We start from the raw sequence: 57,671 nt of genomic DNA on the forward strand, positions 1-57,671 counted from the left end.
TAAAAGTGTTTGAAAGCTCATTTGCTTTGCTAGCGTTATCTTTCGATAACGACATTCTACGAATAGAATGTCTTCGTTTGCTTACGCACTAATTAAAGTTTGTAAGACTTTATATTGATTAACTTCATTGCTTGTTTAGTTTTCAAAGTTCATGGAGCGGGTGAAGGGAATCGAACCCTCATCATCAGCTTGGAAGGCTGAGGTTTTACCACTAAACTACACCCGCATTATTATGTTTAAAAAGATTTTATGGTGCGCCCAGAAGAAGTCGAATCTCCAACCTTCTGATTCGTAGTCAGATGCTCTATCCAATTGAGCTATGGGCGCATATTATAATTGAAAAATATTTTGGTGCGGTCGAGAGGACTTGAACCTCCACCGATTTTACTCGACTAGGCCCTCAACCTAGCGCGTCTGCCATTCCGCCACGGCCGCACTTTACTTAACGAATACTTTATTAGTATAGCATCCTTAAAATTGTTTGTCAACAACTTTTTTAAATAAAATGGTGAGTCATGTAGGATTCGAACCTACGACCCTCTGATTAAAAGTCAGATGCTCTACCAACTGAGCTAATGACTCGTGGGAAATAAAAATGGCTGGGGAACCTGGATTCGAACCAGGGCATGACGGAATCAAAATCCGTTGCCTTACCGCTTGGCTATACCCCAATATTAAATTAAAACTGGCGGTCTGGACGGGACTCGAACCCGCGACCTCCTGCGTGACAGGCAGGCATTCTAACCAGCTGAACTACCAGACCAGTATGAAGCATATAAAAATGGTGACCCCTACGGGATTCGAACCCGTGTTACCGCCGTGAAAGGGCGGTGTCTTAACCGCTTGACCAAGGGGCCAGAAACTCCGTTGACAGGACTCGAACCTGTGACCCTCTGATTAACAGTCAGATGCTGCTACCAACTGAGCTACAACGGAATAATTATGATGTCTAAGATGTTTGATCACCTTGTCGACTTTTACTATTATAGAGAGGTTTTATTAAAACGTCAATAGTTTTTCTACAAAAACTTTAATCTTTTTTCAATATACGTCCTGAACACTTGCCACAACTGTATTTCTCCGTATTTACCTTTCTCTTTCTTTGATAAATCAAATGGCATTTTTCGCATTCATAGCGATAATAAGTTACTGTTTGTAAAGATGAACAGTGACGAGGTGAACCGCTCCTTTTTAGCAGCTCTTTGAAATCTTTATCGCTATGTCTATAACCTTTTCCTTCTATATGTAAATGATAATGACAAAGTTCATGTTTGATGATGCCAATCAGTTCCTCCATACCAAAATGATTATAATGGGCCCGATTAATATCAATGTTATGTGTGCGCAATAAATAGCGACCACCTGTTGTTTTCAATCGACTATTAAAATAGGCCAAATGATTAAACGGTTTATAAAAGTATTCTATTGATATAGCTTTTGTTATATCAGTAAGTTCTTCATCTGTCATTTAGATCCCCTCTTTCTGCTATTTTATTCACTTCTTTCTATCTTACTATAAAATAAAAAGAGCCTGGGACAGAACAAAATTAGTATGTCTCCCATACGAATCATCAAATCAATTGAACGCACAGAAAACCCCACACGAGGCGTTTGAAGCTATGTCCGCGGAAAGCGTTTTTCGAAGCGAAAATGGATTGAAATGAATAATCCCGTATGATTTCGAAAAATCATACGGGATTTTCTCTGTTGAAAACACGTTTGTCTCAGGCTTACAAGACCATTTATTTTGTTGATTCCGTTGTCTTTTCTAACATCGTTAATGCAATTCTTCCTTTTTGGGCATCAATTTGATCTACCCACACTGTAACAATATCACCTAACGCTACTACATCTAATGGATGTTTAACAAATCCTTTTTTTAATTTTGAAATATGAACAAGACCGTCTTGCTTTACGCCAATATCAACAAATGCACCAAAATCAACAACATTTCGCACAGTACCCTGTAGTTCCATTCCTATTTGAAGATCTTCCATTTTCAAAACATCTTTTTTAAGCAATGGTTGTGGAAATGCGTCACGTGGATCACGCATCGGTTTCATCAGCATGTCCAAAACATCTTTGATGGTAATTTCACCGACTGCATTATCAGCCGCTAGCTCTGCAATTGTCAGAGATGCCAACGCCTCTTCTGCTTTTTTCGTGCCAATATCTGCTGTTTTTAAAGATACCTGTTGTAAAATATTTTTTGCTAACGTATAGCTTTCCGGATGAATACCTGTTCCATCTAATGGATTCTTCGCATTGGTGATACGTAAAAAACCAATTGCTTGTTCATATGTTTTTGCACCCAATCTCGGAATTTTTTTCAACTGTGTTCTTGCGGTAAAACGCCCATTTTCACTACGCAAATTGACGATATTCTCCGCCACTGTTTTTGATAAGCCCGATACATGTTGTAATAAAGACGATGATGCTGTATTTACATCAACACCTACTTGGTTAACTGCCGTTTCTACGACAAAATCTAATGAAGCGATTAATTTTTTCTGTGTGACATCATGCTGATATTGTCCTACACCGACAGCTTTTGGTTCGATTTTCACTAATTCTGCTAATGGATCTTGAAGGCGGCGTGCAATTGAAACAGCACTACGTTGTTCCACTTGAAGGTCGGGAAATTCATCACGTGCCACTTCAGATGCTGAGTACACACTTGCCCCCGCCTCATTTACGATGACATAAGCTGCTTTGCTAGCACTGTCTTTTAATGTTTCTGCCACGAAGGTTTCCGATTCACGCGATGCCGTACCATTGCCTATCGCAATAATATCGATTGGATAGTCTTGTAAAATTTTCAAAAATACTTCCTTCGCTGCTTCTAGTTTTGCTTTTGGTGGATGTGGATAAATCACTGAGATTTCAAGTAATTTCCCCGTATCATCCACGACAGCTAGTTTACAACCTGTTCTATATGCTGGATCGAGACCAAGTACATACTTACCTTTTAAAGGTGGCTGAAGAAGAAGATTTTTTAAATTTTCAGAGAAAATATGAATAGCCTGATTTTCGGCTTTTTCTGTTAATTCACCACGAATTTCACGTTCAATCGATGGTTCTATAAGTCGTTTATAACTATCAATAATGGTTGATTCTAAATAACTTGCACTCGGTGATTGACTAGTAACAATCCATTTTTGGCGCATCACTTGATGAATACGATCAACTGGCGTTGTAATCGTTACTTTTAAAATATCTTCTTTTTCACCACGATTTATCGCCAAGATACGGTGCGGAACAATCTTCAATACCGGTTCCTCATAATCATAGTACATTTCAAAAACAGATTTCTCATCATCTTGCTGTTTTTTGACAACCGTCGTTATCTTTGCTTGTTGCCAAGTGATTTTACGGATTTGATCACGCATTGTCGGTTCATCTGCATAACGCTCTGCAATAATATCACTTGCTCCTTGCAATGCTTCTTCAGCACCTGTTACTTCTCCACTTACATATTTTTGCGCTTCTGCTAGCGGATCATCTTTATGTAGAGCTGTTAACCAATCTGCTAAAGGTTCTAACCCCTTTGCTTTTGCAACAGTTGCTTTTGTTTTACGTTTTTGTTTGTATGGGCGATATAAATCTTCAACTTTTTTTAATACAGTTGCTGCCATAATAGCCTTTTGTAAATCTTCCGTGAGTTTTTCTTGTTCATCAATTAGTCGGATCACTTCTGTTTTCCGTTGCTCGAGTTGTTGAATATAATGATGACGATCTTCAATATCTTTTATTTGTACTTCATCTAGCGAACCAGTTACTTCCTTACGATAACGTGCAATGAAAGGCACTGTGTTCCCTTCATCTAATAATTCAATTACTTGCTTCACTTGATTAGGTCTGATTGCCAATTCTGTTGCAATCATTTTTAATACCTGCTGTTGTTCCAATGTAAATGCCCCCTTTTACTACTATTCCCAGTTTACCATTCACCAATAAAAAAAGCCCATTCTGCTTAGAATAGGCGCCCAGCAATAAAACTTGCATCGTCATTTTGAAGTTTTAAATTTGTGGATTGTCCATATTGAAACTTAATGAATTCTTCCTCTGAGAAAAGAGTACCCGCTTCTATTATTTCTATACCATCTGTATGTAGTATAAATGAATCGCCTGAATAATATTCAACCGCCTGAATAAAAAAGCCTTGCTCTACGCCTGATAAATAACCTACAGTACGCCTTGGATAAATAATCTTTTTAGGCAACTGTCTAAAAATCTTACAAGTAATGTTTCCGATGCTAGAAAACTCAATTATTTGCTGTTGAAAACGAATACGTATTACCGCTGCTACAGCACCTCTTTTCCCTAGCATCCGAGCATTACTTCTTTGTAGAATATCATCCAAACCACATGTCGGGTCCCGTTCCAATTCTTCAGTAACAATTTTGGCGGAAACATTGGCTTCAATGCCACTACCCAAACCATCTACTAATACCGCAACAAAACTATCGTCAGTTAGAACTATACTAAATGCATCGCCGCTCACAGCGGCATTGTTTTTGGCATGTAATAGTGTTGTATATTGTATGAAATCATTTCTGCCATCTTTTTTCATATTCTATACACCTCCAGATGAAATAATCGCTTGTTGGAGTTTTTTGATGGCCTTTCTCTGAAGTCTTGATACATGCATTTGAGAAATACCTAATTTCTCCCCTGCTTCTTTTTGACTGAGTTGTTCTAAATACGTGAGTTGAATAATTTGTTTCTCTCGTTCAGATAACACACTCATAGCATCCGCAACAATCATACGACGATTTGTTTTCTCATACTCCTCATCATCGCGGCCGACAACATCAAATAATGTTACCGTGCTACCATCTGAGTCAGATTCGATGGAATGGTCCATTGATAAGGCTTGGTAGCTACGACCCATTTCCATCGCTTCTAAAATTTCTTCTTCACTTACTTCTAAATGTGCTGCTATTTCTGCTACAAGCGGCGAGCGCTGAAGCTCTGTCGTTAATAGTTCAACCGTCGCTTTTATACGCGGTCCCAACTCTTTGATACGTCGTGGAACATGCACATCCCACGTTTTATCACGTAAAAAGCGTTTAATTTCACCAATAATTGTCGGTACAGCAAACGCTTCAAAACTACGACCAAAAGAAGGGTCAAAACGTCGAATAGCCCCGAGTAAGCCAAGCATACCCACTTGCACAATATCATCGTGGTATGAACGCCCATTTGAATATTTACGTGCAATTGACTCTACTAAATATTGATAATGTAATACTAGGTTTGTTTGAGCCTCATCATCGGCAGTATCTTGATATTGTTGAATCCATTCAAATACCTGTTCCTTTGAAGCAGACCTAGAAGGTGTCCGTTTCCACATACTCCTTCACCTGCTCTCGTGCAACGTATTTTGTCATGAAAACTGTTACACCATTATCATTTAAAACTTTAACTTCATCCATTAAGCTTTCGATTAAAAATAAGCCGAGCCCTCCCTCACGAATAAATTCAGCATTTGTATTTTCATCGTAAGGTCCAACCTGTTCTTTCACTTCTTCAAAATCAAAACTTTTACCGTAATCAGCTACCATAATTTCTAGTTTATCTGAATACACCGCACAGCCAACTACCACTTCCCCAAGATCTCCCTCAGAATAAGCATGTTGAATGGCATTTGTAATCGCTTCACTTGAAGCAATTTTTAAATCTTCAATATCATCATATGAAAATCCTAAACGGTTTGCTAATCCTGAAATAGCAAGTCGAGCTATTCCAACATATTGTGTTTTTGAAGGTACTCGCATTTCAAAGTAGTCAAATTCTTTCATGATCGCCCACAGCTCCTTCTTTCTCTATATGGATTACACCACTCAGACCTGTGATATCAAAAAGTCGTTGTAACCGTTGAGATAAACCAGATAATACTAATTTCGCTTCATTTGCAGTGATATTTTTATAAAACGCTACAATCACACCTAAACCCGTACTGTCCATATAACTTACTTCAGACAGATTCAACTCTACTAATAAACCTTTGTTGATATCTACCGCTAATAATTGTTCTTTAAGGCTCGGTGCAGTAAAAGCATCGACTTCCCCACTAACTGTTCCTACTACTTTATTTGCATCTGAATTTACATCTATCTTAAAGTTCATATTTAGCACCCCAATTTTTTTACAATCTTTATTACTATTTACCTTTTTCCAGCGACTTTCAAACATCAATCTTCCTTTTTCAATACGACAAACGTTAAATCATCTGATAGCTTATTGAAATGAGATAATTTTTCAATTTCATGAAAAATAGCTTCTGCTAATTGCTGCGGTTTTTTTTCTTTATGCTTATAAATTAGATCCGTCAATTCGGATTTTTCCATGAAGCGGTCATCTACTCTACATTCTGTCACACCATCTGTCACAATAATAATCATATCGTCTTTTTCTAATACAATGTTTTTTCTAAGTTATGGACATCTGGTAAAACACCTAATAACAAGCCTTCTGATTCTAACTCGATGAAGATTTCTTCCTTTGCTTTGTAGAGTAAAGCAGGCTCATGCCCAGCCGAAGCATAGGTAAAAATCGATTGCGCCACATCATAGCGTCCATAAAACATCGAAATAAACATATTGTCATCCACTGTTTTTTCGACGATGCGATTGAGCACATCCAATGCATACGAAGGGCTGATACTTGGCTGCCCTAAAGTATCTAAACCATTTTTGACCATCGACATACAAAGAGCTGCCGGTATCCCTTTACCGACTACATCTGCAACGCCAACACCAACAAAGCGTTTGCCATCCCCTTGAAAATAAACATAATCACCATTCATTTTTCGTGCAGGGATCGATATGCTACCAATAGCTAAGCCGTCAATTGTTGGGATGGTTGTTTTCAACATCGTTTTTTGGACATTGGCAGCTAGTTCCAATTCATGATCCATTTCCTCTTGATTTTTCAAAAGAATTTTATGTTCACGTAGTGCTAAACCATATTGAATCATAAATTCTGTTAAAAAATCCAGCGCATTGCGCATATCATCAGTAAATTCATTTCCAAAAGAATAAATTTCTTCTAAAGAATCTTTATGGATACTGATTACTTCCTCAGGTGTAATATTTTTTTGTACGAGTCTGCGACTAAAATTTTGCCCTAAATATAAATTTCGTTCTGTTTGATATTTTAAATATTGACCGAGGAGCATCGAATATTGTTTTTTAATTTCATTAGTCACGCCCTAATCACTTCCCAACCGGAGCCATTTTATTATGCTAACGACCGTACCTTCATTGACGATCGTATTGATATCAAATTCATCCATTAATCTTCTAACTCCTGGCAAGCCTGCTCCAAGACCTTGTGAAGTTGAATAACCATCTTGCATAACAAGTCGTATATCTTGAATACCGGGTCCCTTATCTTCTGCTGTAATTTTTATACCGACTAGATCATTGAGTTTTAACTCTTCGATCACAATCGTACCTCCATCAGCATATAGATAGATATTACGTGCCAGTTCGCTGATTGCTGTTGTAATTCTCGCTTGATCGACCGCACCAAAACCAATGTCTTTTGCTTTATTGCGTCCGAGTTGGCGTGCTTCAACAATATCCCACTCGGTGAGTATGTTCACTGAAGAATCTACCATTTCGCTACGCCCCCAATTCTCGTTGGAGTTTTTCCAACCCGCTCTCTAAATCTAAGGCTGAAATAACATTGTCTAAATAAATCCCTAACTCAACTAATGTAATCGCTATGCTCGGCTGAATACCTGTCACTGCTACTTTTGCACCCATTAAAGATGTCATTCGAACAATATCACCCAATATCCTTGCGATATAAGAATCGATACATTCAATTGACGTTAAATCTATGACTACACCTCTCGCTGATGTTTCATGTATCCTTCTCAATAAATCCTGTTGAAATTGTAAAGCTGTTGGATCATCTAAATCACGTTGAATAGACACGATCAGAAAATCATTTAACTTTAAAATTGGTATCGCCGTATCCATTATCATAGCACCTCACTAATTCTACGATTCGTTTGTTCTAAAGATTTTTCCACGCCTTCTTGCAGTGTTCCAAGCGTCCTAATATTTTTCAAATCTACACCAAGTGTTACAAAGGTTTGGGCAATTTCAGGGCTAAACCCTACGAGTATACATTGCCCACCTACGATATGTATCGCTCGGATCATATGCACGATATGCTGTGCAACATTTGAATCAACAAACGGCACACCTGTGATATCCAATAGAATAATTTCTGCCTTGTATACGATCACGCCATTTAAAACGTTCTCCATCATCTGTTTCGAGCGTTCACTATCAATTGTTCCGATAATTGGTACGATAATAATACGATCAAAGACCGGCATAATCGGTGTGGATAGTTCTTGCAAAGCTTTTCTTTGATTATGGATGGTCGCTAAATGCTTATCTTCCATCATTTGAATATAACTAAACAATACATCTGTTTTTGCTTGTTTGATTTGTTGTTGGAGATACTCTTTGTCTTTTGGCGTTAATAGTGTATCTTGTTGTAGAATATCATATGTACTTGCTTCATAAATTTCAACCAAAGACATCATTAACGTTGTTTTTTTATTAATCGATACTAACTCTGTAGCTAATTGCACTCTATTTTGATGCTTGTGTAAAAATCCTTGCATGACGACATGTAATCTTACTAACATCGATTTTGTAATCTCATGTTGGATTTTACTACTAAAAAGTTCTGTAATAGTTTGTCGTAATAAATACGTCCATCTGTCATGTATCTTACTGTTGTTGTCGTTTAAGAACTTTATTAATGTAGTTTCCAATATAAAAGCCCTCCTAATGCATTTCTACTAATAATTGTATATTAAAGTGGCAGAAAATTCACTTTTAAGCTCACTAAAAACAGGGACTATTTCATTTCCCCACTAAAAAGGATTAATCATACTATAAAGTCATTATATTACACTATCTGTACTATTACCTTTTTTAGCAAAATAAAAACACCAGATATAAAAATTCTGATGTTTAAAAGTATGTATGCTTTTTAAAATTTAAGAAGACCTAAGCTAATTTCCAAAGCTTCTTCCACTTTTTCCATTAAAGGTGCATCCAGTTGTGTAATTTTATCTGTGAGCCTCGACTTATCAATTGTCCGTAATTGCTCGAGTAAAATAACAGAATCTCTTTCAAAACCATATTTCTTTGCATTTATTTCGACATGAGTTGGTAACTTTGCTTTTTGAATTTGCGCTGTTATTGCCGCAATAATCACCGTCGGGCTAAAGCGGTTGCCGATATCATTTTGGATTACCAAAACTGGTCGAGTACCGCCCTGTTCAGACCCTACAACTGGTGATAAGTCAGCAAAAAAACGTCTCCACGTTTTACGTTCAAATTGTCATCCTCCGCAAACGAGTCGCTCCACCATATAATCAGCTTCATATTCCAAATGTAAACATTCGCTGCATATACTTAAGTTGATCTGAGACATCTCCTCATATCCCTTAACCATCGCTTCTCGCATATCATTTTTTGGTCGATTTTCTTAAATCTCTTTGTTGAAACGTATAAGTTCTCTTCATTTCTAGACACGATTTGTTGATAAGCTTGTTCAATTTTGTCGTTGAACAAACTTGCTGGCATTTGTAGAATGGCTTCTTTTACGTTTTTTTGCACCACAGCTCACACCTCCAAAAAAAGTTCTATATTTCTCTAACGTATACACTAATTAACCCCATATTACCATTCAGAACTTAGAAAGGGAAGATTTTTTAGAAGTATTGCGCTATTTAAATATAAATTTTTCAGAAAGTTAGTACAAATAACGTATTATAACATGTCGAAAAAACGATTATTACGGACGATAAACCCTTGCTATTCTTGCTGTAAGCATACATGGTATTTCATAGACAATCGTCTGAAGCTTATCTGCCCATTCCTGCATAAGTATTTCATCATTTTGCTGTTTACCTATGAGAATGACCTCTTCACCAACTGTCATCTTTTTAGGAAGTTTGATCATCGTTTGGTCCATACAAACCTTACCGATAATCTTCACTCTTTGACCACCTATCAATACATCTTGCCCACTTAAAGCTCTTCTTAAACCATCAGCATATCCAATCGGCAATGTCCCAATCCATTCTTCCTCTTCAACAGCATGGTACGCTGCCCCATAACCAACGGATTCTCCACGCTTTATTCGTTTCACATGCACGAGCTGTGTAGCTAGCGTCATGGCTGGTGTAAGTGCGAAAGGTAAATGTTGTTCTACATAAGGAGACGGCGCTAATCCATACATTGAGATGCCAAAACGCACAGCATCAAATTGGACATTTTCTTTGACCAATGACGCGGCTGTATTTGCAGCATGAACAATTCGCGGTTTCGTAGGTAAACTAGCTACGAGTTGCATAAAAATCTCTTTTTGCTGGATATAATATGCTGTATCTTCATCATCTGCAGTAGCAAAATGGGTGAAGATGCCATCAATATCAAAAAGAGTTGATTGTTCTACTATACTGGCTAGTTTTTGAAGCTCCAACTCTGTCCGAACACCAATGCGTCCCATGCCACTATCCACTTTAAGATGAACGAGCACTCGCTCAGTTAATTCTTCATAGCTACGCTGTGCTTCTTCTATCCATTCCGCCGAAAATACAGTCAATGTAATATGATATTTCGCTGCGTACGGTACAAATCCAACTGGAACTGCCCCTAAGATCAAAATTGGTACATCTTGTATAGCCTCTCGAATATGTAACGCTTCTTCTGGTGTAGCAACCGCAAGAGTCGTAGCCCCAGCTTGCAACGCTGCTTTAGATACTTCAACATCGCCATGCCCGTATGCATTCGCTTTCACGACCGCTATTATATCGACATTTGTATGCAAATGTTGACGTAATTTTGCTATGTTTTTTCGAATGGCATCCAAATCGATGCGTGCTTGTGTTGGTCTGAAATAACTGATTCCTGTCATGTTTAGTCCCTCTTTTTTCTAAGTCTTTACCTACTATTATAAACTTCATTAGTGGGCGAGCAAACATGATCTCAAGTTATTCCGCATAAAAATCTACGTATATAATCTTTACCCCATCTTTGCTAAATTAATCCTGTTTCTAATAAAACAACTTGTGCTGCTGCATATTCTTTTGAATGTGTAATACTTACAAAACCGTTTACTCTTACTTTTTTAAAATATAAAATGGGTTGTCCGTTTTCATTTGGCAATACTTCTATGTCCTGGAGTTTACAATGACGCCCCAAACCTGTACCATTTGCTTTTGAATAGGCTTCCTTTGCTGAGAAACGACCAGCTAAAAACTCTAATTGTCGACGTGTTTTTAACTCCTTAAATAAAGCTAACTCACGTGGTGTTAGTATACGTTCTTTAAATTTATCGCTCATATCATTTGCTTTTCGTATCCTTGAAATTTCTATGATATCTAAACCAATACCCTTAATCATCTTGTTTTCTCCTTTCCTTCTGTTCTGCGTTGCATGTATAATATTCATATTACACGATGAGGTGAATTTATGTTTAATCGACAAGAAAATCTTTCGCAATATATTCGCTATTACCCCGTTATTTCTATTTTAATAGGCATTAACTTAATCGTCTATCTACTTGGGCTTATACCTAGTATAGAAGCGCGTATTTTTTATTATGGTATTGCTTCAAATTTAATGATTGACCAAGGGGAATACTGGCGATTAATTACCGCTGTTTTTATTCACGCGGGCTTTATGCATCTACTGTTTAATATGTTTGCCCTCTACGTCTTCGGGCCAGAGTTGGAAAAAATAGCAGGTAAAATGCGCTTTTTCACTATTTATATCGTTTCTGGTATTTTAGGCAATGTCATCACCTATGCTACGCAACCTCTCGACTATAATTCAGTTGGAGCCAGCGGTGCAATTTTCGGTATTTTTGGAGCATATGTCGCACTTGTTTATTATACGAGAAAAATCATGCCACAATTACGACAATATATTTTACCAATCGTTGTGATTTCAGTCGTCATGACATTTCTCCAACCAAATGTAAATGTCACTGCACATATTACAGGCTTACTAGTTGGTATGATTTTAGGATTTTTAAACTTTCATCCTAAAAATATAGCGAGATGGCAGAAAAAACAACGTGATAAATCATCTTCATAATTTAAAAAACGGCACGAATCAATTACTGATTCGGCCGTTTTTTAATGGTTTGGTTTATACCATGCCATTATTTCTTCGATCTCATGTAAATCAAAATGTTTGGCGTATGCCTGTTCACCAGAATTACCTGACATGACATGCACAACTGCGGATGCAATATCTTTACGCTCTGCAAAAAAACTTTGTTTTTGCGTGATTGATTGTATTCTTTTTTTCTCCGTTATAAATGTATGCTTACTAAACAAACGATAAATCATTGTCAGTTGATAACCATTTATTGAAAAAGCAGCTGTTTTATACTGCCAATAAGTTAGCAACAATACGGGTGGAATGACTACGCAACTGAATAGACCTATTGGATAAAAATAAATACTACAGAGGACTATCGGTATAGCAAAATAATACTGTGGTTTTAATAAGTAACGTAACAAAGACTTGCGCGGTGCTTTGATATAATTTTGTTGTAAATTATATTGCGGGAATAGCTGCGCTAATACTTTTATTGCAGTGCTTTTTTTTACGAATGGTAGCAGTACTGTTTTGTCTTCATTGCTTTCACCTGAACCACCCGCACTTATTAATACGACACGACAATAACCAAAGATTTGACGAATTGGATTTTCAATAATCGTAATTCCTTGAATCCGGTTCATCGGAACAGTAAGGCGTTTTTTCTCTAATAACCCCTTTGAAATAAAGAGTTTATTGTCTTCTTCAATTACTTGAAAACCATAATTAGCGAAGTATGAAATAGCAATTGCCACGAACCAGGATACCAAAACAACCGCTAATACAATGAGAACAATAAATAAAACACCAAACTTAATCAAATTTTGCATTTCACCATAAATCTCTTCATATGGAATGATTTCATTAAATTGTGTAGCTATCGCTGCAATTGCAGAAAACAATATCCCCATGCTACTTGATGTAGATGCTAATAAAATTAGCTCCTTATTGCTCACTTTATAAATAACTGTCTTTTCTATTTGATTTTCAGTAAGCGGCTCTTTATTATTTTCAATTGTTTGCTGTTTCGCAATTTCCATTTGGTATTCGATTTCTTCCGCTTGCTGACGACTCACGGCCGTTAACTCTGCTTCAGCATCCTTTTGATCACTCGCCGTTTCAACGGTTACGCTGACTAATTTTAATGGCCGGTGAAAGATACTTTCTTTATAATTTAGACTTTGAATTCTTTCAAAGGGAATATAGCGTTTCTTTGTGATGACTAAACCATACTCAACCCGCAATTCTCCGTCTTCAAACCAATAAACAAATTTCCGCCAACGTATGATCGCCAATGAAATAACACTGATTATGATGAGCAGTCCGACACCTATAAAAATTAATGTTGAGTAATAGTTTTCATTAGTCGGATTTAAGCTATATTCAAACCCACGCCCTACTAATATAATCACCAATGGGATAATCATCGATTTAATCGTTTTTATCAGATTCACAACGATTGATACCGGGTGTAATCTTTGTATATTTCGCTGTTCAGACATCATCTTCAGCCACCCTCGCTAGCCTTGATATACGAGCGCGTAACTCATCCGCTTCTTCTATGCGCAAAGCTGGGATCATATGGATGGTAGCTGCTGTCGAAACGGACATGATGGCTAAATTATAGCGTTTTAAAATAGGACCTTGAACTGTTTCAACATGTTGCACTCTTACCATGGGGACAAGTGTTCTTTCAACAACGAACAAGCCCGATTGAATTTCTATTTCCTCTTCTCTTACTTCATAACGCCAGCGATTCCAACGAATTTTTGGGAATAAATAAATAGTAAGAAATGAATTAACAATCCAAATACCCAATAAAGTATATTGAATCCAACTATAAAAATCAAAAAAATAAGTTAAGACAAAAACAGCGATTACGACTATTAAAAATATGAATGCATTAATCATAGCTTGAATGCGCCAAACTTTTAAACCAGCTGGATCAATTTGATTTTTTAATTCTGTATACATATATTCTCCCTCCTCACACTATAGATGTATTATTTTCCCTCTTAATACTATACGAAAACTACCTCAAAGAGTTTCATCTGTCCAAAAAATTCTCAAAATAGATTTTGAGTGACTTAGATTACAACAAAAAAACGCCCGAATGATAAACATTCGGGCGTTTTGAAATTACTATTTGGTTGCAGATTAGTCTTCGCTTGAACGACGACGACGTTCTCCGCCGCCACCTTCACGACGACGACGATCTCCACCGCCACCTTCGCGACGTTGGCTAGATGAACGGTCTGATGATGAAGCTGGACGACGATCTGATGATGAAGGACGACGATCTGATGAACCTTCACGACGTTCTCCACCACGGCTTGCGCCTGAAGTAGAAGGACGACGATCACGACTTCCGCCACCTGAACGGCTTGCACCGCCTGAACGATTGCCGCCACGGTATCCGCCGCCACCTGAACGATTGCCACCACGGCCACCGCCGCCGCCATGTCCACCACGTGATGGAAGAGGACGTTCTTCAGAAATTTTCACTGGAGAATCATCTGGCTCTTTAGTTAATGTTTTAAGTGCTGCTGCTACTAAATCAACAGCATCAAGTTTAGATAATAGCTCTTCAGCCATTACACGGTACTCGCTTGGAGTCGTTTTAGCAACTAAAGCTTCTAATTGTTCAACAGCAACTTGTTGTTGTCCAACTAAAGCTTCACTAGCTGTAGGCGGCTCTAAAGGAGTCATGCGTTTTTTAGTAGTTTCTTCAACAATACGTAAGTAACCCATTTCGCGTGGTGTTACAAATGTGATTGCTTTACCTTTTCTTCCGGCACGACCAGTACGGCCGATACGGTGAACATAGCTTTCAGGATCTTGAGGAATATCAAAGTTGTAAACATGTGTTACGCCTGAGATATCAAGACCACGAGCAGCTACATCAGTAGCGATCAGGATGTCAATTTTGTTTTCTTTGAACTGACGTAAAACTGATAGACGTTTAGCTTGGCTAAGGTCACCATGAATACCTTCAGCGTTATATCCACGAACAGTTAGTGCTTGAGAAAGCTCATCTACACGGCGTTTAGTACGACCGAATACGATAGCTAATTCTGGAGCGTGAACGTTTAATAAACGATCTAAGATATCAAATTTTTCGCGTTCTTGTGCTTTTACGAAGAATTGTTCGATGTTGTCAACAGTTAAAGCTTTTGCTTTAATTGAAACACTCTCAGGGTTGTGCATGAATTTATCCGCAATTTTACGGATAGCAGGAGGCATAGTTGCTGAGAATAATAGAGTTTGACGTTCGTCTGGAACATTCTCTAAAATCGTGTTGATATCTTCGATGAAGCCCATGTTAAGCATTTCATCCGCTTCGTCTAATACTAACGTTTGAACGTTTTCTAGTTTAAGCGTACGACGTTTAATATGGTCTAAAATACGTCCTGGAGTACCTACGATTACTTGTGGTCCATTTTTAAGAGCACGGATTTGGCGGCTAATATCTTGACCACCGTAAACTGTAAGAACGCGAGCGCGTTTGTTGTAACCGATTTTTTGAATTTCTTCAGAACATTGGATAGCAAGTTCGCGAGTTGGTGCGATTACTAACGCTTGTACTGATTGATTCTTTGTATCGATTTTTTCTACTAATGGAACACCAAAAGCTACTGTTTTACCAGTACCAGTTTGTGCTTGTCCAATAATATCTTTACCTTCTAATGCAAGAGGAATAGTACCTGCTTGGATTGGTGTTGCTGTTTCGAAACCCATTTTTTCAAGGGATTTCATTGTTGTTTCGCTAATATTTAGTTCTGAAAAATTTGTCAAAAAATTCATTCTCCTTTTTCGTGTTTGAATTTGACAAATGGTTACATATTCAAATGAAAATAGGGCAAATCGAGCCTCATGTTAGGAATAATCCTTAACTATTATATCTCTGAAGAAACAGAGTAACTTTAGATAAAATAAAGCCCGGTCTTTGCCGAGCGGTTCAATTCTACTGCTTGCTTATTATAACGGGTCATAGAATCGACCGTAATGTTCAAAAAAAAGTACTCCCCATCTTCTAGGAGAGCCTTCAAATAAAATGTATCCATTGCTTTCAATATTCTAACACGCTATAGTCCCGTATGCAATAAATAACATTCAGGCATAATATTCTGTTTTTTTATACTCATTACAAATAAATCGGTGAACCTCTTGAAACCACGCACTTCTGTCGTCGCTATAGCATATATGATGGTATCCATTTTTAGAGAAATATATTTCTTTTTTCTTCGTTCCAAGCTCATTATATAAAAAATCCGCCGTCTTTTTTGGTACAATCCCATCTTTTTCACCTTGTACAATAAACACCGGTATATCAATTTTTTGTAAATAAGGTGTCACTACATGTACAATATCTAAAAATTGTAATAAAGATGGCAATGTAACACTGCGCCACTTATATGCATAGCTTTTAACTAATTTGACATTTTCATCGTCACGATTCTTTTTTCGTACAAGCTCAGCTGCCGCTAATAATAACTGCCGTGGTGCAATATATTTTGCCGAGGCACTTAATAGAACCAATTTCTCTACTGGATAGCGTAAGGCTAAATACATGGCCAACATACCACCCATAGAAAAACCGACGACGATTACTTTATCAACCTTCGATTGCAGCTGCCGATATGCGTTCTCAACATCGCGTAGCCAATGCTGTGATGTGACACCACGCAATCTCAACTCGGTACCGTGGCCAGTTAATGTTGGTACTGATACAATCCATTGCGGCTCTTTTTCTTGAAGATACTCTACGATGGGCATCACTTCTAAAGTGTTTCCCGTGAAGCCATGAATATACAGTACACCTATTTGCACTTGATTCACCTCCATTAAAAAACCAGCTCATTGGTATATACCCAATTTGCTGGTTTTTTAATTAGATAAATCGCTGTGCTATTTTTTCTAATGCCATACCACGTGAACCCTTCAATAAAATAATAGATTGATCGCTAGCAAATGTCTCTATTTTATCGATAATCGGTGTATAATCATCTGCACTCCAGATACTATCTATATGAGGATAGCGTCGCTGTAATTCTTCATAAAGTACTTTCATACGTGGACCAAACAGACAAATATACGTAGCATCTTCAGCCGTAATCGCTGTCGCTAAATCACGATGATAGGCCATTTCATCTTCTCCGAGCTCTAACATATCACCTAGTATTAGCCATTTTTCGGGACGTAGTGTAGTTGTCTTCATAAATTCCAGTGCTGCTCTTACCGAAGTAGGGGCAGCATTATATGCATCATTGATGAATAGTATATTGCGTTGTCCATTTACTAATTGCATACGCATATTCGTTAATGAAACATTTTTTAGAGCTGTTTTAATCTCTAGTATTGACATCCCTACCGCATGTGCAATACCGATTGCTGCCAATGTGTTTTTTACTTGATGATTGCCGAGTACTTGAATGCTAAACGTCTCATCCACTAGACCATGTACATCAAAGCGACTACCAGTCGTTTCTCCGATAATCGTATCCGCAAATAAATCATTCCTTGCACCAAAGCCAAATGACACAGTTTTCAAACTAGGCGTTTGTGCCACTAAATCTTGTAGCAATGGCTCGTCACCATCATAAAATAACACACCATCTTTTTGAAGACCTTTGATAATTTCGAATTTAGCGGTTGCGATCCCTGCTCTTGTTCCGAGCGCTTCCATATGTGCTTCGCCTATATTTGTAATAATGGCATAATGAGGTTTCGCTAAAGTCGTTAATAATTCGATTTGCCCGAAACCATCCATCCCCATCTCTACTATTGCAAAATCAACATCTTCATCAAATGATAAAATAGTTAAAGGTAGACCCAATTGATTATTGAAATTACCTTCTGTTTTTTGCACTTTGTACTTAGCAGATAAAGTACCCGCTACTAAATCCTTCGTTGATGTTTTACCATTTGAACCCGTTATGCCGATAAATGTCGCGCGTAATTCATCGCGGTAAGCCGCTGCCATTTGTTGTAACGCTTGCTCTGCATCTTCTACATAAATGACTGGAAAATCTGCTGGAGCGCCCTCCTCACCTCGTTGCCAAAGTGTGGCACTTGCACCCGCCTCAATTGCTTGGGCAATATAGTGATGTCCATTGGTTTGTTCACCTTTAAAAGGAATGAATAAGTCGCCCTTTTGCAGCGTTCTCGTGTTGATTGAAATACCTGTAATAAGCGGGTTTGTTACAAGTTGTTGTTCCACTTGCAACCATGTCATGATTTCTTGTACTGTCTTTTTCATTAAAAGTTGGCCACCTTATTTAAAATGAAGTTGTTGTTTTTCTTCAAAGCGTTCTATCGCTAAATTGATTAGTTCTTCTATTAAATCTGAATAAGCTAAACCCGTATTTCCCCATAAAATCGGGTACATGCTCATCGGTGTAAAACCTGGTAGCGTGTTCACTTCGTTGATTAATACTTCTTCATCTGCTGTCACAAAGAAATCTGCACGTACTAAACCGCTACCATCCAATACTTTAAACGCACGAATAGCCATATCACTCATCGTCGAAATGACCTCTGCAGACACAGGTGCTGGGATCAATAACTCGGTGTTACCATCTTGATATTTAGATTCATAATCATAGAAATCTGTCGTCGCTTTAATTTGGCCAGGGACAGATACTTTTGGTTCATCATTGCCTAATACCGCCATTTCAACTTCATCGCCTACTACGCCTGTTTCTACAATTACTTTACGATCATATTTGAAAGCGACCGTTACTGCTTCGATTAATTCTTCCTTTGTAGATGCTTTACTAACGCCAACGCTTGAGCCTAGATTAGCTGGTTTTACATACATTGGAAACGTTAGTTTTGATGTCATTTCGTCCAGCAATTCCTGCTGATTTGCTTGCCATTCTTTGCGAATAAAATAGACAAATGGTACTTGGTTTAATCCAGCAATTTCAAATAATTGCTTCATGACAACCTTATCCATACCTGCAGATGAAGCAAGTACGCCACAACCTACATACGGAATATTAAGTACTTCCAATAATCCTTGTACCGTTCCATCTTCACCATATGTACCATGTAAGAGAGGGAATACTGCATCAAATGGCTGTTCTTTTTGAGCCATTAAAAAACTGGAAATATCGTGATGTTGACCATCTTTTCCGATATTAAATTGCAACGCTTCAATCGATTTAGCTGGCTCTGTTAATACAGCCCCTTTAATCCATTCACCTTGACGTGTAATGAAGACTGGTACGATGTCATATTTGTCGTAATTTAATGCTTCCGTTACCGCCTTAGCGCTTGATAATGAAACTTCATGCTCTGCCGATTGGCCACCATATAATAAACCTAATTTTTTCTTCATTTTCATTCCTCCATATTCAATTTCATCATCTTCGAGCTTCATAAAAAATCTTTGAATTTATTTGGACTATTCATATTAGAAAAAGGTTGCAAAAAACCACTTAACTTCCTATACCCAGTTTACAAACTTTCAAAATAACATATATATAATAGCACTGTACATAACGTTTGGCGTAAAAAACAAAGAACTTCTATTACTTTTTCTTGAAAATAGATTATTTCCAACATGACAACGCAAAAAGATGTCGGCTCGAAGATAGACGAACGGACATCTTTTTATACTATTTGATTTATTTTTTCACCGTTGCTTCAACGAGTACATTCGGTTGACGTTTTAAAATCGTATTCAAGTCATCCCAAATTTCTTCCGGGAAATTAATTTCAGGCACATCACGCAATTCAAGCATATAGGATACTTTTGGTTTTTCTACTCGGTAGACGGATAATAAAACACCATCATTAAAAATTTCACGTACTTCATCATAGTTTTTAAAATTAAATGCCAGTGTTGAACTCGTTGGTTTACGACGCCAAAATGAGGCAGCGCGCTCCTTAGCTTGTACAATATTATTAAAATACGTCATCACCAATTCATTGACATCATTTAACTCTCTAAAATACACCTTCGTTACCCTGTCATCTTTTTTCTCTAAATAGACAAAACGATTTTGTAGTTGATGATAAAACGGCGTACGTATCGGTTCATTTTTATGCCCGATATATAACAGCTCAGCTTGCTCTTGCGGCGTTAATAAGTTCAATTTTTTTTCTTCTGAAAAATCAATCCAACATAAATCGCCTTTTTTATCGCTCATTACTTTTGAAAATTTAGTCAGATCTGATTCCTCTACAAACGCAAGTCGCGTATGCATATTAAAAGAGCCGTCTTCATTTTCATTATCATTTTTTAATAGCAATAAATTCTCAAGCTGATCGACTGAAGAAACAAATTCTTGGAATGTTAATCCACTAAAAATAACAAATTGGTTCAGTTCATTCATATGAACATATAGATGCTTAATAAAATCGTCGGCATTGCGCATTTTTTTCGACAAGTCGATCACCTCTTTTCATAACCTTATTATATGTTTAATTACCGAAATTTGAAACATTTGTGTTTCGTTTTCGTCACATCTTTGTTAAGAAGCGTGATACAATGAATATCGCAATACTAATAATGAATTCCCTTTGAAAATAAAGTATTTTATTGTTTAAAAAACCCATTTAGTGGAACTTCATAAGGGTTACATATATTTCATCACGTAGTATTTAGTTTACAATGTTAGGGGTTTTGTTATGAAAATAAAAGTAGATGGTAAAATCATTGCCATCCTAGTCATACTTTGCATTATTAGTTGTACGTTTATTTATACAGCAGTTGACGGTTCTACTCAATACGACAATCCAAAAAGTTATATCGTGAAGCAAGCTGCATTTTTCTTACTTGGTTTATTTATGATGATTGTGTTGTCACAAATTGATATTAGTAAATTTAAAAATATTGCTTGGGGCGTCTATATTTTCATTTTCGCAGCACTGCTATTTTTAATCGTTGCACCTGAAAGTATCGCACGACCTATTAATAAAGCAAAATCTTGGTTCCAACTACCAGGCATCGGTACATTCCAGCCTTCTGAGTTTATGAAGTTTGCCTTCGTCATTTTGACAGCTCATATTATCGTCAAGCATACGGAACGCTACCCAATAAAATCAATTAAAATGGATTTTTTATTAATCGGTAAAATTTTATTACTCGTTTTACCTCCGACATTAATCGTTTATAGACAACCTGATACCGGCATGATCATGCTTTATTTCGCTATGATTTTCCCCATGTTGTTCTTTTCAAAAATATCAAAAAAAATATTACTTCCTGTCTTGGCTTTACCCGTTTCAATTGTGGCAGTCATCGCATATATCTACATCTTTATGAATGACTTTTTCCAAAAAAATATTCTAACTCTATTATCAGGTCACCAACAGTCACGTATTCGTGGTTGGTTAGATCCATTTAACTACGGTGACTCCGCCTACCAAACGATGAAAGGAATATTGGCTATCGGCTCTGGCCAAGAAACAGGTAAAGGTCTCGGCAATAACAATGTTTATATTCCGGAAAAGCATACCGATTTCATCTTTTCAAATATTGCAGAAGAAATTGGCTTTGTAGGCGCATCATTTGTCTTAGTTATTCTATTCCTCTTGATTTTCCGTTTCGTCCAAATATCTTTAGCCAACAAATCTCAGTACACTACATTGATTACGGCTGGGATTATTAGCTTGCTAACATTCCAAGTTTTCCAAAATGTTGGTATGACTATGGGGCTATTACCTGTTACAGGTGTTACATTACCATTTCTCAGCTATGGTGGTAGTTCACTGCTATCCAATCTGCTACTCGTCGGCATTATGGGCGCTATCCAAAACGAAAATGGCGATTATATGTTTACCACAAAAGACGATTAACACCTCTACCTATAAACCAAAGGCTATGAAATCACGCAGTGATTTCATAGCCTTTTTTGGTGAGGCTTGACGTTACAGCTCTACCTATAACCTATGAAAAACAAAAAAACAGCATTCGAATAATTTCAAATGCTGTAGGCCATATCATCTATTTATGTAGGTTCTAGCTTAAAACACTTCGGTAATCCGAAGTATTCATCGGCTAGTTATGTGTTTGCGGACTGCTTTTTGGTGGTGCGAGTGCTTTAAGTAATTCTAAGCGAGACTTTGTCGCTGTTGCCTTCACACCAATTTTAGCTAAATTAGAAATGATTTTTGTTACATCTACTTCTCTCTTCATACTTTCACACCTTTACTTTTTATTGGACGTTTATTGGCAAAAATATGTTGCTTCTACAAAACAGCATTGCTAGTTTTTTTCATACCTATCATACCATTTTTCATTGGCGAATTGTTTATCAATTTTATAACATTTTATGAATTTTACATTACTGTTACATTTCTTTGTCGACAACAAGCTATTCGCATGCCTTCATACAAGGCGGTTATATGTATACGTTTTCTTTTGGATCATCGCTGTCACTTGCATACCCCATAGCAGTATGCTAAATTAGGCGTATCAAGAAATTCTTTTATCTCTAAACCTGATTTTTGCATACCCCCTATAGGTATGATACACTTAATCTATTAGTAAACAATAGGGAGTGAGATGCTATGACAACAACACATGAATGTGGTACTGAAAGAAAAAGTCACCATCCAGACCATGTGAAAAAAAACCTCGTTACGCGATTAAATAAAATCGAGGGACAAATACGAGGCATTAAAGGCATGATTGAAAAAGATGTCTATTGTGATGATATTATTACACAGTTAGCAGCCTCTCAATCCGCTTTAAATTCTGTTGCAAAAGTATTATTTGAAGGGCATTTAAAAGGTTGTGTAAAAAATCAATTATTAGAGGGCAATGAAGAGATCCTTGATGAACTCGTTGTAACAATGCAAAAACTAATGAAAAAATAAGGAGTGTTTGAAGATGACACAATCAATTCAATTACAGGTTTCTGGTATGTCTTGTGGTCACTGTGTAAATGCAGTCGAAAGTTCAGTTGGTGAATTAAATGGTGTTGAATCTGTAAAAGTAACATTAGACGCTGGTTTGGTAGACGTTGCTTTTGACGATTCACAAGTTTCAGTTGAGTCAATTAAAAATGCAATTGTTGAAGAAGGTTACACCGTTGCTTAAAAAGAAATAGCTACCACTTCTCAGGTAGCTATTCATTTTTAAAAAACGCATACCCCTATAGGGTATGGAAGGAGTGTTTTATGATGGCAAAAGAAGAACATAAAGTTGTCAATTTAGATATCCAAGGTATGACCTGCGCTGCTTGTTCTGCGCGCATCGAACGCGGTTTAAATAAAATGGATGGCGTAGATGCCAATATAAACCTCGTTCTTGAAAGAGGCCGCGTAACCATTAGCAATGACCTAACGGAAGAAGATATTATAAAAAAAATACAATCGATTGGTTATGATGCAGTCGTGCATCAAGAAGAACAGCCAGATGGACCTAACTTAAAAGAACTAGAAATTAAAAAGAAAACAAGACAATTTATCATTTCAGCTATTTTTTCACTGCCACTATTATGGACAATGGTCGCACACTTTTCATTTACATCTTTTTTATATGTTCCCGAACTTTTCATGAATCCTTATATGCAATGGGCATTGGCATCAGTCGTTCAGTTTGGAATCGGTTGGCAATTTTATCGCGGCGCATTTCTATCTTTACGCAATAAAAGCGCCAATATGGATGTACTTGTAGCGCTTGGTACTTCAGCTGCTTATTTTTATAGTGTTTATGTCGTACTCTCAAACCTATCACATATTTCAATGGGGGGTACACATTTAGATCTTTACTTCGAAACAAGTGCCGTTCTCATTACATTGATCATTCTTGGCAAATTATTTGAAGCACGTGCTAAAGGACATTCATCTGATGCCATAAAAAAATTGATCAATTTACAACCCAAAACAGCTTTTATTGAAAAAAATGGCGTGATACAAGAAATACCTATTGCTGATGTTCAAATCGATGACATTTTAGTTATTCGCCCCGGTAGCTCGATTCCTGTCGATGCCGAAGTTGTTGAAGGTACTTCAGCGGTAGATGAATCGATGCTTACTGGTGAAAGTTTACCTGTAGATAAAGAGCCGGGTTCAACGGTTTTCGCCGCAACAATTAACAATAACGGTCTTCTCCATGTGAAAGCAACTAAAATTGGGCGCGATACAGTCATCTCCAGCATCATTCGTATTGTAGAAGATGCGCAAGGTTCGAAAGCACCCATACAACGCCTTGCCGATCAAATATCGAGCGTCTTCGTACCTGTCGTAGTGGGAATCGCTGTTCTTACCTTTTTAATCACCTACTACTTTGTCGACGCAAGTAATTTTATACATGCACTTGAAAATACGATTGCTGTACTCGTGATTGCCTGTCCATGTGCACTAGGCTTAGCAACACCAACATCCATAATGGCTGGTTCAGGACGTGCAGCAGAGATTGGCGTGTTATTTAAAACAGCCGAATCATTGGAACAAACACAATCCATTCACACCGTTATTTTCGACAAAACAGGAACGATTACAAAAGGTAAACCAGTAGTTACAAATTATTATATCGACAAATCACAGGATCAAGAAAAAGTACTCGCTCTTATAGCTAGTGCTGAAAAAGCATCTGAACATCCACTTGCTCAAGCAATCGTCAACTACACAGAAGAAAAATTCCCTGTGAAGGCAGCAACTAATTTCACTGCCATTGCTGGTCATGGTATCGAAGCAACAATAGACGGGACATCGGTAATCGTCGGGACAAAACGTCTATTAGGCAATCGGTTGATTACCATTCAACAAATAGAAAATTTTGATGAAACAGGGAAAACAATTATGTACGGCGCCATTGATGGTCAGCATATCGCAACCATTGCAGTAGCTGATGAAGTGAAAGACAGCGCAAAAGAAGCAATCGCTCAACTACATGCCTTGAATATTAAAACAGTCATGCTAACAGGTGATGCACAGGCTGTCGCTCAAACAATCGCCAAACAAGTAGGAATTGACGAAGTAATCGCTGGTGTATTACCTGCCGAAAAAGCTAAAGAAGTGGCTCGTTTACAACAAGCTGGCCACAAAGTGGCAATGGTTGGTGATGGTATTAATGATGCTCCCGCTTTGGCAACAGCCGACATTGGAATTGCGATGGGAACCGGGACGGATGTCGCAATTGAAACAGCTGATATCACCGTTATGCAAGGTGATCTATTAAAAGTGGTACAAGCAATTAAAATGAGTAAAGCAACCGTTCGTAATATTAAACAAAATCTATTTTGGGCTTTAGCTTACAATACCATCGGTATTCCAATTGCTGCCGCTGGTTTTCTTGCACCGTGGCTTGCTGGCGCAGCTATGGCGTTTAGTTCGGTATCAGTCGTCTTAAATGCACTACGTCTTCAAAGACAAAAATTATAAGTATTACGTAAACATCTTCCTTTTTCAGGAAGATGTTTTTTATTGTACCATTTTGGTCATACAATGTTTTTCTATTTCTAGTATAGTATTACATAAGTATCTGTTTTAGAAAGAAGGGTTTCTATGAAAAAACCACTAATTCTCTTATTATCCGTACAATTTTTTGTTTATGTTGGATTTGGTTTAGTCATTCCGGTTTTACCGGTAGTTATTACAGACCAAGGTTTTAACACAATGCATGTCGGCGGACTGCTAACCGTCTACGCTTTAGCAAGCTTTTTCACCGCCCCAGCATGGGGGGCATTATCCGATAAAATGGGCCGCAAAAAGCTCATTTTAATCGGCCTGATTGGTTTTAGTTTCAGTTTTTTACTTTTTGCTATTTTCTCTCATTCATTAGTGATGATGTATCTTTCTAGAATAATCGGTGGCCTGTTCTCCGGCGCTCTTTATACGGCAGTTACTGGTTTCATCGGTGATATGTCCACAGAGGAAAATCGTAATAAATATATGGGCTTTATGGGAATGTCCATCGGTTTAGGTTTTATTGTCGGTCCTGGGATTGGTGGTCTTTTAAGTCACTTTGGCAATGATATTCCATTTTACACTGCTTCGTTGCTAATCTTTTTAATTTTCATATACGCGACTGTTATCTTAACGGAACCAGAGAGATTAGGTGAAGCGAACAAACGGGAGCTTATTCCTACTGGCACATCGACTTTATTAAAATATCGTGTACGTTATTTATTCCTCTTTTCTTTTATGGTGACATTTTTACTTGCAGGCGTCGAATCAACATTGCAATTATTCCAAATGGAAAAAATCAATATTACTGCAGCACAACTTGGTTCGCTATTTCTTTTTAGTGGTTTCGTTGATTTTCTAATTCAAGGTGGCGTCGTGCGTAAAGTGAAGGATGGACAAGAATGGAAGTGGCTGATTGGTGCACAAATTATTACTGCAGGCGGCCTTGTCTTATTTCCCTTCACAACAAGCTTAGCTTTTGCTGGTTTTGCCCTTTGTATCTTTACAGCTGGTAATGCGTTAGCTCGCACATTGACGACCTCCCTTGCTTCGAAAGAATCTGGAGGTAAATATGGTACTGCAGCAGGCTTGAGTTATTCTATGGACAATCTAGGGCGTATAATTGGCCCTCTCTTCTTCACATGGGTACTGACGATGCAACCAAATGCTACCTATATTATTTCAGCATCACTCGCATTATTAAGTATTTTCATCATACTGACTTTTAAAATGAGTAAAAAATCTTTACGTCGAGCAATATAAAAAAAGCGTTCAACATGTCATTTACTGACTTGTTGAACGCTTTTTCGATATTTCATTATACTTCTGCTAGATCTTGATCTTCTTTTGATTCGAGTACTTCTTTATCAATTTCTCCTGTTACACGTGCAGTAGTAAGACCTGAAACCATTGAACCACTTACATTTAATGCAGTACGCCCCATATCAATCAATGGCTCTACTGAGATTAAAATACCAGCTAATGCTACTGGTAAATCCATAGCTGATAATACGATGATTGCTGCGAATGTCGCACCGCCACCAACGCCAGCCACACCAAATGAACTAATCGCTACAACTGCAATCAATGTGAAGAGGAAGGTTGGTTCCAATGGATTGATGTTTACTGTTGGTGCAATCATCACAGCAAGCATCGCTGGATACACACCGGCACAACCATTTTGACCGATGGATACACCAAACGAAGCTGCGAAATTGGCGATCGAGTCTGGTACACCTAATCGTTTCGTTTGTGTTTGGATATTTAATGGCAACGCACCGGCGCTTGAACGTGAAGTAAAGGCAAATAGTAATACGGGAGCCGTTTTTTTCAAATACGTCAGTGGGCTGACACCTGTCAATGCCACAATGATTAGATGAATAACGAACATGGCAATCAAGGCAACATAAGATGCGATGACGAATTTACCCATATTGTAGATTGCTCCAAAATCCGATGTGGCAACAGTCGATGTCATAATCGCTAGAATACCAAACGGTGTTAAACGTAAAACGATTTTTACAATATTCATGACTAAAGCATAGATTGCATCAATACCTGTTTTTATCGTATCAGCTGTTTTTTCATCTTTACGACGAACACCTAAATAAGCAAAACCAAGGAAGGCCGCGAAAATAACAACGCCAATGGTCGAAGTTGCACGAGCTCCTGTTAAATCTAAAAATGGATTCGCTGGTAGTAGATCAATAATTTGCTGTGGCATTGTACGATCGCCCATTTCAGCGGTTTTAGCTACAATTTCCGATCCACGTGCTTGCTCATCGGAACCGTTCATCAATGAAGTAGCGTCTAGGTTAAAACCAGAAGCAGATGCGATACCAACTGCTGCTGCGACAGCTGTTGTACCCACTAACATGAAAATAATTAAGCCGGCCATTTTCCCGAAATTTTTACCGACAATAATTTTTGTGAAAGCGGCAATAATTGAAATGAATACAAGTGGCATGGCAATCATTTGTAATAACTTCACATAACCTGTGCCAATAATAGCAAACCATCCAGTCGTTTGTGTCACGACATCGGACGTAGCACCATAACTAAAATGTAATACTAAACCAAATAAAATACCAAGTGCTAAACCTGTAAATACACGTTTAGAAAATGACACATGTTTTTTATGCATAACTATTAATAAACTAATGAGTAGTAACAAGATCACTACATTAGTAATAATCAAAAATGTGTTCATACTGTTTCCTCCTAATTGTTTTTAACTGTAATATAAGTACATTGCAAAGAATAATACATTAATTCCTATAGGTCAAGTATGTTTTATCGTAATTGTCTATTTTTTTAACTTCTTCTGTTTATAGGCTATACTTATATTTGGACAAGCAGGGGGGAAAATGACTATGCTCAGCGACACGACCCATATTATTTCGACCAGTGTTTCTATTACTCTATTTTTCAACATACTTCTAGCAATTGCGATAATCTTTTTAGAAAGACGTGAACCTACCTCCACTTGGGCTTGGATACTCGTTTTATTCTTCATACCGATTGTCGGTTTCTTCTTGTATTTATTATTTGGCAGAAGACTCCGAAAAAAGCACTTGTTTCGTTGGGAAGGTAGAAAAAAAATTGGAATCGATACACTTGTAGATTACCAAATTGAATCGATTAATAAAGGTAATTTTGAATATCGACTTTCCGATACTGCGACAAAGTACAAAGAACTTATTTATATGCATCTCTTATCAAATGGTGCCGTACTGACACAGGACAATCATATTCAAATATTTGATGATGGCCAAGAAAAATTTGATGAACTACTTTATGATATTCATCATGCAAAATCACATATTCATATTCAATATTATATTTTTAAATTAGATCGCTTAGGAACACGTATTTTAGATGCGCTGATCATCAAAGCAAAACAAGGAGTACATGTTCGTTTACTCTATGATGAAATGGGTTCTAGAGGGGTGCATAAAAAAGACTTTAAAGAACTCATCGCTCTCGGTGGTGAGGTCGAAGTATTTTTCCCATCAATTATGCCGCTCATCAATCCTCGACTAAATTATAGAAACCACAGGAAAATAGTGATTTTGGATGGTCGCATCGGTTATGTTGGTGGTTTCAACGTCGGCGATGAATATTTAGGGCTAAATAAAAAATTCGGTTATTGGCGTGATACACATTTACGTATTGAAGGCAGTTCGGTCCATCCTTTACAAACACGCTTTTTACTCGATTGGAATCAAGCTTCTGACCGTCAAGACTTAGAGTATGCCGATACTTTTTTTCCAACATTTATACGCAAAGGTGATTCTGCTATCCAGATTGTCTCGAGTGGGCCAGATTCGCAATGGGAATCCATTAAAAATGGTTATATCAAGCTCATCAATATGGCCAAAAAATATGTCTATATACAGACTCCTTATTTCATACCAGATGATGCCTTTATGAATGCCGTTCGTATCGCCTGCCTATCAGGTATTGACGTCCGCATTATGATTCCAAATAAGCCAGATCATATTTTCGTTTATTGGGCGACATACTTTAATGTTGGATTGCTACTCGATGCAGGAGCAAAAATCTATATTTATGAAAATGGCTTCTTGCATACAAAAATGGTCGTCATCGATGATGAAGCTGCCTCTGTTGGTACAGCTAACATCGATTCAAGAAGCTTTAAGTTGAATTTTGAAGTGAACGCTTTTATTTATGATGAAAAAATAGCTCATCAGCTAGCAGAACTATTTGAACGCGATATACTAAACTCCACAGAGCTCACACTCGAACTTTACGCAAATCGTTCAACAATCATCAAAATGAAAGAATCTATTTCTCGATTAGTATCACCTATTTTATAAAGACAAAACGCGCCACAACAAATTGTTGTGGCGCGTTTTTAGTATATGAGAAAGATGACGAATATCAGCTAATGTTCATTAGCCTTTTTCATGTAAATATTCTTCTAATGTTGAATTATTTTTATAAATTTCTTGTGCAATCGACTGACCAACATATCTAAAATGCCATGATTCAAATTGATAACCTGTAATTTTCTCTTTACCCTCTGGATAACGCATGATGAAGCCAAAATCAGCTGCATTTTTTGCTAACCATTTACCGGCTGCTGTATCACCAAAGCGATCGTCGGCATAATCACCAGCATTACCAATCTCACCAATATCAAAAGCTAAACCTGTTTGATGTTCTGAAAAACCGGGTCTTGCACTATAGCGATCCGCTTTTTCAGCGCCATCACGCGCTACATAATTATTATACAATGTTTCTTGGCGTTCAAAAGAGCGATACGTACTAAAAGCATCAAATGTAAAATTAGCTTTTGCTGCTTTTTTATTTAATTCATTAAAAGCTGCTCTCGCTTCAGTACTTTCTCCTGGTGCAAAGTTTTTAGGCATTGGATACATCTTATTAGCCAATAAAATACCATTCACATAATGTTCTTTTTTCGGTATTTTTTTACCAACTATATAGCCTCCTGCATCTCTTTTCACATTTGATCCCTCACTTCCTTCGTTAGTAGCATTTTCTTTGGTTGATTTTGTACTATTTTGATATGCTGGATTGTCATTCGTATTGGGCGGATTTTTTGTTGAATCGTCGCATGCGCTCATCATTAATACCCCACCCATTATTACTATCACACGCATTGCTAAAAGGGTCTTTCCGTTCATACATATCTACCTCACTTCTATCTTTTTGACTAACAGAGTGGAATTATTCGCAAAAAAATATGATGCTATCCCTGTTATAGTTCAACTGCTATTATTCTACGCACTTGATGATGAGCATGTTTACAGTCACATCATTTCCTGGCATATAAATTGGCAATTGCTATAGGACAGCATCATATTAGACGATTATTACGTAAAAAGGTTGGCAACTAAAATTCCTGCTGAGGCTACTGCGAAAAATATTGACATATTTCTCATAAAACGAGCTTCTTTGTCATAGCCTTTTTTCGCCATATCCCTTGCTCTAAAACTATTTGTTAATGTGAACATAATCGTAATACAAAAAACAGCCCAATTGAACTCTTTTTGTATTAGTAACACAACGGCTAAGACACTCGTAATAATAACAGCTGCTCCTGATACTATTTTCATCATAAAGTAAACGCTCCCTATAAAAAAGAAGCTGCCTCATAAGGTTTTTCCCTTCATTGTCTTTTAAAATTCGAGCAATAAAATCTATATAACATAGATTTTCCACCCTCAGATTTCGAGATGAAAGAAATTACGCTTTAGGGACAACTCTTAATTGTACTTATTTTTTCTTTTTCTTACTCGCTTTAGCTGCACGTTCTGCAGGTGTTAGCTTCGCCTTTTCAGCTGGTTCAGCTGGTTGTTCAGGTTCTGAGCTACCAAAAAGCTTTTTCTTCGGCGTTGCTACTTCACCTTCAGGAACTGGAGGTGGATATAGTTTTCTACCTAAGAATGTTTGGAAGATTAACAATGCTCCACTCACAGACCAGTATAATGGTAGCGCGGCCATACTAGAGTATGACACGAACATAATCATAATTGGTGAGATATACATCATAATTTTCATTTGTTTCTTTTGTTGTTCTGGAACAGTCCATAATGACACTTGTGCTTGGAAGAAATAAATTGCCCCGGCAATCAGCGTCATTATTAAATCTGGTTTTCCTAATGTGAACCATAGGAACTCATGACCTTGAACAACATCAGAATAACGAATAGCAAAGTAGAGACCCATGATAATAGGCATTTGTATAATCATTGGTAGGCAGCCCATGTTAAGTGGATTGACACCATGCTTTTTATACAGCCCCATCATTTCTTGCTGAAGAACCATTTGTTCTTCTTTCGATTTCGTTTGTTTTAGTTTCTTTTGGATAGCATCCATTTCTGGTTTTAACTTATCCATTTTAACTTTCATACCCTGTTGATTTTTGTAGTTCTTGATCATGAAGGGCATTAAAACAAGACGAACCAATACGGTGATGATTATAATCGCGCCACCATATTCCTCTGTTAACACAGTATCACCGAAGAAATTAATTAAATAATCCATCGGTCTAACAAATGTGTTGTAGAAAAAGCCTTCTTTATTCTCAACAGAATCACATCCGGTAAGAACGAGCATAAGAAGACCAAGCATTGATACTAATCCAAGTTTCTTCTTCAATATTTTCACCTACATCAATTTTTTAACTACAATGAAGTATACAGTATGTTAGTACAACTAATCAAATCAAAGAAATATTCATTTTCAACTTGTTACTATAGTACTCTTTCAGGTAATTGGAAGCGGAAATATTCATGATCTAACTGATCACGAAAATGCTTTGGAGTAAGTCCTACATACTTTTTGAAAATTCTTGTGTAATAGCTTTGATTACAGAAGTGGAACTGCTCTGAGATGTTTGAAATGCTCTTATTTGTATGTCTCAAATAATATTGAGATTCTTCTACCCGGCGCACATTTAAATATTCGACTAGAGTAATGCCGACATGTTCCTTGAATATACGAGATAGATGTGATGTACTAATTGTGAAGTGTGCAGCGATATCCTCAACGGATAAGTCAGTTTCAACTTCATCATCAATATGCATAATTACCTTATTAACTGTCTGATGTTTATACGACGGTTGCTTTCTTTCAGAAATTACGTAAATATAAAATTCAATTAGATCATCAGCAAATTGAAGAAACTCTGCATCGTTCATACGTTGATCAATCATTTCAACACATGCTGCATTGAATGCAAATGCCTTTTTAAAAGGCGCCTGATTTTCGACTAATTTACGTGTAACGACAGACGATAAGACTACAAAATAATGACGTATTGCTCTAAAAAAGTGCTTACCAGAACGTTCAGAAAGAATGTCAATTAGTTTGCTAAGTGTTTCCTTCGCTGCTTCTTCTTCCAACTGATAAATTTCTCTCACTAACTGCGCTTCAATATCAAAAAACTTTTCGATGCCCTCATAACGGTTCATCGTCTCTATTTCTTGAAAGTAGCGTTTAGAAATTGCTTCAGAAATCGAATATTGGTGTTGTAGCATAGGCTCCCCATCTTTCTAAAATATTACGCATTTTGTAATAACCCACTTATTACTATATAACGAAAATAGTAATATGAAAATAGTTTTATACCTTTTGTCAGATAAAATGTAAAAATTTATAAAATAGTTCGTTATACTTAGTTCTTTCATTGCAAAAATACCTGTTTTTTATAAAAATTATACAATATTATCAATAAAAGGGAAAGCGCTTTATCAAAATTTTTTATCATTTTTATTTTATTTTTTTCGATTTACATTATTTTTTTCGGCTTAAAAATGTTATTTTCAAGCGTTTTCCACATCATTTTTTTGCCATTATTTTTTTTTTTTATTAATCTGATAATTTTCTTTACTTAATTTTAGTTATAATCTGTAGTAAAATGTTTAAACAGTGTGTAAAATAAGAATTTGAGAACATATGAAAGAAACGAGGTATGAATTAATGGATCCAAGATCAATCGAAGAATTGATAGAGGTTATTAAGGAGTTTTTCCCAGACAATACATCAATCGTTGTTTCAGACACGAAGGAATATTTATACTATCAGCCAAGCAAGAAAATTGATTTAAAAATCAAACCCGGCGATGCGATTCCTGAAGGCTCAGCAACACATAAAGCATTAGATTATGGTCAAAAGATCAATTCATTTATTGAACCTGATGTTTTCGGCGTGCCATACTATGGTATGAGTATACCGCTGATGGAAGAAGGCGAAGCTAAAGGTGCTATCACGGCCATCTTCCCACAAAAACCATCACCATTCCTAACAAATTATATTACGATTAAAATTGATGATTGCTGGTATCCTGTAAAACACAATGAAGTGATCTATCTAGAAACACAGCTTCGTAAAACTTTTGTCAAAACAATGTCAAAAGAAGGTTATCACCGCTTGAACTTAAGTGATTTAGAATTATTCTTATCACCAGACACATTTATTCGTTGTCACCGTTCATACATTGTCAACATCGATTTTATCGATGAAATTCAACCAGATTCACATTCAACATTCTTACTAATTATGAAGGACGGCACTCGTATTCCAGTCAGCCAGCGTTATGCTAGTTACTTCCGCCGCTCTTTAGGGTTCTAATATAATTTTCAAAAGGTCTTAGAAATCACGATGATTTCTAAGACCTTTTTTATTTAACCATTACTCTTTTAGTCTGACCACGTAGAAAATAAATAATCATTCAAATTTCATCCTAACACTTTGTACTGCTAAAACCATACTAAAACGATAAACATTTTTCTATTTCCGTAAAGCATTTTCTCTTTAAATCCTTTTTTATCCTCTTTCATGTACTACTACGACAAAATGTGACAAATTAGTGATAAGCTCAAATAGAAACTCAAATGCTCGATTTATTCGTTTATAAATATGTATATATAGAAGGAGAAATTCAAAATGACTGCTAAAGTTGAAGAAAGATTACGTGCTTCTGCGCTTTCAAACAAGGTAATGTCCGCACAAGATGCTGCTAAACTTGTCAAAGATGGTATGACACTAGGGTTAAGCGGCTTCACTCGTGCTGGAGATGCAAAAGCTATTCCACTAGCATTAGTTGATCGTGCAAATGCTGGAGAAAAATTCAAAGTTAATGTTTTTACTGGGGCTTCTCTTGGTTCAGACATCGACGCTAAAATGTCAGATGCTGGTATCGTCAACAAACGTTTACCATTCCAATTAGATCGCACTATGCGTGGCCATATTAATAAACAAGATATGTATTTTGTTGACCAACATTTATCTGTAACAGCAGAATATTTACGTCAAAATGCAATTGACCCTATTGATATTGCAGTAGTAGAAGCTGTAGCCATTACCGAGGATGGTCAGTTAATACCAACTACTTCAGTTGGTAACTCACCAATCTACGTACAATATGCAAAACAAGTCATCATCGAATTAAATCTTGCTTCATATGAAGCATTAGAAGGTATTCATGATATTTATGTACCTGAAGAACAAGGCAAACGTGGTGCAATTCCACTAATGAATGCTTCCGATCGTATCGGTACTATCGGTATCCCATTAGATTTTGATAAAGTAGCTGCAATTGTTTTAACAGATCAAGTAGATACGCCAACAACGATGGCTGCTATTGATGATGAAACACAACAAATTGCTGATAATATTATCGATTTCCTACGTAATGAAGTAAAAGAAGGTCGTTTAACTGATACATTAGCACCGCTTCAATCTGGTGTTGGTTCAGTAGCCAATGCTGTACTTGGTGGAATGGTCAACTCTGAATTCAAGGATTTAGAAGTGTATTCTGAAGTCCTTCAAGATTCTGTTTTTGATTTGATCGATGCTGGGAAAGTTAAATTTGCTTCGGGCTGTGCAACATCACTGACAGCTGATAAATTAGACACTGTTTTTGGAAACTTAGACAAATACAAAGATAAATTATGCTTGCGCCCACAAGAAATTTCGAATCATCCTGAACTAGTACGCCGCATGGGTCTTATTGCGATGAATACGGCTCTTGAATTCGATATTTATGGCAATGTAAACTCAACGCATGTTGCAGGTAACAAAATGATGAATGGTATTGGTGGTTCTGGTGACTTTGCCCGTGCAGCACGTATTTCGATCTTCATTACAAAATCATATGCTAAAGAAGGAAAAATTTCTTCAGTAGTACCTTTTGTTTCACATGTTGATCACAATGAGCACGATGTTGATGTATTAGTTACCGAACAAGGTCTTGCAGATTTACGTGGTTTAGCGCCTCGTCAACGCGCTGAATTAATTATCGAAAAATGTGTACACCCTGATTACAAACCTGCACTTCTTGCTTATGTAGAAGAAGCAAACACACGTGGAGGTCAAACACCTCACGTCTTAGAAAAAGCATTCTCATTCCATACAAATCTTTCAAAATATGGTCAAATGATCGCTCCTGAGGATGAAAAATAATATTGTTTCAATAAAAAGCATGGAAATCAAATGATTTCCATGCTTTTTTCTCTTCATTCAGCTCATACTATAATCAACAGCATGCACACTATACAAGAAAGGACAGATCACACTGTATGTATGATCTGCCCTCAGCATTTTATTTTTTAGCGTCTAAGCGTTCCTGTGTTTCTTCGTTATAATATTGCACAGTTGTTAGAGCACCTTCAGATACCATCTCTTTTTCTTCAAGTTGGTAATCTTTTTCTTCATCACCGGTAATACTATCATCAAATTCCGTAGGTGGTACCACCGTTGAATTGCCATTGCGTTTTTCTTGTAGCGATGATTTTTGTGTTTCAATAAAATCATTCACCTTTGTTTTTGTACTATTAAATGCTTCTAAAGCTTTGTCTCTGTTTTCAGGTTTTCGTAAGTATGCATAAGCTCCTGCTGCCAATCCAGCTAATAATAATGATTTTTTTTTGTTTCCCATAATTTTCTCATTCCTTCCAGTTGATTCTCTTTAAAATAACTTATACCCTAGACGAAGCAAATTCAATCGTTTCCATGGTGTTTTTCATGTCATTTTTAAGATATCTTCATCAAAATTTGAAAATCCAACTTATATGTTTACTATTTAATTATCTCATATTCTCTCTCTTTTTTCGAATGAAAGCAATGTTCTTGCGTTTCATTTATTTTCCATGTATACTAAATATAGATTCTAAAGTTAGTAATCACTAACTATTTTACAGAATATATAACAAAGAATCTGAATTTTAGCGTGTACTATTATGTTTTTATACATGACTTTAACGCTTTTACTATTTCGTCACTATATATTCTTCGTCTTTGAGAGTAGTCGGAAGCTACTCTCTTTTTTTTATACATACTATTATGCTATCATAATCATGAACAACTAAAGTTTGGAGTGGGCTACATGACAATAAAAAAAATGTCTAAAGGCGATCTGACAAAACAACGTATTTTACTTGTTGCACAAGAGTTATTTTATAAACATGGCTTCGACTCTACCTCTACTGCATCAATCGCTAAAAAAGCAAATATCTCTGAGGCGGCGATGTACAAATATTTTAAAAGCAAAAGCAAGCTACTCATTGCCGCAGTTGAGCCTACTATAAAACAAAGTCGTCTTGCGAAAGATTATGAACCATTATCTAATGACCAGCTTGTTGATTTATGGACAGCTGATTTATTAGATAATATTTTAGTAAATAGACCACAGTTTACAATATTATTCACCGAAGCTGTTCGTCATCCAGAAATCTCTGAGCAATACGTCGAACAAGTATACCAACGTACAAATGGTGACAATGAACTGTTAAAAAGAATGGAAGATGGTCGTTTGAAAAAACAAGATGTCATGTTTTTCCAAATAGGTATAATCGGGGCTATTTTAGCTATGATTCAGCATCTTCATATACATCAACAATTAACAACATTTACTGAGATGCCAATGGCTATCCAGCTATTCGCTACCACCGCTGTAAAAGGTTATTTACTCGCATGAACGAAAATTCTTACCTTCCGACTTTCTCGGGAGGTTTTTTACTATCGTAAAAACTTCTAAAAGAGCGTAGGCTTTTCATCGCCCTTTTGGGTACAGACTAAAATGAAATATTACTTTTGAAGCTAGCGTTCTCACCATTTCTTTTAATAGCATGTTATTATGGACGAATCTAAAAAGGCAATGAACATCAACAGCTCATTGCCTTGCCTTTTAATTGTGTAATGTTTCTTTATCATGAGGATGCAGCTCATCCATTGGTTCTTTTCGTACAAAAAATAGAATGGCAGCAATATAAAATAAAATAGCCGTTAATGTGACAACTCCAGAAAATACACCCGCCACTATTAATAGAAGGCCAATCTTTTTGTAGCTTGCACCTTTTTTCATTTGAAGCCAAGTGACAATAGCCAATATGATACTTACTATTAATGCACCTATAAGGACATAATTAAGCGTACTGGCTAACGGTACAATAGAATCCCAGACTTCTGTCACTTCTTCAACTGTCAACGGTTGACCCGTTGTATTTTTATTTTGTTCTTCAACGAATGTATCCAATAATAATGTATTTTCATTGATAAATTTGATGCCTACCATCAATATAATCCCTACAATAATAAATAATAAATTGACGAGTGAAGCACTGACAATTAGTATTTTTTCTATCAGTCTATTCAATATGAACATCCCCTTCATCTAGCAGTTATTCTACCTATTCTGTCATCAAAATATACCCACAAAAAAAGGCTATACTGTTTTGAACTCGTGCATCATCAAAACAGTATAACCTCTCATTATTTATTTACGCTTTAATATCATCATATTCTGTTGAACGATTGAAGGCTGCCACGACATATGAGCATACTGCTTCAATTTTAAAGCCTTCTGCACGCGCATAATCGCTTACACGATTAACTAGTTGCTTAGCAATCCCTTGACCTCGCAATGAATCATCAACAAAAGTATGTTCTACAACCAATATATCGCCTAATTGTGTCCACGAAATTTCTGCAAGTACTTTCCCGTCTTTTTCATAGATAAATGCGCCAGCACCATCTAATTGTTTTAAAGTAAATTCCATATGGTTAGCCCCCTTTTTTTAACATTCTACCATAATTATTTATTTTTTAATTGTTAGAGGTTTTAATTTCGCTTCAATTTCTGCGCGTTGTGGTTCCAAGAATGGTGGTAATGCCAATGTTTCTCCTAATAATTCAACCGCTTCATCCGATGCAAAACCTGGCCCATCTGTAGCAAGTTCAAATAATATGCCATTTGGGTCGCGATAATAAATAGAACGGAAGTAATAACGATCCACCTTACCTGATGTAGAATAGCCTAAATCATCAAATTTCGCCATCCATTGATCGTACTCTTCAAATGTATGAACACGTAGTGCAACATGATGAACACTACCTCTACCCGGTCTTTCTACCGGCAAATCAGCACGTTCCTCAATATGGATTTCACCTGCTGGACCTCCCAACCCTGTAGAATAGACAATAATATCAGGTTGATTTTCAACTAAGGATGGATAGGTGCCGACTTTTTCAAAATTAAATGTTTCTGTTAAGACTTTAATAGTGGCTGCAGGATTTCGTAGAGTGAGTGTTACGCCACCTAAACCAACAATTGCATACTCAGTTGGAATACCTTCAACTGCCCAAGCCTCGCCGTAAGGAATACCTGATCCATCATCCACAACCAAGATAAAACGGGCCAAATCTTCATCTCGGAATGCGACTGTTGAGCGACCAAATCGATGTTCAATTTCACCATGTTCTATACCAAATTCTTCAAAACGTTTTAACCAAAACTTCAATGCATCTAAAGATTTCACTCGGAAAGCAGTATTATTAATACTTGATACGCCTTCATATGTTCTTCCAGCGATTGGAATATCAAAATAAGTCATATCTGTCCCAGGTGAACCAACAGCATCAGCATAAAATAAATGATAAGAAGATGTACTATCTTGATTGACTGTTTTTTTAACTAAGCGCATACCTAAAATCGTTGTAAAAAAATGATGGTTCCGTTCTATATGAGAAGTGATAGATGATACATGATGAATACCGCCTAATGTTAATGACATAAAAAATGCCTCCTATTGATGTGTTTGAATTTATCTTGAATTCAAGATATTAATATGTCTTTATAATAACATGATAAAAATTGAATTGCAAATAGTCTATTTATCCAATATTTTCTTATATAAAAATAAAAAAAGTCATTTTAGCATCTGCTAAAATGACTCTACTACTATTTAATTAAACCAACCTTTTACTGTATCAGCAAGGTTTTGGAAGAATTCTTTGACACTAGCCCAAAAACCGGTATTGCTGTCCATATCATTTTTCAAATTACTTATTTTATCTTTTAATGTGTTATTAAACTGATCTAATTGTGAAGACCATTTACTAAAATCGATATCTAATTTACTAATTTTATTCATTAAATCGATTAGTAATTGACGGTCTTGATCACTTAATTCAATTTTTAGCGTACTTAATTTATCATCAACAATTTTCGCAACATCTTCTTTTGTTGCTGGTTTTTGTTCAGCTATCGATTGCTTGATCTCTGTTAATAATTGGCTTACCTTATCATCTGATACACCTGAATTTTTAGCTAAATCCGTTGCTACACCTAGTTCTTGATTAGCTACGTCAGTACGTTCTGGATCTAATTTTTTACCAGTCGTTACTTCGTATGCTTTATAAATGCCTGCTAATGCAGAGTGTCCTGACACTTTTTTGGGTGCTGCCACATCCACTTTCGCATCTTCAATACCCGCTGTCAGCATGGCATTTGAATACATATCTGAAGTAACCTGCGTAATATTATCTGGTGTTACAATATTGATTACTAACCCTTCACCCTTGTCTGCAGGTGTGATTTTTGCAGATGAATACAAGCGTGCACGCGCATCACCGTCTTGAATATATTTTGCAATATCTTCACCGGTAATTGTAATTTCTTCTGTTTCTTCATCGGCAGCTACGTTTAAACTTGCTTTAACACTTGCTTTTTCATCAGCTGTTAAAGATGAACCATAGACTGCTATCGGCACTCCTAATTTTTCATTGACGCCACTAGTTGTTTGCGTAGAAGAACTAGCGTGACCGATAACAGGTGTTGCTACAGTTGTTGTCGTTAGGCATAGTGCTGCTAAAATGGCGAATGCTTGTTTTTTCATATGATCGTAACTCCCCTCATTTTATTATATTCTACATACTCTACTACTATAATACGAAAAAAAGGAATAAAGGTTTCGATAAAATAAATATCATCGTCCTTCATTCCTCTGTACTTACTATTTAATTGATGTCCAACCGTCTTGTTGTTCAATGCGCTCCGCTTTCATTAATGTACCAAGTGCACGTTTGAAAGAACCTTTACTCATATTGAACATTTCTTTGATTTCATCCGGCGATGACTTATCTCCAAATGGCATTTTACCGCCAGCTTGCTCAAGATATTCAAAAATTTGTTCTGCATCAGCTGAAAGTCTTTCGAATACGCGAGGAAGCATTGATGCATTAACTGTACCGTCTTCCTTCACTTCGATTACACGAACGGATACATCAGAACCAAGACGTGGCTCTGCTTTTCTTTCAGATTCATGGACAAATATACGTACCGGTGAATCGACACCAATTAGGAAAGTTCCTACTGGTAATAAACGATATGGACGAGCGATGATATTTTTGTTGAAAATTTCTGGATCTGCATCTTCATACAAATCTAACATGCGATCTTCCGTTATTAAACGACCAAAAAGACCACCGTCACGGTCTGTACGTAATGTTAAATACAGATGATGTCCCGGTTGAGGCCAAAGTGATTTCAACTTTGGTAAATCCTCTGCAGGTACTAATACTTCACGCGAAGTACCGATATCAACATAAGCACCTTCACGATCTTTAACATGAAGTACTTTCGCCCAGCCGTACTCGTCTTTTTTAATATGAGGAACAGCTAAAGTTGCTGATAAACCACCACGACGATCGGCAAAGATAAACACCTCTACTTCATCACCTACTGCTAGTTCTTCAAGTACCTCTGATTCGTTCAATGGGAAATCCATTTCGTTGTTCGTTAAAACATATTTTGATTCTAGTTTTTCTTTGACGAGTAGTTTTACTACGTCGCCTGATTCAATTTGCGTCATACTAATGACTCCTTTCATATGACTGCTTTTATTCAGCCTGATGATTTCTAACATTTTCAAGCTTTTGAATAATGTCGGGGTTTTGTTCTAAAACATGTATTAAATCTGCAATGCGGTCGATGGAAGTCCAGCTTAAATGATGTTCAATACCTTCAACATCATTGTAGATCAGTTCTTCGTCCACGCCGATTAAGCGTAGCATTTTTTCTAGAAGACTATGTCGATCGACCAGCCTTTTACCTAGCTTCATTCCTTTAGGGGTTAAAGATAAACCACGATATCGCTCATAAACTAAATAATCGTCCTTATCAAGTTTTTGAACCATCTTAGTTACAGAGGATGGAAGTACTGATAAAGCTTCTGCGATATCCGAGACACGTGCATAGCCCTTTTGATCAATTAGTAAATAGATCTGTTCGATATGATCTTCCATACTAGGTGTCGGCATCCAAATTCCCTCTCTTTCAATATCTTATCCTTCTAGTTTACTACATGAGGAAGTAAAACGTAACTACTTCGAAAGAAAGGTCAATAATTTGTACTAATCAGAACGTTTTTACTTTTTAACGAGTAGTCGATTCGTCAATCATCGAGTAAACGCAAGTGTCTCTCAACTGTAGTCCACTGGCGTTTAATCTATCATTTCTTAATATACCCTCAAAATCAAATCTTGCTCGTTCTGCTACTGCACGACTTTTAACATTATCGCGGTCACAACGAATTTCAATGCGTTTTGCATCTAATTCTTCAAAAGCAAATTGGGCAATGCGAATCGTTGCTTCTGTCATATACCCTTGTCCTTCAAATTTTTCATCAACCCAATAGCCAATTTCAAATTTAGGAATCGTCCAATCGATATTGTGTAAACCCGAACTACCAATAAAATCACCTGTTTTTTTATCGAAGAGATGTAAACGTAAGTCTTGGCGTGCAAAAAAATCTGCATGTGCTTTACGAATGGTCTCTTTTACTTGTTCATAAACTGGTTCTTGTTGCGCCCATATCATAAAGGGTTTCAATCCTTTTGCTGATCTAGACATGGCATCATACACCGCATCTGCATCCGTAAGTTCTGGAATACGAATCAGTAGTCGCTCCGATTCAAAAGAGGGTTCAAAATCCCAATTGATTTGAGGAGGCATTCTTTTTTCTTCCACATCGTCCCAACCGACTGGCGTTGTCGTACCAGCATCATAATCCTCACGCGTCATACCATAAGTAATCGCATCATAGTATTTCTTTTCTTTTGGCACATACCATGCTTTACGGAAATGTGCTTCTTTGACGAAACCAACACGTTCAAAAGTTCGACGCATCGCCACATTATCTTGACGTGTATGACCTTCTAACCTTATTTTATTTTCAGGTAAGCCAAAAACATATTCCGTCACGAGATGTAAACCGATTAAACCATAGCCTTTTTCACGATATTGTTCAGCGATTCGTAAATCGAAAACAGGAATATCATCTTGTAAATCATATAGCTGTACGACGCCAACCTTTTGATGATCGTCATCTTCTATCCAAAATGTTTTTACTTCTTCCGACTCATAACCACCTTCTTCAATCGCTTTTTCAATAATTTCTCTACCTGGATGCGATTGAACATGGTAAGGCCACACACTTGTCGTCAAAAAGTGAATAAGTGGTTCCTGTTCTTCAATTGTCCATTCTTTTAATTTCATAAAATCTCCCCCCATACAACCATTATTTCTGTATTTTTAATAATCTTAATGAGTTAAAAACGACAATTAATGTCGCACCCATATCTGCAAATATTGCAATCCACAATGTCAGCCAACCTGGTATAACAAGCAGTAGTGCAATTATTTTCAATGCCAATGCAAAAGTAATATTTTGTTTGATAATCGTTAGTGTTTTTCGACTCAAGCCAACAGAATAAGGTAATTTTTGAAGATCATCGGCCATCAATGCGACATCTGCTGTTTCAAGAGCAGTATCTGTACCGGCTCCACCCATCGCAATTCCTACCGATGCGGAAGCAAGTGCAGGTGCATCATTAACACCATCACCAACCATCGCTACTTTATAGACTTGCTGTAGATCACGTATTACCACGAGTTTGTCTGCAGGCATTAAATCTGCTTTTATATCATCTAATGGCAACTTTTTACCGATTGCTTGTGCAGTTGATTGCGCATCGCCAGTAAGCATCAGCAGCTTTTTGATTCCTAGTCGTTTTAACTTTTGAAGTACATCTACCGTATCTTCACGCAACTGATCAGCAATTGCAATATAACCTGCAAACTGACCATCTATAGCCGCGACAATTAAAGAATTACCCGCATTTTGTAAAGCGGTCATTTCGTCTTCAAGCTCTTTAGAAACAGCTGTTTCTTCGGCAATCCAACGAACGCTGCCAATTTGTACAATCGATTCATTCACTTGTGCTCTAACACCCTTACCGGTTACCGATTGAAAATTGTTACTCGTTAACTGTACTGTATTTTGCATATGCGCATAATCGATTACAGCGCTGGCAAGTGGATGTTGGGAACTACGTTCTACAGCGATAATATACGCCAAAACATCCCTATTTTCAAGTGTTTGAAATTGCGCGGTAGTAACTGTTGGGACACCCTTTGTTAAGGTCCCTGTTTTATCAAACGCAATCGCATCAACATGGCCTAACTCTTCTAAATGAATACCACCTTTGATCAATACGCCCTGCTTTGCCGCATTACCGATTGCCGTCACAATCGCAACAGGTGTTGAGATAATAAGCGCACATGGACAACCTACTACTAGTACAGCTAACCCTTGATATACCCAACGTGCCCAATCACCTGTAATGAGTGATGGAATAACAGCAATTAACAATGCGATTATCATAATAGCGGGTGTATAATATTTTGCGAAACGATCTACAAATTGCTGTGATGGTGCTTTTTCTGCTTGTGCTTCTTCCACTAAATGAATGATTTTTGCAATGGTTGTATCCTCGACATGTTTTGTCACTTCTACTTCAAGTGCACCTGTATCATTTAGCGTTCCTGCAAAAACTTCATTACCTATCCCCTTTGACACCGGCATAGATTCTCCTGTAATTGCTGCTTGATTGACCGTTGACTGCCCCTTTATGACAACCCCATCCATGGCAATCTTCTCTCCAGGTTTAACGAGTAATAGATCACCAATTTCAATGGCTTCTGTTGGTACTTCCATTTGTTGATTTTGACGTCTTATTAGCGCTTTTGGTGGTGCGATATCCATTAGTGAGCGAATCGACTGGCGTGCCTTATCCATCGAATAGGCTTCAAGTGCTTCACTCACCGCAAAAAGGAATACGACAACGGCAGCTTCCTTCCATTCACCTATAATGGCTGCACCAATAATTGCAATCGTCATTAATGTTTTCATATCAAAATCTAGTTTTAAACTATTTTTAAAACCATCAATGAATATCTCTGTACCACCAATAAGAATTGCCACTACAAAGAAGAAAATCGTTAACGGAGCTTTTTCACCAGCTGTCAACGATACGATGTAACCGATGACGACAAAAACCAAGGCAATTACTGCGACAATATTCTCTCTTTTTTTATAAAAAGGTGTTTTAGGTGACAGATTACTTTGTTGTTGCCTCTGCACCTTTATACCGTCGAAAGCGCCTGCTTGATCAATGTCATCTTCTGTCACATCCCCCTCAATGATTACCTTTGATGCACCAAAATTCACTTTTGCCTCCTTGACATCTGGCAACTTATTTAAATTATTTTCAAATTTCTGAGCACAATTTGCACAGCTTAAATTGTCGATTCGGTATTCTTTCATCGTCATTGCTCCTTCGAATGAATTTCTGCTATTTGAATTAATTGTTCAATATGTGCATCTGCAATTCGATAAAATATTTGTTTACCACGACGTGTTGATGAAGCGATATGATGTTCTTTTAAATACAAGAGATGATGAGAAGCCGTAGCAGTTGAACTACCAATGAATTGCGCGACATCTTTGACACAGAGTTCTTCTTTATGCACAAGAGCATACATGATTTTTAAACGAGTGGTATCTGCTAACGCTTTAAAAATTTGGGCCATATCTTGTAGTTTATGACGATGAATTTCTTCTTTTAACTCCAATAAATAGGGCGAATCCGTCATAATCATCCCCTCACATTCAAATATTCATTTGATTGTCTACAGTATATCTAAAATGTACTGTTTTTTCAAAATATTCATGAAGTCATTTGAATCTTTACATAAATTTGCGTATTGTGAAGGTATGAAGGAGCTGTTCATATGCGTAAAGGAATACATAATCAATTAATCGATGTACCTGGTATCAAGTTGGGTCACCAAACGCTCTATAAAAAGTTAAATGATGCGGACACAATTTGTACTGGTGTCACAGCAATTTTGCCACATGGAGGCAATCTTTTTTTGAATAAAATACCGGCTGCAAGCTTCGTCCTAAACGGTTTCGGAAAATCAGTGGGCCTTGTACAAATCGCTGAACTTGGCGTCCTAGAATCACCTATTATGCTGACGAATACCTTTAGTGTTAGCGCGGTCTTAGATGGCACTATGACCTATATGCTCGACCAAAACCCAACAATTGGAGATACGACAAGTTCATTGAATATTGTCGTCGGTGAGTGTAACGATAGCTATTTAAATAGCATGCGTTTACGCGCCATACAGCCGAGTGATGCACTTGCTGCGCTTCATCATGCCACGTCTAGTCCTTTCGAACAAGGAGCTGTTGGTGCAGGTAAGGGAATGATTTGCTATGAACAAAAAGGGGGCATCGGTTCATCTTCGCGTATTGTCGAGATGGCAGATCAACCATTCGTCGTTGGCGTATTGGCCTTAACGAATTTCGGAAATGCCGGCGAATGTAAGATGGCTAGTTGGTCCGACAAAGATATAGATAAACCGGATGGTTCCGTCATCATTATTGTGGCTACAGATGCACCATTATCTGATCGCCAACTGCAGCGTTTAGCTAAACGTGCTGCCATCGGTTTAGGTCGTACAGGGACACATATTCACAATGGTAGTGGCGATATTATACTGGCCTTCTCTACCGGCTACACTATCCCCCACAATCAAGATGATCCACTCTCTACTCCACAACGTTTTGTACGTGACGATAGTAAGCTTATGAATTTCCTTTTTACAGCAACAGTCGAAGCGACGGAAGAAGCAGTTTATCAATCACTTATTCATGCCGAAACAACGATTGGTCGACAAGGACGCCAGATTGACAAAGCGCTATTTTAATAGTTCTTACTAAGGACTAACCGCTAGATTATCAAAGAATAAAAAAGGAGAAGCGGCGCTTGAAGCCGTTTCTCCTTTTTCATGTGAATATTTAGGAAGTAAGTATCGTTCATCCCTATTTTATAAGGTATAACCAAGGACCACCGCTATAAAGCTAAAAATAATCATGCAAAGACAGTAGTATAGGCATATATTATAACGTTTAGCATCCAATAATCTAAACGCATCAAATGCAAAACTTGAAAATGTCGTGAAACCACCAAGTACACCTGTTATAAAAATCGCTGAAAAAATAGGTTCATCAAGTGTATGGTGCACAGCCCAACCACTAAAAAATGAACCGATGCTATTGACGATGACCGTTGCAATTAGAGATGGACGGTGATATTTTGTAACGAGTCGTATCACACAGTAACGCAACACTGCACCGATTCCACCCCCACAGGCAATCAGTAAAAGAAGTATCATTTTTTATGTAGAACTCCTTTCGTCGCAAGCAACCAACCACATGAAGTAAGTGCAATACAAACTAATGGCATACCTACTGCATAGGCTGCTGCCATTAGTGGTGTTCGTTCTAGTAATTGCAACCATTGCGTGCAAAAAGCAGAGAATGTTGTAAATGAACCGAGCAATCCTACTAGTAAAAATAATGACATTTTTTTATCTTGCCTTGTCCTATAATAGCCTTGTAGTAACCCAATCATGAAACTACCTATAACGTTGACGATCCATAATGATAACCAAGTTGTCGTATAGAGCATGACCATACCACGTAAAAATGTCCCGATAAACCCACCTAAAAAGACAATAGCAAATGTCGAAATCATTGTGCAAGTTCTAGATAGACTGGACAATGATCACTACCTAGGACATGATCATGAATGTCTACAGCTACTATTTTATCGCTAAGAGCTTGTGACACGATGATGTAGTCAATACGCCATCCAATATTACGTTCACGAACTTTACTCATATAAGACCACCATGAATATCGTTCTGCTACATCTGGGTTTATATGACGGAATGTGTCGATAAATCCTGCTTTTAACAAGCGTGTCATACGTCCTCTTTCTTCATCTGTAAACCCAGCATTTCCGATGTTTGAACGTGGATTTTTCAAATCTATTTCTTCGTGTGCTACATTTAAATCCCCACAATAAATAACTGGTTTCTCGCTATCCAATTGCTTTAAATAAGCCTTTAATTCATCTTCCCATTGCAACCGATATTCCAAGCGCGATAAATCTCTTTTAGTATTAGGTGTATAAACCGTCACAAGAAAAAAATCATGATATTCTAACGTAATAATACGTCCTTCTTCCTCTGTATCCTGATCACCGACACCATACTTTACAGCTAGTGGTTCATGTTTTGTAAAAATAGCTGTACCTGAATAACCTTTTTTCTGTGCATAATTCCAATATTGATAGTAACCCGGCATCTCCAAGTCAATTTGACCGGCCTGACATTTTGATTCTTGAATACAGAAAAAATCTGCATCAACCGAATTAAAATAATCCATAAATCCTTTTTTCACTGCAGCTCGAATACCATTTACATTCCACGATACTATTTTCATCTAAATTCCTCCATTATGTAAAAGAGCCTGGGACAGAACAAAAATAGTATGTCTCCCATACGAATCATCAAATCAATTGAACGCGCAGAAAACGACGCCTGCTGGAATAGCATAAGCTGAAACCCCCTCAGAAACGCAGTGACGAGGCGTTTGAAGCCATGTCCGCGGAAATGGATTGAAATGAATAATCCCGTATGATTTTTCGAAATCATACGGGATTTTCTCTGTTGAAAATACTTTTGTCTCAGGCTCATTTATTAATTATTTTATTATGATACGATCTTCACCAACAATTTTAACTTCTGTCTCTAAATCAATATCAAATTTTTCTTTAACGATGCGTTGAACCATACGGATTGTTTCAATATAATCGGTTGCCGTCGCATTATTTTTGTTAATGATGAAACCGGCATGTTTCGTAGATACTTCTGCTCCACCAACACCCATTCCCTGCAAGCCACTATCTTGTATAAGCTTCCCAGCAAATTGACCTGGAGGGCGTTTAAAAACGCTACCTGCTGAAGGATATTCCAGTGGTTGTTTCGATGTTCGTTTAAATGTAAAATCCTCAATCGTTAAATCAATTGTTTGTTGATCACCTTTTGTTAATTCGAAAATAGATGATAAAGCGTAATATCCTTTAGAAGCGATAATACTTTTACGATAACCTAATTCTAGTTGTTGTTTTGACAGGACGACGATATCTCCTTCAAAAGTAAGTACTTTACAGCTATGGATAACATCATTAATCTCACCACCATAAGCACCAGCGTTCATGGCCATTGCACCACCAACAGATCCTGGAATACCGCAAGCGAATTCTAATCCAGATAACCCTTCAGCTGCAACCGCTTTTGACACATCAATAATTAAGGCTCCAGCTTGTGCATGTACGGTTGTACCATCGATGTGAATTTGATCGAGCATCGATAGATTTAACACGATTCCTCGCATACCGCCATCGCGTACAACCATATTAGAGCCGTTGCCTAATAGGAAGATTGGGATATCATTTGCACGTGCGTACTTAACTACTGCAGCCGCTTGCTCTTCCGTTTCAGCCATGACAAAAACATCGGCAGGACCGCCAAGTTTAGTCATCGTATATTTATTTAGTGGTTCATCTATTTTTACATTCTGTGGATTAACAATTTTAGATAAATCCTGTAGCCATTGTAATTTCATAGTAAAAAAGCCATTCCCTTCTAGATTCAAGTCATATATTAGTATGAATATCCAATAAATATTTTACAAGTAATTCTCTATTAAAGCCACTTTTTAGACCATTTTTCAATTTCATCGATTGCATTTTTCATATCTTGGCCTTTGTCAGTTAAAGAATACTCAACTCGAACAGGAATTTCAGTGTACACATGTCGTTCTACAAGCTCTTCTTTTTCGAGCTCTTTCAAACGCTCTGATAATAAGCGACCACTAATAGGAAGATCCATTTGGATTTGATTGAAACGCTGTGGACCATCTAGAAGCTCGTATAATATCAAACCAACCCATCTTTTGCCTATTAAATCCATAGCTTTAGATAGTCTTGGACATAGTTCTCTTTGTTCCATTTTCTTTCACCTCGATTTCTTCTATTGTAACGATTTCAGTGCTAAATGTAAAATCACGTAACTTATTTACATAACGTAACTTACAAACTAATTTCAATTTACTTACTATAAGTAATTGTTTATTATTACTATCTTTATTCATGCTTAAACTACTTGATCAAGTGATTTTCACCTGTCCTATCGATAAATGTTTCACGTAATCCATATGGGGAAATGTATAGTGAACGACAACCATTTCAATAAATAATTTTATCTCGAATTAAAAACTCTTGATTTCAAGATAAAATTAAGGTATGCTTATTTCAAGTTAAAAAACACAAACATTTTAGGAGGAAATATACAATGACTAAATCAATTTTTAAATTAGACGGCGCACACTCAAACTTAGGATTCCAAGTAAAACACATGATGATTGCAAAAGTGAAAGGTTCATTCGATACTTTTGAGGCACATTTGAACTTAGATCCAGAAGATTTAACAACAGCTGAAATTGAATTCACAATTGATACTGCAAGTATTGATTCACGCAATGAAGATCGTGATACACATCTACGTTCTGCTGATTTCTTTGATGTCGAAGTTTATCCGAAGATGACATTTGTAGCGACAGATATTAAACGTGTTTCTGATGGCGAATATAAATTAACTGGTGACTTTACGATTAAAGGTGTCACTCGCCCAGTTACTTTTGATGTTGAATACGGCGGCAGAGGTATGAATCCATGGGGACTTGAAGTAATCGCGTTTGAAGCGGAAGCAAAAATCAACCGCAAAGATTTCGGCCTAACTTGGAATAATGCTCTTGAAACAGGCGGTGTATTAGTAGGCGACGAAATCAAACTTAAAGTTGATATCGAAGCAAATCCACTATAATTATTATTCTTCAACATAAATAAAGATGAGAGAAATGATTTCTATCATTTCTCTCATCTTTTTGTCGTCATAAATTTTCTAAAAAAGCAGCTGCTTGCTCTCGCGATTTGAAAATAATAATATCTTTATCTTTAATTTCATTCAACCAGGAGTAAATTTGTGGCAAACTTTTTTGGGGGAAATCTAAAATCCATTGCTTAAATTCTTCATCGAATGTCATTTCCGTCCACGGCAAATCTTCCCTCGCATTACCAATACGTGATTTTGCACCATCCAAACATAATTCAAGAGGATAATCCAACAAAAAAACGGTATCGCATTGTTCTAAACGCATAGGAATGGTTCGGTCGTAATTACCATCAATAATCCACTTTTCATCTGCCATGATTGCTGTTAAATCTGCATCAAATTCTGATGGCGTTCTATGCGAACGATCTTTTTTATGCCAAAGTAAATCCAGATAAAAAAGAGGGATGTTTATTTTTTCAGTTAGTTTTCTAGAAAAAGTACTCTTTCCTGCACCAGGGCAACCAATCACTATAATTTTTTTCATCGTCATCACCTCATCTGATATTTCTATCATTTATTATATGCATAAATAGGAAGAATAGCGCGATCATAATCAATGAACTCAAAAAAAATAAACAGATCGCATTACTCTTGTAGAAAGAGCCATGCGACCTGTTCAGTACAGTTTAGCTATTAAGCGTTCACTGTTAAATTAGCTAGTTTAGCTACAACTGCTTTAACAGCTTCGTATCCAGCTTCTTTAATTTCGTCTGCTTTTGCAGGCATAGCGTTATGACCTTCGATGATTACTTCATCGATAATTTCCATACCGAATACACCACCAACGACAGTTTTAACGTAATTTACAGCCATTTCCATGCCAGCAGTTTCTGGTGTAGAGTAGATACCGCCACGTGCATTTAATACGATTGCTTTTTTATCAGTTAATAATGATACTAAGTTACCGTTTGTATCATATTTGAATGAGAATCCAGCAGCGTATGTGTAATCAAAGAATGTTTGTAATTTAGCAGGAATTGTAAGATTCCATAATGGGAATGCATAAACAACAACATCTGCATCCGTAATAGCTTGACGTGCTTTCGTTTGAGCAGCCATAACAGCAGCTTCAGCTTCGTTTAACTCTTGACCCTGTGCTAATTTACCATAGGCATTGAATACTTCTTGGCCAAAATATGGTGTATTTTCTTCGTAAACGTCGTAAGTTGTTACTTCAAGGTTTGCAACATTTTTTGCTGCTTCCATGAATACTTCGTACATTTTACTTGAAACGCCTTCTGTAGAAGGACGGTTATTTGCTTTTACTACTAATACTTTAGTCAATGTAATCTCTCCATTTTCTCTGGTTGAATAATTTCTTTTTATGAAATAATTAATATCTCAAATTCAAGATAGTTACTATATTAAACAATATAAAGAGCATAGTCAATAACTATGCTCTACAACTTTTGGCCGAATTATATTTCACATGAATCATCTGTACAAACGCCAGCATTTCCGTTACCCATCATTTTAAGAGCTGGATGAATACCTGCTTCTTCAGCAGCTTTTGTAACAGTTTCTTCAAAAACTTGTGCTGGTTGAGCGCCTGAGATTGCATACTTATTATCAATGACAAAAAATGGTACACCTTGCACGCCTAATTCTCTTGCTTGCGCGATGTCAGCTAAAACATCTGTTGCGAAGGTATCATCTGCTAAAACATTTTTCACTTCATCTTCTGAAATACCAACTTCAGCTGCTAATGCGATTAGTACTGCATCTTGACCAATCTTTTGACCTTCTTCAAAATAACCTTTTAATAAACGTTCAGTTACTTGTTGTTCTTTGCCGATCGTCGCAGCATATTTTGCTAAACGATGCGCTTTAAATGTATTGGCTGATGCCATTTTATCGAAATCATAGTTTAAGCCAACAGATGCTGCACGTTGTTTAATACCTTGCGTTTGGGCTTGTGCTTGTTCTTCAGACATACCATATTTTTTCGATAACATAGAATATACCGTTTCATCTGAGTCCGCTGGTGTTCCTGGATCTAATTGATAAGCCATATATTCGACTTCGACTTGATCCTTAAACCCTGTAGTTGCTAATGCGTTTTCCAATTCTCTCTTGCCGATATAACAAAATGGACATACATAGTCCGACCATACTTGAATTTTCATTATTATTTCACCTCCGATTCATTGTATAGGGCGGTCATATTAAAAAGCAATTATTCTGTTTCCATAAAAAAAACGTCGTCAAAGGACGCTAAAATCCTTTGACGACGTTCCTCTTTTTTATAGTACGTTTGTTAGTGCTGGTACAATTTGTTTTTTACGCGACACAATATCTTTTAATACAATTTGGTTATTTACTAAAGGTACTCCAAATGCTAGTGCTGATTTTGTTGCTAACACGCCTGCTGGTACCGCTATTGAATCATTGTTTAAAATATCGGTAACGACAAAGAAGAATAAGTCTAAGTCCTTGGTAGCTACTTCATTATTTAATAATTCTTCTAGTTGTGCTTGGCGTGCAAGAACATCATTCACATCTACAGCGTTAACTTGTGCGATGACAACTTTGGCATCACCCATTACAAATTCTTTAGCATCCAATGACAGCAAATCTTCTAACGATTTATCCGACAGATCTGCTCCTGCTTTTAGCATAGCTAAACCATACTCTGCTAAATCAATACCTGCCTTAGCAGCTAATTCATTTGCAGCGACAATATCTTGCGGTGTACAAGTTGGTGATTTAAGAAGCAAAGTATCTGACACAATAGCAGATACCATTAATCCAGCATAGTTTGCTGGGATATCAATTTGATGCTCCTTGAATAATTTATTGATGATGGTTGCTGTACAACCGACTGGTTCTGCACGATAGTATAGCGGGTTAGCTGTTTCAAAATTTGAAATTCTATGATGGTCGATGACTTCTGTGATTAAAACATCTTTAATGTCGTTTGCTGATTGTTGGAATTCATTATGATCCACTAAGATAACGGCATCAGCATCGGCGACTGTATCTGTTAAGCGTGGTGCTTCAAAACCGAATTTCTCAAGTGCGAAAGCTGTTTCGTTATTAATTGTACCTAAGCGAAGTGCTTCTGCATCAACGCCTAATTGCTGTTTTAAATAAGCGTATACTAACGCGGATGTAATGGTATCGGTATCTGGGTTTTTATGGCCAAAAACATATGTTTTACTCATATTTGTAATTCCTCCTAAAGAAATATATATAGTCGTTTATCCGTAAATATTCTACCATATTTCACATTAAAAAAGAATATTGCTATTTGTTTATCACAGTTCTCTCTCACCATCATAAAACTATCTACACATGAATTTAAAGTAGTTATTTTTACCTAACCAAATAAATAAAACACCATATTAATAATTTTTTTCATATTTTTTAGTTAATATTTCACAAATACTATGATACTATTTTGATATGTCCTAACTTCTAATAAGAGGGGTAGTAATGAATATTAATATTGAGAAGAAGTATATTCCTTTAGCCAATTATTTTAATGCAACTACTGAAGCTGCTTTCAAGCTGTCTTTTACTGAAATTGAAACAATTATCGGTCAAAAGTTACCGAATGCAGCCTATTTAAATCAAAGTTGGTGGAAAAAAACAAAACCACCACTTCAGCATTATTTAGCTTGGACAAGTAATGGTTATATCGTGTCAAAAGTACAACCTGGTTACTTCATCCATTTCGAAAAGCCACAGCATACAATTACAGATAAGCTGTATCATACTGAAGATAAACAATGCACGTTTATCATCCGACCGGCTGAACTGGATGATGCGCGAAATATTTTGAACTTACAAGACCAATTCAGTTTGGACAATAGTATTTTCTTTTGCGATCATATGACCATTCCCCATACGACACAAAGCCTTAGGAAAAAAATTTCACAATGGCATTCATCAAAATCAGGTCATTTACTCACAGCGATTGTAGATGGCTCGATTGGTGGCATCATCCAAGTGGTTGGCAATGCGTCACCTGCAATGGCGCATCGTGCAGAAATTAATATTGGCATTTTGCCGCAATATGAAACACAGCATATTGATTTAGCATTATTAGAGACAGCTGAACAATGGGCTAGGCAAAATGGGATTAATCGCCTTGAATTATCAGTTCTAAAAGCACAAAATAGGACAATTAAGCGCTTTGAAAAATTTGGTTTTTCAATCGAAGGTATTCGTCAGAATGCGCTATTTATTGACGGTCGTTATGAAGATGAATTCTATATGGGTAAAGTGTTACTTTAATCCATTTTACAGCTATTCCAGAAGTATGGCAGCCTCTCTCCTCTATTTTCAAACAATGAAAATAGCTTAGGGTACGCTACACTACAATTGGAATGGTTTTTTTGTTGACAATTATTTTGATTGGATCTCTCGTGTATAAAGGACGATGACGCCAGTTCGAAATTGATGAATAGAAAAAATCGGTGTAATTTAACGTAGCGTCGTTATTTTCTACTAGTATAAAATAGGTCTAAACCGATTCACCTACGGCATAGACCTATTTCAATATTATTCAAATAACTGTTTATCTATTGTAAAATATTCATAGGCATCCTGGTTAACATCATAACCAATTCCCGGTCTCTGAGAAAGATGGATTACACCTTGATCAACCATTACTTCCGGGCTAATTATATCTTCGGCAAAATAATGGCTTGATGCAGCGGTATCACCCGGCAGACTAAAATAAGGAAGTGATGCAAGTGCTATACTATGTGCGCGGCCAATACCTGCCTCTAACATACCACCGCACCATACTTTCATACCCGCCTGCTGTGCAGCGTGATGAATTAGTCTTGCCTCTTCCATACCACCTACTCGCGCAATTTTAATATTAAAGATTTTACAAGCTTGTAGCTCAATAGCTGTCATGGCATCTTTCAAACTACAGATACTTTCATCTAAGCAAATAGGGGTCTTCAACTGCGCTTGTAATGTCGCGTGTTGCACAATATCATCTGCAGCAAGTGGCTGTTCAATCATCAGTAAATTAAACTCATCTAAACTTTGCAAAAGTTCTAAATCATCCAGAGTGTAGGCTGAATTCGCATCGACCATCAATGGTAGTTCTTTATAGCGACTACGGATACTACGAATCACTGCGATATCCTGACCCGGTTTTATTTTCACTTTTACCCGCTTGTAGCCGGCTAGTAATGCCTGGTCTATTTTTTCATATAGAGCTGCTGTTGTTGTTTGCAAACCGATACTAACGCCAATGTCTATCGTTGACTGCGTACCACCGATTACCTGATAAAGGGGTTTATTTTGCTTTTTAGCATATACATCCCATATCGCCGTTTCAATAGCCGCCTTTGCCATTGCATTCCGACGATAGACCATCAATAACCGTCGCACATCCGATGGATGATTCAACTCTTGTTTTAATAATGCAGGAATGAAAAATTGTTGAAGCATATACCAACAAGTTTCCACTGTTTCTTCCGTATACCATGGTGCTTCAAAAGCATCACATTCTCCGTACCCAACAAAACCTTGCTCATCATATACTTCTACAATGATAAATTTTTTATCTTGGACGGTTCCAAAACTTGTCGTAAACGGATTTTTCATACGCATTGTCATTTTTCTCAAAATAATTTTAGTCAATTTCATTCTATCAATCCTATCTATTTACAACTGCTTGTTCTTTGCGTGCTTGTTGCAATGCACCAATTACAGTGCGTGTTAAAATTTCCACACCGACGATTAATTGTTGATCATTAAATGTCATATGTGGATGATGCAATCCAGGTACTAGACCACAACCTAAACCAAGCATCGCTGCTTTAATCGTTGGTCTTTCCTTTGTATAAAAGTGAAAATCTTCACCACCAGGCGTCACAATTTCTTCAGCTAAATGCTCCGCTCCTGCTGTTTCTATTATTGCTTGCCGTAATAGGTCACGCGCTGCATCACTGACTTCAGCTGCCGCAATATCAACTAAAACCTTCTGCGAAATCCGGGCATTGTACATTTCTTCCACCGCACGTATACCACGATCAATTCCTGCACTTAGCTGCTTCATTGCGACATTTGTTTGCGCTCTGGCATCCATTGTCAAAATAGCTTTTCCGGGAATAATATTCCCCGATTCACCACCAGCTTGGAAGCGTGTGACCTTCACCGACCATGGAATCGTTGTATCGACATGAATGGCCTTCAATGCATCGACTAAACTACTGCCAATTTCAATAGCATTCTTTCCTAAATGTGGTCTTGCAGCATGCGCTTCTTCTCCATAAATTTCACATGATAACATCATTGAAGCACCATGATGTAATGCGGGACTAAACATACCATCTTGCAACTCTTGTATCGGACGTAAATGGACACCGAATAAATAATCGACATCATCCATAATACCACGATCAACTATAGCTAATGCACCCTGCCCTTTTTCTTCTGCAGGTTGGAATATGACGCGGATCGTACCAGAAGAAGACATGTCCAATTGCTGTTCTTCAATCAGTTTTTTTAACAGCAAGCAACAGCCTATAGCCATCGTCATATGACCATCATGACCACATGAATGATTAGCCTTCATCTCGCCACCTACATCCTGCCACAAAGCATCAATATCCGTACGTAATGCTACGACAGGTGAACCGCTACCAATTTCAATATAAAGTCCTGGTATCGTATCAAATAAATGGACATCAAAATTATGT

At 37.1% G+C, this 57,671-nt stretch carries 60 protein-coding genes, 8 tRNA genes and 2 pseudogenes (1 of these 70 running past the window's edge); 13 read left to right on the plus strand and 57 right to left on the minus strand.

Annotation, left to right across the window (positions count from 1 at the left end; genetic code table 11):
- Positions 1 to 152 precede the first annotated feature (152 nt).
- The 23 genes and pseudogenes from DEX24_RS10680 to acpS form a co-directional block, all read right to left on the minus strand.
- Positions 153 to 226, minus strand: a tRNA-Gly gene (locus DEX24_RS10680).
- 24 nt (positions 227 to 250) lie between these two features.
- A tRNA-Arg gene (locus DEX24_RS10685) sits at positions 251 to 327 on the minus strand.
- Positions 328 to 349: 22 nt separating this feature from the next.
- Positions 350 to 435 (minus strand) — tRNA-Leu (locus DEX24_RS10690).
- Positions 436 to 506: 71 nt separating this feature from the next.
- Positions 507 to 582 (minus strand) — tRNA-Lys (locus DEX24_RS10695).
- A gap of 14 nt (positions 583 to 596) precedes the next feature.
- Positions 597 to 671: transfer RNA gene (locus tag DEX24_RS10700), tRNA-Gln, on the minus strand.
- 15 nt (positions 672 to 686) lie between these two features.
- Positions 687 to 763, minus strand: a tRNA-Asp gene (locus DEX24_RS10705).
- Positions 764 to 782: 19 nt separating this feature from the next.
- Positions 783 to 857: transfer RNA gene (locus tag DEX24_RS10710), tRNA-Glu, on the minus strand.
- A 5-nt stretch (positions 858 to 862) separates the two neighbouring features.
- A tRNA-Asn gene (locus tag DEX24_RS10715) sits at positions 863 to 936 on the minus strand.
- A gap of 94 nt (positions 937 to 1,030) precedes the next feature.
- Positions 1,031 to 1,468 carry a SprT family protein gene (locus DEX24_RS10720; protein ID WP_109306426.1) on the minus strand — a complete coding sequence of 146 codons (438 nt, stop codon included), beginning with the start codon at positions 1,466 to 1,468 and terminating at the stop codon, positions 1,031 to 1,033.
- A 274-nt stretch (positions 1,469 to 1,742) separates the two neighbouring features.
- Positions 1,743 to 3,908 carry a Tex family protein gene (locus DEX24_RS10725; RefSeq protein WP_109306427.1) on the minus strand — a complete coding sequence of 722 codons (2,166 nt, stop codon included), beginning with the start codon at positions 3,906 to 3,908 and terminating at the stop codon, positions 1,743 to 1,745.
- Positions 3,909 to 3,973: 65 nt separating this feature from the next.
- Complete coding sequence (locus DEX24_RS10730; RefSeq protein WP_109306428.1) at positions 3,974 to 4,573, minus strand: SpoIIE family protein phosphatase; 600 nt, start codon at positions 4,571 to 4,573, stop codon at positions 3,974 to 3,976.
- Between the two features lie 3 nt (positions 4,574 to 4,576).
- Positions 4,577 to 5,356 carry an RNA polymerase sigma factor SigB gene (sigB, locus tag DEX24_RS10735; protein ID WP_109306429.1) on the minus strand — a complete coding sequence of 260 codons (780 nt, stop codon included), beginning with the start codon at positions 5,354 to 5,356 and terminating at the stop codon, positions 4,577 to 4,579.
- Positions 5,334 to 5,804 (minus strand): anti-sigma B factor RsbW, encoded by a 471-nt coding sequence (gene rsbW, locus DEX24_RS10740; RefSeq protein WP_109306430.1) that lies wholly within the window; start codon positions 5,802 to 5,804, stop codon positions 5,334 to 5,336. The genes sigB and rsbW overlap by 23 nt, the downstream gene beginning before the upstream one ends.
- Positions 5,791 to 6,132, minus strand: coding sequence for an STAS domain-containing protein (locus DEX24_RS10745; protein WP_109306503.1), 342 nt, complete (start codon positions 6,130 to 6,132; stop codon positions 5,791 to 5,793). The genes rsbW and DEX24_RS10745 overlap by 14 nt, the downstream gene beginning before the upstream one ends.
- A gap of 65 nt (positions 6,133 to 6,197) precedes the next feature.
- Complete coding sequence (locus DEX24_RS17770; RefSeq protein WP_346215037.1) at positions 6,198 to 6,407, minus strand: SpoIIE family protein phosphatase; 210 nt, start codon at positions 6,405 to 6,407, stop codon at positions 6,198 to 6,200.
- An 11-nt stretch (positions 6,408 to 6,418) separates the two neighbouring features.
- Positions 6,419 to 7,213 (minus strand): PP2C family protein-serine/threonine phosphatase, encoded by a 795-nt coding sequence (locus tag DEX24_RS10750; RefSeq protein ID WP_346215039.1) that lies wholly within the window; start codon positions 7,211 to 7,213, stop codon positions 6,419 to 6,421.
- Between the two features lie 3 nt (positions 7,214 to 7,216).
- On the minus strand, positions 7,217 to 7,627 hold the full coding sequence (locus DEX24_RS10755) for an anti-sigma regulatory factor (RefSeq protein WP_109306431.1): 411 nt from the start codon (positions 7,625 to 7,627) through the stop codon (positions 7,217 to 7,219).
- Positions 7,628 to 7,631: 4 nt separating this feature from the next.
- Entirely contained in the window at positions 7,632 to 7,994 is a 363-nt protein-coding gene (locus DEX24_RS10760) for an STAS domain-containing protein (RefSeq protein WP_109306432.1), read from the minus strand.
- 2 nt (positions 7,995 to 7,996) lie between these two features.
- Positions 7,997 to 8,806 (minus strand): STAS domain-containing protein, encoded by an 810-nt coding sequence (locus tag DEX24_RS10765; protein WP_109306433.1) that lies wholly within the window; start codon positions 8,804 to 8,806, stop codon positions 7,997 to 7,999.
- A gap of 221 nt (positions 8,807 to 9,027) precedes the next feature.
- A pseudogene (locus DEX24_RS10770) lies at positions 9,028 to 9,377 on the minus strand (type II toxin-antitoxin system PemK/MazF family toxin).
- 4 nt (positions 9,378 to 9,381) lie between these two features.
- Positions 9,382 to 9,626 (minus strand): annotated as a pseudogene (locus DEX24_RS17830) (transcriptional regulator).
- 211 nt (positions 9,627 to 9,837) lie between these two features.
- Positions 9,838 to 10,962, minus strand: a complete 1,125-nt coding sequence (alr, locus tag DEX24_RS10780; protein WP_109306434.1) for an alanine racemase — start codon at positions 10,960 to 10,962, stop codon at positions 9,838 to 9,840.
- A 122-nt stretch (positions 10,963 to 11,084) separates the two neighbouring features.
- Positions 11,085 to 11,450: a holo-ACP synthase gene (acpS, locus tag DEX24_RS10785; RefSeq protein ID WP_109306435.1), complete on the minus strand. Its 366-nt coding sequence runs from the start codon at positions 11,448 to 11,450 to the stop codon at positions 11,085 to 11,087.
- A 69-nt stretch (positions 11,451 to 11,519) separates the two neighbouring features.
- Between acpS and DEX24_RS10790 the strand changes: the two genes are divergently transcribed.
- Complete coding sequence (locus DEX24_RS10790; RefSeq protein ID WP_109306436.1) at positions 11,520 to 12,146, plus strand: rhomboid family intramembrane serine protease; 627 nt, start codon at positions 11,520 to 11,522, stop codon at positions 12,144 to 12,146.
- A gap of 41 nt (positions 12,147 to 12,187) precedes the next feature.
- Here the strand turns inward: DEX24_RS10790 and DEX24_RS10795 are convergent, their stop codons facing one another.
- From DEX24_RS10795 to DEX24_RS10825, 7 genes are all read right to left on the minus strand, one after another.
- Positions 12,188 to 13,657, minus strand: coding sequence for a PH domain-containing protein (locus DEX24_RS10795; RefSeq protein ID WP_170112915.1), 1,470 nt, complete (start codon positions 13,655 to 13,657; stop codon positions 12,188 to 12,190).
- On the minus strand, positions 13,650 to 14,129 hold the full coding sequence (locus DEX24_RS10800; RefSeq protein WP_109306438.1) for a PH domain-containing protein: 480 nt from the start codon (positions 14,127 to 14,129) through the stop codon (positions 13,650 to 13,652). The genes DEX24_RS10795 and DEX24_RS10800 overlap by 8 nt, the downstream gene beginning before the upstream one ends.
- Positions 14,130 to 14,312: 183 nt before the next feature.
- A complete protein-coding gene (cshA, locus tag DEX24_RS10805) occupies positions 14,313 to 15,950 on the minus strand; it encodes a degradosome RNA helicase CshA (protein ID WP_109306439.1) in 1,638 nt (545 codons plus the stop codon).
- Between the two features lie 318 nt (positions 15,951 to 16,268).
- Positions 16,269 to 16,985, minus strand: coding sequence for an alpha/beta hydrolase (locus tag DEX24_RS10810; RefSeq protein WP_109306440.1), 717 nt, complete (start codon positions 16,983 to 16,985; stop codon positions 16,269 to 16,271).
- A gap of 61 nt (positions 16,986 to 17,046) precedes the next feature.
- Positions 17,047 to 18,414 carry a UDP-N-acetylmuramoyl-tripeptide--D-alanyl-D-alanine ligase gene (locus DEX24_RS10815; RefSeq protein ID WP_109306441.1) on the minus strand — a complete coding sequence of 456 codons (1,368 nt, stop codon included), beginning with the start codon at positions 18,412 to 18,414 and terminating at the stop codon, positions 17,047 to 17,049.
- A 15-nt stretch (positions 18,415 to 18,429) separates the two neighbouring features.
- Positions 18,430 to 19,497 carry a D-alanine--D-alanine ligase gene (locus tag DEX24_RS10820; RefSeq protein ID WP_109306442.1) on the minus strand — a complete coding sequence of 356 codons (1,068 nt, stop codon included), beginning with the start codon at positions 19,495 to 19,497 and terminating at the stop codon, positions 18,430 to 18,432.
- 289 nt (positions 19,498 to 19,786) lie between these two features.
- Positions 19,787 to 20,560, minus strand: a complete 774-nt coding sequence (locus DEX24_RS10825; RefSeq protein ID WP_307725562.1) for a hypothetical protein — start codon at positions 20,558 to 20,560, stop codon at positions 19,787 to 19,789.
- Positions 20,561 to 20,792: 232 nt separating this feature from the next.
- Between DEX24_RS10825 and DEX24_RS10830 the strand changes: the two genes are divergently transcribed.
- Positions 20,793 to 21,962, plus strand: coding sequence for an FtsW/RodA/SpoVE family cell cycle protein (locus DEX24_RS10830; protein WP_109306443.1), 1,170 nt, complete (start codon positions 20,793 to 20,795; stop codon positions 21,960 to 21,962).
- A gap of 202 nt (positions 21,963 to 22,164) precedes the next feature.
- Here DEX24_RS10830 and DEX24_RS17215 read toward each other — a convergent pair whose 3' ends face one another.
- Positions 22,165 to 22,302 (minus strand): Lmo0850 family protein, encoded by a 138-nt coding sequence (locus tag DEX24_RS17215; protein WP_170112916.1) that lies wholly within the window; start codon positions 22,300 to 22,302, stop codon positions 22,165 to 22,167.
- Positions 22,303 to 22,676: 374 nt separating this feature from the next.
- Here DEX24_RS17215 and DEX24_RS10835 point away from each other — a divergent pair, with 374 nt between their 5' ends.
- The 4 genes from DEX24_RS10835 to DEX24_RS10850 all read left to right on the plus strand — a co-directional run bounded on the left by DEX24_RS10835 (position 22,677) and on the right by DEX24_RS10850 (position 26,783).
- Positions 22,677 to 22,985, plus strand: coding sequence for a metal-sensitive transcriptional regulator (locus DEX24_RS10835; RefSeq protein WP_109306444.1), 309 nt, complete (start codon positions 22,677 to 22,679; stop codon positions 22,983 to 22,985).
- A 13-nt stretch (positions 22,986 to 22,998) separates the two neighbouring features.
- Complete coding sequence (copZ, locus tag DEX24_RS10840; RefSeq protein WP_109306445.1) at positions 22,999 to 23,208, plus strand: copper chaperone CopZ; 210 nt, start codon at positions 22,999 to 23,001, stop codon at positions 23,206 to 23,208.
- Between the two features lie 83 nt (positions 23,209 to 23,291).
- A complete protein-coding gene (locus tag DEX24_RS10845; protein ID WP_170112917.1) occupies positions 23,292 to 25,496 on the plus strand; it encodes a heavy metal translocating P-type ATPase in 2,205 nt (734 codons plus the stop codon).
- A 123-nt stretch (positions 25,497 to 25,619) separates the two neighbouring features.
- The gene (locus DEX24_RS10850) at positions 25,620 to 26,783 is read left to right on the plus strand and encodes an MFS transporter (RefSeq protein ID WP_109306447.1); all 1,164 of its coding nucleotides are present in this window, start codon (positions 25,620 to 25,622) and stop codon (positions 26,781 to 26,783) included.
- A 55-nt stretch (positions 26,784 to 26,838) separates the two neighbouring features.
- On the opposite strand, the gene DEX24_RS10855 is transcribed toward DEX24_RS10850, so the two are convergent.
- The gene (locus tag DEX24_RS10855) at positions 26,839 to 28,230 is read right to left on the minus strand and encodes an L-cystine transporter (protein ID WP_109306448.1); all 1,392 of its coding nucleotides are present in this window, start codon (positions 28,228 to 28,230) and stop codon (positions 26,839 to 26,841) included.
- A gap of 157 nt (positions 28,231 to 28,387) precedes the next feature.
- Between DEX24_RS10855 and cls the strand changes: the two genes are divergently transcribed.
- The gene (cls, locus tag DEX24_RS10860) at positions 28,388 to 29,860 is read left to right on the plus strand and encodes a cardiolipin synthase (protein ID WP_109306449.1); all 1,473 of its coding nucleotides are present in this window, start codon (positions 28,388 to 28,390) and stop codon (positions 29,858 to 29,860) included.
- A gap of 78 nt (positions 29,861 to 29,938) precedes the next feature.
- On the opposite strand, the gene DEX24_RS10865 is transcribed toward cls, so the two are convergent.
- From DEX24_RS10865 to DEX24_RS10880, 4 genes are all read right to left on the minus strand, one after another.
- Entirely contained in the window at positions 29,939 to 30,691 is a 753-nt protein-coding gene (locus tag DEX24_RS10865; RefSeq protein ID WP_246131360.1) for a M15 family metallopeptidase, read from the minus strand.
- A gap of 189 nt (positions 30,692 to 30,880) precedes the next feature.
- A complete protein-coding gene (locus DEX24_RS10870) occupies positions 30,881 to 31,126 on the minus strand; it encodes a hypothetical protein (protein ID WP_109306450.1) in 246 nt (81 codons plus the stop codon).
- Positions 31,127 to 31,283: 157 nt separating this feature from the next.
- A complete protein-coding gene (gene yidC / locus DEX24_RS10875) occupies positions 31,284 to 32,141 on the minus strand; it encodes a membrane protein insertase YidC (protein WP_186819598.1) in 858 nt (285 codons plus the stop codon).
- Positions 32,142 to 32,263: 122 nt separating this feature from the next.
- Entirely contained in the window at positions 32,264 to 33,049 is a 786-nt protein-coding gene (locus DEX24_RS10880) for an AraC family transcriptional regulator (protein WP_109306452.1), read from the minus strand.
- A 442-nt stretch (positions 33,050 to 33,491) separates the two neighbouring features.
- Between DEX24_RS10880 and DEX24_RS10885 the strand changes: the two genes are divergently transcribed.
- Both DEX24_RS10885 and scpC read left to right on the plus strand, forming a co-directional pair.
- A complete protein-coding gene (locus DEX24_RS10885; RefSeq protein ID WP_109306453.1) occupies positions 33,492 to 34,142 on the plus strand; it encodes a LytTR family DNA-binding domain-containing protein in 651 nt (216 codons plus the stop codon).
- A gap of 315 nt (positions 34,143 to 34,457) precedes the next feature.
- Entirely contained in the window at positions 34,458 to 35,975 is a 1,518-nt protein-coding gene (gene scpC, locus DEX24_RS10890) for a succinyl-CoA:acetate CoA-transferase ScpC (RefSeq protein ID WP_109306454.1), read from the plus strand.
- 139 nt (positions 35,976 to 36,114) lie between these two features.
- Here scpC and DEX24_RS10895 read toward each other — a convergent pair whose 3' ends face one another.
- Positions 36,115 to 36,450: a hypothetical protein gene (locus DEX24_RS10895; RefSeq protein ID WP_109306455.1), complete on the minus strand. Its 336-nt coding sequence runs from the start codon at positions 36,448 to 36,450 to the stop codon at positions 36,115 to 36,117.
- Positions 36,451 to 36,897: 447 nt separating this feature from the next.
- Here DEX24_RS10895 and DEX24_RS10900 point away from each other — a divergent pair, with 447 nt between their 5' ends.
- Positions 36,898 to 37,488, plus strand: a complete 591-nt coding sequence (locus DEX24_RS10900) for a TetR/AcrR family transcriptional regulator (RefSeq protein WP_109306456.1) — start codon at positions 36,898 to 36,900, stop codon at positions 37,486 to 37,488.
- A gap of 210 nt (positions 37,489 to 37,698) precedes the next feature.
- Here DEX24_RS10900 and DEX24_RS10905 read toward each other — a convergent pair whose 3' ends face one another.
- From DEX24_RS10905 to DEX24_RS10945, 9 genes are all read right to left on the minus strand, one after another.
- On the minus strand, positions 37,699 to 38,166 hold the full coding sequence (locus DEX24_RS10905) for a Sec62 family protein translocation protein (RefSeq protein ID WP_109306457.1): 468 nt from the start codon (positions 38,164 to 38,166) through the stop codon (positions 37,699 to 37,701).
- Between the two features lie 124 nt (positions 38,167 to 38,290).
- Positions 38,291 to 38,569 (minus strand): GNAT family N-acetyltransferase, encoded by a 279-nt coding sequence (locus tag DEX24_RS10910; RefSeq protein WP_109306458.1) that lies wholly within the window; start codon positions 38,567 to 38,569, stop codon positions 38,291 to 38,293.
- A gap of 39 nt (positions 38,570 to 38,608) precedes the next feature.
- Positions 38,609 to 39,583: a ring-cleaving dioxygenase gene (locus tag DEX24_RS10915; protein WP_109306459.1), complete on the minus strand. Its 975-nt coding sequence runs from the start codon at positions 39,581 to 39,583 to the stop codon at positions 38,609 to 38,611.
- A gap of 171 nt (positions 39,584 to 39,754) precedes the next feature.
- Positions 39,755 to 40,687: a DUF1002 domain-containing protein gene (locus tag DEX24_RS10920; protein ID WP_109306460.1), complete on the minus strand. Its 933-nt coding sequence runs from the start codon at positions 40,685 to 40,687 to the stop codon at positions 39,755 to 39,757.
- 117 nt (positions 40,688 to 40,804) lie between these two features.
- Complete coding sequence (locus DEX24_RS10925; RefSeq protein WP_109306461.1) at positions 40,805 to 41,662, minus strand: CvfB family protein; 858 nt, start codon at positions 41,660 to 41,662, stop codon at positions 40,805 to 40,807.
- A 28-nt stretch (positions 41,663 to 41,690) separates the two neighbouring features.
- The gene (gene mntR / locus DEX24_RS10930) at positions 41,691 to 42,110 is read right to left on the minus strand and encodes a transcriptional regulator MntR (RefSeq protein WP_109306462.1); all 420 of its coding nucleotides are present in this window, start codon (positions 42,108 to 42,110) and stop codon (positions 41,691 to 41,693) included.
- Between the two features lie 115 nt (positions 42,111 to 42,225).
- Complete coding sequence (locus DEX24_RS10935) at positions 42,226 to 43,347, minus strand: GNAT family N-acetyltransferase (protein WP_109306463.1); 1,122 nt, start codon at positions 43,345 to 43,347, stop codon at positions 42,226 to 42,228.
- Between the two features lie 22 nt (positions 43,348 to 43,369).
- Positions 43,370 to 45,463 (minus strand): heavy metal translocating P-type ATPase, encoded by a 2,094-nt coding sequence (locus DEX24_RS10940; RefSeq protein ID WP_222592621.1) that lies wholly within the window; start codon positions 45,461 to 45,463, stop codon positions 43,370 to 43,372.
- Positions 45,460 to 45,786: an ArsR/SmtB family transcription factor gene (locus tag DEX24_RS10945; protein ID WP_246131359.1), complete on the minus strand. Its 327-nt coding sequence runs from the start codon at positions 45,784 to 45,786 to the stop codon at positions 45,460 to 45,462. The genes DEX24_RS10940 and DEX24_RS10945 overlap by 4 nt, the downstream gene beginning before the upstream one ends.
- Positions 45,787 to 45,924: 138 nt before the next feature.
- Here DEX24_RS10945 and DEX24_RS10950 point away from each other — a divergent pair, with 138 nt between their 5' ends.
- Positions 45,925 to 46,908, plus strand: coding sequence for a P1 family peptidase (locus DEX24_RS10950; protein ID WP_109306466.1), 984 nt, complete (start codon positions 45,925 to 45,927; stop codon positions 46,906 to 46,908).
- 120 nt (positions 46,909 to 47,028) lie between these two features.
- On the opposite strand, the gene DEX24_RS10955 is transcribed toward DEX24_RS10950, so the two are convergent.
- From DEX24_RS10955 to DEX24_RS10975, 5 genes are all read right to left on the minus strand, one after another.
- Positions 47,029 to 47,376, minus strand: a complete 348-nt coding sequence (locus tag DEX24_RS10955; RefSeq protein ID WP_109306467.1) for a fluoride efflux transporter FluC — start codon at positions 47,374 to 47,376, stop codon at positions 47,029 to 47,031.
- A complete protein-coding gene (locus tag DEX24_RS10960) occupies positions 47,373 to 47,738 on the minus strand; it encodes a fluoride efflux transporter FluC (protein ID WP_109306468.1) in 366 nt (121 codons plus the stop codon). Before DEX24_RS10960 ends, DEX24_RS10955 begins: the two co-directional genes overlap by 4 nt.
- A complete protein-coding gene (locus DEX24_RS10965) occupies positions 47,735 to 48,490 on the minus strand; it encodes an exodeoxyribonuclease III (protein WP_109306469.1) in 756 nt (251 codons plus the stop codon). Before DEX24_RS10965 ends, DEX24_RS10960 begins: the two co-directional genes overlap by 4 nt.
- A gap of 261 nt (positions 48,491 to 48,751) precedes the next feature.
- Positions 48,752 to 49,675, minus strand: coding sequence for a UDP-N-acetylmuramate dehydrogenase (gene murB, locus DEX24_RS10970; RefSeq protein WP_109306470.1), 924 nt, complete (start codon positions 49,673 to 49,675; stop codon positions 48,752 to 48,754).
- A gap of 80 nt (positions 49,676 to 49,755) precedes the next feature.
- Positions 49,756 to 50,061: a winged helix-turn-helix transcriptional regulator gene (locus DEX24_RS10975; protein WP_109306471.1), complete on the minus strand. Its 306-nt coding sequence runs from the start codon at positions 50,059 to 50,061 to the stop codon at positions 49,756 to 49,758.
- Between the two features lie 342 nt (positions 50,062 to 50,403).
- Here DEX24_RS10975 and DEX24_RS10980 point away from each other — a divergent pair, with 342 nt between their 5' ends.
- Positions 50,404 to 50,934, plus strand: coding sequence for a YceI family protein (locus tag DEX24_RS10980; protein WP_109306472.1), 531 nt, complete (start codon positions 50,404 to 50,406; stop codon positions 50,932 to 50,934).
- Between the two features lie 67 nt (positions 50,935 to 51,001).
- Here DEX24_RS10980 and DEX24_RS10985 read toward each other — a convergent pair whose 3' ends face one another.
- The 4 genes from DEX24_RS10985 to DEX24_RS11000 form a co-directional block, all read right to left on the minus strand.
- Entirely contained in the window at positions 51,002 to 51,487 is a 486-nt protein-coding gene (locus tag DEX24_RS10985; protein ID WP_109306473.1) for a P-loop NTPase family protein, read from the minus strand.
- A 149-nt stretch (positions 51,488 to 51,636) separates the two neighbouring features.
- Positions 51,637 to 52,287, minus strand: a complete 651-nt coding sequence (locus DEX24_RS10990) for an FMN-dependent NADH-azoreductase (RefSeq protein WP_109306474.1) — start codon at positions 52,285 to 52,287, stop codon at positions 51,637 to 51,639.
- A 134-nt stretch (positions 52,288 to 52,421) separates the two neighbouring features.
- On the minus strand, positions 52,422 to 53,129 hold the full coding sequence (locus DEX24_RS10995) for a DsbA family oxidoreductase (RefSeq protein WP_109306475.1): 708 nt from the start codon (positions 53,127 to 53,129) through the stop codon (positions 52,422 to 52,424).
- Positions 53,130 to 53,246: 117 nt separating this feature from the next.
- Positions 53,247 to 54,167, minus strand: a complete 921-nt coding sequence (locus tag DEX24_RS11000) for a manganese-dependent inorganic pyrophosphatase (protein ID WP_109306476.1) — start codon at positions 54,165 to 54,167, stop codon at positions 53,247 to 53,249.
- A 271-nt stretch (positions 54,168 to 54,438) separates the two neighbouring features.
- On the opposite strand from DEX24_RS11000, the gene DEX24_RS11005 reads away from it, so the two are divergent.
- Entirely contained in the window at positions 54,439 to 55,242 is an 804-nt protein-coding gene (locus DEX24_RS11005; RefSeq protein WP_109306477.1) for a GNAT family N-acetyltransferase, read from the plus strand.
- Positions 55,243 to 55,509: 267 nt separating this feature from the next.
- On the opposite strand, the gene menC is transcribed toward DEX24_RS11005, so the two are convergent.
- Positions 55,510 to 56,616, minus strand: coding sequence for an o-succinylbenzoate synthase (menC, locus tag DEX24_RS11010; protein ID WP_109306478.1), 1,107 nt, complete (start codon positions 56,614 to 56,616; stop codon positions 55,510 to 55,512).
- Between the two features lie 10 nt (positions 56,617 to 56,626).
- Positions 56,627 to 57,671, minus strand: the 3' portion of a protein-coding gene (locus DEX24_RS11015) for an amidohydrolase (RefSeq protein WP_109306479.1). It continues 128 nt past the right edge of the window; 1,045 of the gene's 1,173 nt are visible here — the last part of the coding sequence; the start codon falls outside the window, past its right edge; the stop codon is at positions 56,627 to 56,629.

Origin of the sequence: Kurthia sibirica (genome assembly GCF_003143975.1) — a bacterium.
Lineage (GTDB): Bacteria > Bacillota > Bacilli > Bacillales_A > Planococcaceae > Kurthia > Kurthia sibirica.

Bases quoted from the DNA above. Each gene is read 5' to 3' on its own strand.
- DEX24_RS10720 (WP_109306426.1), bottom strand. From the start codon at position 1,468: ATGACAGATGAAGAACTTACTGATATAACAAAAGCTATATCAATAGAA.
- DEX24_RS10730 (WP_109306428.1), bottom strand. From the start codon at position 4,573: ATGAAAAAAGATGGCAGAAATGATTTCATACAATATACAACACTATTA.
- sigB (WP_109306429.1), bottom strand. From the start codon at position 5,356: ATGTGGAAACGGACACCTTCTAGGTCTGCTTCAAAGGAACAGGTATTT.
- rsbW (WP_109306430.1), bottom strand. From the start codon at position 5,804: ATGAAAGAATTTGACTACTTTGAAATGCGAGTACCTTCAAAAACACAA.
- DEX24_RS10745 (WP_109306503.1), bottom strand. From the start codon at position 6,132: ATGAACTTTAAGATAGATGTAAATTCAGATGCAAATAAAGTAGTAGGA.
- DEX24_RS17770 (WP_346215037.1), bottom strand. From the start codon at position 6,407: ATGATTATTATTGTGACAGATGGTGTGACAGAATGTAGAGTAGATGAC.
- DEX24_RS10755 (WP_109306431.1), bottom strand. From the start codon at position 7,627: ATGGTAGATTCTTCAGTGAACATACTCACCGAGTGGGATATTGTTGAA.
- DEX24_RS10760 (WP_109306432.1), bottom strand. From the start codon at position 7,994: ATGGATACGGCGATACCAATTTTAAAGTTAAATGATTTTCTGATCGTG.
- alr (WP_109306434.1), bottom strand. From the start codon at position 10,962: ATGACAGGAATCAGTTATTTCAGACCAACACAAGCACGCATCGATTTG.
- acpS (WP_109306435.1), bottom strand. From the start codon at position 11,450: ATGATTAAGGGTATTGGTTTAGATATCATAGAAATTTCAAGGATACGA.
- DEX24_RS10790 (WP_109306436.1), top strand. From the start codon at position 11,520: ATGTTTAATCGACAAGAAAATCTTTCGCAATATATTCGCTATTACCCC.
- DEX24_RS10795 (WP_170112915.1), bottom strand. From the start codon at position 13,657: ATGTCTGAACAGCGAAATATACAAAGATTACACCCGGTATCAATCGTT.
- DEX24_RS10800 (WP_109306438.1), bottom strand. From the start codon at position 14,129: ATGTATACAGAATTAAAAAATCAAATTGATCCAGCTGGTTTAAAAGTT.
- DEX24_RS10815 (WP_109306441.1), bottom strand. From the start codon at position 18,414: ATGAAAAAGACAGTACAAGAAATCATGACATGGTTGCAAGTGGAACAA.
- DEX24_RS10820 (WP_109306442.1), bottom strand. From the start codon at position 19,497: ATGAAGAAAAAATTAGGTTTATTATATGGTGGCCAATCGGCAGAGCAT.
- DEX24_RS10830 (WP_109306443.1), top strand. From the start codon at position 20,793: ATGAAAATAAAAGTAGATGGTAAAATCATTGCCATCCTAGTCATACTT.
- DEX24_RS17215 (WP_170112916.1), bottom strand. From the start codon at position 22,302: ATGAAGAGAGAAGTAGATGTAACAAAAATCATTTCTAATTTAGCTAAA.
- DEX24_RS10835 (WP_109306444.1), top strand. From the start codon at position 22,677: ATGACAACAACACATGAATGTGGTACTGAAAGAAAAAGTCACCATCCA.
- copZ (WP_109306445.1), top strand. From the start codon at position 22,999: ATGACACAATCAATTCAATTACAGGTTTCTGGTATGTCTTGTGGTCAC.
- DEX24_RS10845 (WP_170112917.1), top strand. From the start codon at position 23,292: ATGGCAAAAGAAGAACATAAAGTTGTCAATTTAGATATCCAAGGTATG.
- DEX24_RS10850 (WP_109306447.1), top strand. From the start codon at position 25,620: ATGAAAAAACCACTAATTCTCTTATTATCCGTACAATTTTTTGTTTAT.
- DEX24_RS10855 (WP_109306448.1), bottom strand. From the start codon at position 28,230: ATGAACACATTTTTGATTATTACTAATGTAGTGATCTTGTTACTACTC.
- cls (WP_109306449.1), top strand. From the start codon at position 28,388: ATGACTATGCTCAGCGACACGACCCATATTATTTCGACCAGTGTTTCT.
- DEX24_RS10865 (WP_246131360.1), bottom strand. From the start codon at position 30,691: ATGAACGGAAAGACCCTTTTAGCAATGCGTGTGATAGTAATAATGGGT.
- DEX24_RS10870 (WP_109306450.1), bottom strand. From the start codon at position 31,126: ATGATGAAAATAGTATCAGGAGCAGCTGTTATTATTACGAGTGTCTTA.
- yidC (WP_186819598.1), bottom strand. From the start codon at position 32,141: ATGCTTGGTCTTCTTATGCTCGTTCTTACCGGATGTGATTCTGTTGAG.
- DEX24_RS10880 (WP_109306452.1), bottom strand. From the start codon at position 33,049: ATGCTACAACACCAATATTCGATTTCTGAAGCAATTTCTAAACGCTAC.
- DEX24_RS10885 (WP_109306453.1), top strand. From the start codon at position 33,492: ATGGATCCAAGATCAATCGAAGAATTGATAGAGGTTATTAAGGAGTTT.
- scpC (WP_109306454.1), top strand. From the start codon at position 34,458: ATGACTGCTAAAGTTGAAGAAAGATTACGTGCTTCTGCGCTTTCAAAC.
- DEX24_RS10895 (WP_109306455.1), bottom strand. From the start codon at position 36,450: ATGGGAAACAAAAAAAAATCATTATTATTAGCTGGATTGGCAGCAGGA.
- DEX24_RS10900 (WP_109306456.1), top strand. From the start codon at position 36,898: ATGACAATAAAAAAAATGTCTAAAGGCGATCTGACAAAACAACGTATT.
- DEX24_RS10910 (WP_109306458.1), bottom strand. From the start codon at position 38,569: ATGGAATTTACTTTAAAACAATTAGATGGTGCTGGCGCATTTATCTAT.
- DEX24_RS10915 (WP_109306459.1), bottom strand. From the start codon at position 39,583: ATGTCATTAACATTAGGCGGTATTCATCATGTATCATCTATCACTTCT.
- DEX24_RS10920 (WP_109306460.1), bottom strand. From the start codon at position 40,687: ATGAAAAAACAAGCATTCGCCATTTTAGCAGCACTATGCCTAACGACA.
- DEX24_RS10925 (WP_109306461.1), bottom strand. From the start codon at position 41,662: ATGACGCAAATTGAATCAGGCGACGTAGTAAAACTACTCGTCAAAGAA.
- mntR (WP_109306462.1), bottom strand. From the start codon at position 42,110: ATGCCGACACCTAGTATGGAAGATCATATCGAACAGATCTATTTACTA.
- DEX24_RS10935 (WP_109306463.1), bottom strand. From the start codon at position 43,347: ATGAAATTAAAAGAATGGACAATTGAAGAACAGGAACCACTTATTCAC.
- DEX24_RS10940 (WP_222592621.1), bottom strand. From the start codon at position 45,463: ATGACGATGAAAGAATACCGAATCGACAATTTAAGCTGTGCAAATTGT.
- DEX24_RS10945 (WP_246131359.1), bottom strand. From the start codon at position 45,786: ATGACGGATTCGCCCTATTTATTGGAGTTAAAAGAAGAAATTCATCGT.
- DEX24_RS10950 (WP_109306466.1), top strand. From the start codon at position 45,925: ATGCGTAAAGGAATACATAATCAATTAATCGATGTACCTGGTATCAAG.
- DEX24_RS10955 (WP_109306467.1), bottom strand. From the start codon at position 47,376: ATGATACTTCTTTTACTGATTGCCTGTGGGGGTGGAATCGGTGCAGTG.
- DEX24_RS10960 (WP_109306468.1), bottom strand. From the start codon at position 47,738: ATGATTTCGACATTTGCTATTGTCTTTTTAGGTGGGTTTATCGGGACA.
- DEX24_RS10965 (WP_109306469.1), bottom strand. From the start codon at position 48,490: ATGAAAATAGTATCGTGGAATGTAAATGGTATTCGAGCTGCAGTGAAA.
- murB (WP_109306470.1), bottom strand. From the start codon at position 49,675: ATGAAATTACAATGGCTACAGGATTTATCTAAAATTGTTAATCCACAG.
- DEX24_RS10975 (WP_109306471.1), bottom strand. From the start codon at position 50,061: ATGGAACAAAGAGAACTATGTCCAAGACTATCTAAAGCTATGGATTTA.
- DEX24_RS10980 (WP_109306472.1), top strand. From the start codon at position 50,404: ATGACTAAATCAATTTTTAAATTAGACGGCGCACACTCAAACTTAGGA.
- DEX24_RS10985 (WP_109306473.1), bottom strand. From the start codon at position 51,487: ATGAAAAAAATTATAGTGATTGGTTGCCCTGGTGCAGGAAAGAGTACT.
- DEX24_RS10995 (WP_109306475.1), bottom strand. From the start codon at position 53,129: ATGAAAATTCAAGTATGGTCGGACTATGTATGTCCATTTTGTTATATC.
- DEX24_RS11000 (WP_109306476.1), bottom strand. From the start codon at position 54,167: ATGAGTAAAACATATGTTTTTGGCCATAAAAACCCAGATACCGATACC.
- DEX24_RS11005 (WP_109306477.1), top strand. From the start codon at position 54,439: ATGAATATTAATATTGAGAAGAAGTATATTCCTTTAGCCAATTATTTT.
- menC (WP_109306478.1), bottom strand. From the start codon at position 56,616: ATGAAATTGACTAAAATTATTTTGAGAAAAATGACAATGCGTATGAAA.